This is a genomic window from Pseudomonas sp. Pseusp49, from assembly GCF_059491875.1.
Genome location: NZ_CP168514.1, coordinates 60,172 through 117,842, shown reverse-complemented (window position 1 = coordinate 117,842; position 57,671 = coordinate 60,172). Strand labels below are relative to the sequence as shown.

Here is a 57,671-nt window from a genome sequence, read left to right as displayed (position 1 = left end):
ACGGTGCGTAATAGCGATACCCGTAGTAATAAAGCCCCGTCACATCCAGTTCTTTTCCCGAGTACCGAATAGTCTTGTACTTCGCCACCAGCGCACTTTTCCCCGCCCAGCACGCCGTGCCACCAAAGGGGTAATAGTGTTCCCGGGTCAGCACGCCCGCCTCGTCGTCCAGTTCCAAAGTACCGGAACCCAGATGATCGCTGAGGCTGTAGCGCAGTTGGCCATCATGACCACCTTCGGGCCAATGCAGTGCCCGTACGTTGCTACGGCCCGCTTCGACGCTGATGACATGTCGCTCTTCGCCGCTGGTCTCGTGATGGATTTCAAGGCCGGGCAGGTAACGGACTTCAGCACGAAGGGTCCGGTGACTGGTTTGACTGAAATGCACTTTGCGCAAGCGATGGCCAGGACGGTCGTAGACATAACACTCGTAGTCGTCAGGTTCGCTTTCTCGCTTGACCAAGGTCACCCGGTCCAGCTGATTGCGGATGCCCCAGACCATGGCCAGTCCGCGTTGCAGCTCCAATTGGTTTCCGCAGGCATCGAAACCCAATGCAAAATCACCCTCTCCCGGCAGCGAACCATCGCCACGTTGCGCCAGACTGCGGTTACTCAGCGCCGAGGTGAACATCGAGAAACCCGGTGTGCCGCTGTGCTGACGGGTGATCAGGTTGCCGCCCCGGTCGTATTCGAAGCGTTGGGTGTAATTGCGCCGCTGGTTGGGGTCCAGCGGTGTGGGCAACAGCGCCGGCAGCGTCGGGCCGTGGCTCGGCGTGCTGACTTCCCACCCCCGGGCTTCGACCAGTTGGTACAGGCTGTCGTAGCGGTAGCGGTTGATAGGGTCGATACGCTGGTTGTTGAAATGGGTCACTGGTTGGGACAGGTCTTGCAGTTCAACGATGTTACCCACAGGGTCGTAGACATAGTTCAGATCTTGCAAGGGCTGCTGGTTCCCCAACGCCGCCGTCAGCCGGATCAACCGGCCGTCATCGGCCGCGTACTCGACGTGGTTCAGCACACCATTGCCGGCGGTTTCCCGTTCGACCTGATCCTGGGCGTTGTAACGGATGTCGCTGACCAAGCGTTGCGACGGTTTTCCAGAGTCAGCCATTTGCAACCAGACCTCATCCGGTTTGCCCGCGAGGTTGTAACCGAAAGTGCGGAGATTGCCCATGGCGTCGGTCTGATGCCGTAGCTCGTCCGTGGGATTGAAGGTGTGGCAGGTGATGAACGATTGGGGTTCCAGAAGCTCGTCCCGGGCATCAGGCTCGAGAGGCCAATCAGGAATTTCAAGCTCGGCGAGAAAGCGCCGCTCTTCGCGCAACACCGCAGCGGCCATTCCATACTCGGGATAGATCTGACTGCCGGCCGGATCGTCATGACGGATCAACTGCCCGCACTGGTTGTGCTCGGCGAAAGCAGGACTGGAATCTCCATAGGTCAAGCGCTCCACTACGCATGGCAGCTCTCCCAAAGCCTGTTCGGTGACGGTGAACGGCCGCTGTTGTTTGTCGAACTCGGTGTGGCGCTGGCTCCCGCGCGCACCCCAGAATGAACAGGGCGAACCCGCGTGATCTGGCAAACTCAGTTGCCATCCGCCATCGACGCTGTCTGTCAGCAGCGGCTGACCACTCAAGCCGTAGACCGTGGTCAGGTTCGGCTTCGAAGTGACCCACAATCGCGGGTCCCAGGACTCGGCCAAACGCCCTGCCGTGTCGAAGCGTTGCCGGGTGATGCGTGGATCAATCAACGGGCTGTCCGGGTGGCGGCAATAACCGACGCTGCGCACTGCCAGGGTACGCGGGTCGATGACCGATAGCGTGGGTGTCGCGGCATGAGGGTTCATGACGTTAACGGTCCTTCGCTTTGATTGAGGACAGACTGGGCCTTTTTTCGCCGGACCGAAACTGTAAGAAGTTACAGCTCGGTGTCCGTGAAATGGCCATCGCGAGCAGGCTCGCTCCCACAATGATCGCGCCGAATGGATATCCGTGGTTTGTCAGCACTTTCATGTTGACGATGATTGGGCTGCTGGTGGCGGCGAGGGAGCTTGCTCCCGCTGGGCTGCGACGCAGCCCCAGTGCGGTGTGTCAGTGAAAATCGGATGTGAGATTTTTTCGCGCATCCAACTCAGCTATTTATCAACCTATGAAATTCCAAACTATCGGCTAATCGAGCATTCAGCTCCATCGCTGAAAATATAATGCTATCTGCATTTTCAGATGCGATTTTTGCCCTGACACCTGGGCGTCCATTAAACAATTCAACCGCAGATTTTATATCCAATACTGAAGCGGATCGACCTTTATATTCCGCCATCGCACTAATAAAATTCGTCCTAACTTTATCATAAGCAGCACCCGACGGGAATATATACCTCCCAGGAAGTCTCCCATGCACCAAGTGTTCTGAATGGGTTCGCGAAGAAGTTGGATGCAAGTAAAAATAATCTTTTGTTCCAGCCCCAGCGGCATTAAAACCGCTTACATTGGTCAAATGCGAAAGTTCATGCCCAAGCCAACGGACTATCGTACTTACCTCTATATTAACAGCATTAATAAAAAGACGCCCAAGGCCATCACCACGAACAACCGAGACTTTAACTTTTTTATCGGAAAAATCAATACCTACAAACTTATCTCCCCCTCCGACCCTTTGATACTCTTTTGCTAATTCCCTTCCTCGCACGAATGCATCCAACACTTTGTTTTCTACAGTTTTGTACTCTTGACCAAAATAACTCTGCAATATTTTCGCATGATCAACAAACTCTGAACCAACAGCCTCTACTGCGCCAGCATACACCTGTTCTACTTCATTCAGTCCCGCCCGGATGGTATTCGCTAAATCCGATGGAAACTGTTCTAATCCTCGCGCAATAATTACACCCCGCGACGAAGCAAAATTTTCATATTGATCATTTTTCCCTTCATAAACTCTCCCATCCACGTCTTTGAAATTTACTGGATTATTCGAAACGAAGAGAAAAATATTCAAGCCATTAATGGGACCCGCCGGGTCTGCACTTACCCATCGCTGCAACCATGGTGCGTAGTACCGATAACCGTAGTAATAAAGTCCCGTCGCATCCCGTTCCTTGCCCGAATAGCGAATAGTCTTGTACTTGGCCACCAAGGCACTTTTCCCCGCCCAGCAAGCCGTGCCGCCAAAGGGGTAATAGTGTTCCCGGGTCAGCACGCCTGCTTCGTCGTCCAGTTCCAGGGTGCTGGAGCCGAGGTGATCACTGAGGCTGTAACGCAGTTGGTCACTGTGCTCACCCTGGAGCCAGTGCAATGCCCGCACATTGCTGCGCCCGGCTTCGACACTGATGACGTGATGTTCTTCGCCATCGGCCTGCCGGTGGATTTCCAGACTGGGGAGGTAACGGACTTCGGTGCGCAGGGTGCGGCTACTGCTTTGGTTGAATCCCACTTTGCGCAAACGATGGCCGGGGCGATCGTAGCGGTAACATTCGTAGTCGTCGGGGTCGGTCTGACGCTGGACCAAGGTGACTTGACTTAGCTGGTTGCGCAGGTCCCAGGTCATGGCTTGACCACGCTGCAGTTCCCGTTGATTGCCGCAGGCATCGAATCCCAAAGCGATTTCAGGCTCGCCTGGCAGCGAGCCGTCGTCCCGTTGCGCGAGGCTTCGATTGCTCAGCCCCGAGGTGAACATCGAGAAACACGGCGCCCCACTGTGCTGACGGGTGATCAGGTTGCCACCCCGGTCATACTCGAAGCATTGGGTGTAGTTACGCCGCTGGTTGGGGTCCAGCGGCGTAGGCAGCAGTACTGGCAGTGCCGGACCATGCCTCGGCTGGCTGACCTCCCAGCCCTGGGCTTCGACCAGTTGATACAGGCTGTCGTAGCGGTAGCGGTTGATCGGGTCGATACGCTGGTTGTTGAAATGGGTCACCGGTTGGGCCAGGTCTTGCAACTCGACGATGTTGCCCACCGGATCGTAGACATAGTTCAGATCCTGCAACGGCTTTTGACTGCCGAGCGCGGCCTGCAACCTGAGCAAGCGACCGTCATCCGCGGCATATTCGACACGGGTCACCACGCCATTCCCAGCGGTTTCACTTTCGACCTGATCGAGGGCGTTGTAGCGGATGGCGCTGACCAATCGTTTTGGCGGCTTCCCCTCCCCGGCCATTTTCAACCAGGCCTCATCCGGTTTGCCCGCGAGGTCGTAACCGAAAGTGCGCAGATTGCCCATGGCGTCGGTCTGATGCCGTAGGTCGCCCGTGGGATTGAAGGTGTAGCGGGTGATGAACGGGCGGGTTTCCAGCAACCCATCGCGGGCCTCAGGTTCGAGCGGCCAGTCAGGGATTTCAAGCTCGGCGAGAAAGCGCCGCTCTTCCTGCAACACCCCTGCAGCCATTCCATACTCGGGATAGATCTGACTGCCGGCCGGGTCGTCATGACGGATCAACTGCCCGCATTGGTTGTGCTCGGCGAAAGCAGGGCCGCAATCTCCATAGGTCAAGCGCTCGACTACGCGTGGCAGCTCTCCCGCAGCCTGCTCGGTGACGGTGATCGGCCGCTGTTGTTTGTCGAACTCGGTGTGGCGCTGACTGCCGCGAGCATCCCAGAACGAACAGGGCGAACCCGCCTGATCGAGCAAGCTCAACTGCCATCCGCCGTCGACGCTGTCCGTCAGCAACGGCTGATCACTCAAGCCGTAGACCGTGGTCAGGTTCGGCTTCGAGGTGCCCCACAACCGCGGGTCCCACGACTCGATCAAGTGACCCGCCGCGTCGAAGCGTTGCCGGGTGATGCGTGGATCAATCAACGGGCTGTCCGGGTGACGGCAATAACCGACGCTGCGCACTGCCAGGGCGCGCGGGTCGATGACCGATAGTGTCGGTGTCGCGGTGTGGGGGTGAGAGTTCACGGTATTGACGGTCCTTCGCTTTGACTGAGGACAGACTGGGTCTTTTTTGGCCGGACCGAAACTCTAAGAAGTAACAGGTGACGTACTTCATTGAATGGTTTCAGGACTGCTGCGCAGTCGAACGGGGGCAAGCCCCCTCGCCACAAAAGCTCACTTGCCAAAGGTCATCATTGGCCTTCGGAGGGAAGTTTTCGTACAGGGAAATCAGCGATTTTGCAGGCTCGTTCCCTTTCCTTTGCAGGACATTTCCTAGATCATTTCGCTCGCTTGCGCCTGCCAATTTCCGTGGCTAGTCTCGGTCCGTCACTGCTCATCAGTGATCGGGTTTAGTCGCCCGGATACCATCGGGCGCACAGCGCCACCTTTCTCAGGTGTTTTTTATTGCCTGAATTTTATGGTGGCTGTGCGCAGGGCACCTTAGGGTGCGCCGGTATTGCCTGATGGCCGGTCGACTAACCTGTGTGCAGCCGCCACCCCTATTCGTTTAGTCGCGATGACGGTTGGCTCCTACTAATATCAGGAGTTTTACCGATGAAAAAATCCGTTCCCGATCCGCCCCCCGAAACCTCCACCGACGACCCACTCAGGGACCGCTCAGCGCTCTACCGCGCCATCGATTTCCACCTCACCGGCAAGCAACCCGCACCACCCGATGAAATGCGCTTCTACAACGTCAGCAAGGACGTGAGCTTCGAAGACACCCAACTCTATGTCGCCGACCTTCTGCGCTGCGCTTCGGTCACGGCGTTTCAATGTGGCGACCAGCTCAAGGGGGCCGACCGGGCGATGGTGTATTCGATCTGGCATTTGCTGGAGATTGCCAAGGCGATGGTGGATCACTCCATTGAGTGTTTGGGGATGAAGCAAGACTAAAAGATCGCAGCCTGCGGCAGCTCCTACAGGGTTTACGTCAGGCTCAGGTTCTGTAGGAGCTGCCGCAGGCTGCGATCTTTCAAAGCGCGAAAGCGCTTATAGTCAACACATCTCCTTTTTCCTGCGCAGCCGACCATGAAGCAAACACCCATCGACCTCGAACAGATCACCACCACGACCCTGGGCCACTACAACGCGGTGGCCGAAAGTTTCCGTGAAGGGACGCGCGATCACGACGTCAGCCAGAACATCGATGCCCTGTTGCGGCACATTCAGGGTCAGGCGCCTTTCGACATTCTCGACTTTGGCTGCGGACCCGGTCGTGATCTGCAAACCTTCACCCGCATGGGCCACACAGCCGTCGGCCTCGACGGTTCGGAAAAATTCGCGCAGATGGCCCGAGACGACAGCGGTTGCGAGGTGTGGCAACAGGACTTCCTGAAGCTTGATCTGCCGGCCGAGCGTTTCGACGGGATCTTTGCCAATGCGGTGCTGTTTCATGTTCCGCGTCAGGAGTTGCCACGGGTGTTGAAGCAGTTGTGGGGAACGCTGAAACCGGGTGGGGTGTTGTTCAGTTCCAATCCCCGGGGCGAGAATCAGGAAGGCTGGAACGGGCCACGTTATGGGTCGTATCACGACCTGGCGGCCTGGCAGCAATTGTTGACCGAGGCGGGGTTTGAGGAGCTTGAGCATTACTACCGGCCGGCCGGGCTGCCGCGGGAGCAGCAGCCTTGGTTGGCGAGTGTCTGGCGCCGCGTTGAATAGCAAAAGATCGCAGCCTGCGGCAGCTCCTACAGGGGCAACGGTGTAGGAGCTGCCGCAGGCTGCGATCTTTTGACTTTATTGCACCTCTTTCTTCGGCTCGCGAATCTTGTACCAGGCCACATACAGCGCCGGCAAAAACAGCAGCGTCAGCAAGGTGGCGATGACGATCCCGCCGATCATCGCGTAAGCCATCGGCCCCCAGAACACTTCCCGGGCAATCGGGATCATCCCCATGCTCGCCGCCGCCGCGGTCAGCAGGATCGGCCGACGTCGATGCTCTGTGGCCTGTACCACCGCATCCCACGGCGCATAACCCTTCTGCTCGTACTCCTCGATCTGGGTCACCAGGATCACCGAGTTACGGATAATGATACCGATCAACGCCAGAATCCCGAGGATTGCCACGAAGCCCATGGGCGTGCCTGTCGGCACCAGCGCGATCACCACGCCGATCAGCCCCAGCGGCGCGACGCTGGCCACCAGGAACAGCTTCTGCACGCTGTGCAGCTGGATCATCAGGAAGGTCGCCATCAGGAACAGCATCAGCGGCACAACCTTGGCAATCGGGCCCTGGGCCTTGCCGCTTTCCTCCACCGTACCACCGGTGGCGACCTTGTAGCCCGCCGGCAGTTTGGCTGCGAACGCGTCGATGGACGGCTTGAGGATTTTCACCAGGTCTGTCGGCTGGATCTCGTCGCGGATCGCCGCCTTGATGGTGATGGTCGGCAGGCGGTCGCGACGCCACACCAGCGGTTGCTCCAGTTCGTAGCGCACCGTGGCGAACGCCAGCAGCGGAATCGACGTGCCGTTCGGCGTGACGATTTGCAGGTTCTGCAGGGTTTCCGGCGTTCCACGCTCGGAATCCACCGCACGACCGACCACGTTGATCAGGTAAATGTCGTCATCGACCTGGGTCACCGACTGGCCGCTGACGATGCCGTTCATCAGGTTGGCCACATCCTCGGAAGACAGCCCCAACTGCCGCGCCTTGTCCTGGGCAATGTCGATGCGCAGCACTTTGCCCGGTTCGTTCCAGTCGTAGATGATCTCGCCGATGTGCGGGTTCTTGTCCAGCTCCGTGGCCAGGTCGATGGCATGTCGGCGCACCTGGTCGATGTCCTTGCCGCTGATCCGGTACTGGATCGGACGCCCTACCGGCGGGCCCATTTCCAGTGCCTGGACATAACTGCCGATGCCGACGAAGTCGTTGCGCAAGCGCTCGCGAAGCTTGTGCATCATGGCCTCACGGGTATGGCCTTTGCTGACGATCACCAACTGTGCGTAGAAGGGGTTCTGCAGTTGCTGGTCCAGTGGCAGATAGAAGCGGATGGCGCCCTGCCCGATGTAAGTGCTCCAGCGCTCGATGTCCGGATCGTCCTTGAGCGTGGCTTCGAGGCGATCGACAGCCCGGCGGGTTTCGTCGATCGAGGCGTTTTGCGGCAGGTTCAGGTCCACCAGGATTTCCGGGCGGTCCGAAGACGGGAAGAACTGGTTCTGCACGAAGCGCATGCAAAACAGCGCCAGCACAAAACACAGCACCGTAATGCCGATGGCCCACCAGCGATTGCGCATGCACCACAGCAGCCCGCCGTTGAACGCCTTGCCGATGCGCCCGGGTTCGCCTTCATGGGGTTTCACCTTGGTGCTGAGAATGTGCACGCCGATCACCGGCGCAAACAGAACCGCCACCACCCACGACACCAGCATCGCACAGGCGATCACCGCAAACAGGGTGTAGGTGTATTCACCGGCCGAGCTGGCGTTCAAGCCGATCGGCACGAACCCCGCCACCGTCACCAGCGTACCGGTGAGCATCGGGAACGCCGTGGAGGTGTAGGCGAAGGTTGCTGCCTGCTCCTTGGTCTCGCCCAATTCCAGGCGCGTGACCATCATCTCCACGGTGATCATCGCATCGTCCACCAGCAGGCCGAGGGCGATGATCAGTGCACCGAGGGAAATCCGCTGCATGGTGATGCCGCTGTACTCCATGAATACAAACACCATCGCCAGCACCAGCGGGATCGAGCAGGCCACCACCAGGCCGGCGCGCACACCAAGGCTGACGAAGCTGACCAGCAGCACGATCACCACCGCCTCGAACAGCGCGCTGGTAAAGCCGCCGACGGCCTCTTCGACCACCACGGCCTGGTCGGACACGTTGTAAATGCCGACGCCCACCGGCAAGTCGGCGGTCAACTCGTCAATACGGGCGTGCAAGGCCTTGCCGAACGCCTGGACGTTGCCACCCTTCTGCATGGCAATCGCCAGGCCGATGGCCGGTTTGCCGTTGAAACGGAATTCCGGCGAGGCCGGATCGACGTAGCCGCGGCTGATTTCGGCAATATCGGCCAGACGATAGTAACGGTCGTTGAGCTTGAGGTTGACCTCGGCCAGGTCTTTTTCCGAGGCGAACTTGCCTGACGTGCGCACCGAAATCCGCTCCGGCCCGGCCTCGATGACACCCGCCGGGGTCACGGCGTTCTGGGATTGCAGGCTCTGCACCACCTGACGTTCATCGATGCCCAGCGCGGCGAGTTTGCGCGTGGAGAAGTTCAGGTACAGCACTTCGTCCTGCTGGCCGACCATTTCGATCTTGCCCAGGCCCGGCACACCGCGAATCTCCATGCGCGCCTGTTCCACGTAGTCGCGCAACTGACGCAGGGTCAGGCCGTCGGCGGTGAAGGCGTAGATCGACCCGAAGACGTCACCGAACTCGTCGTTGAACGACGGCCCCTGTATGCCCTGCGGGAACTGGTATCTGATGTCGTTGATCTTCTTGCGCACCTGGTACCAGATTTCCGGGATGTCCTTGGCACTGGTGGTGTCGCGCAGGTACACGTACACCGTCGATTCGCCGGGGCGCGTGTAGCTTTTCACGTAGTCGAGGGAGTCGAGCTCTTCGAGCTTTTTCTCGATCCTGTCGGTGATCTGCTTGAGGGTTTCCTCCTGGGTCGCCCCCGGCCATTTGCTCTGGATCACCATGGTTTTGATGGTGAACGACGGGTCTTCTTCGCGCCCCAGGTTGAAATACGAGAACACACCCATCAGCAACGCGACGAACATCAGATACCAGATGAACGACTGATGCTTGAGGGCCCATTCCGAGAGGTTGAAAGGCCCTTTCATTGACTGTCCTCGTCGATTTTCACTTGCTGCCCCGGTTTGAGGCTGTTAACACCGGCACTGACCACCCGCTCGCCGTTCTTCACGCCGCCGGCCAGCACCACGGTGCTGTCGGTGCGGCTGATCACGGTGATGTCACGGGGGGAGACGGTTTTAGTCTGTGCATCGATCACCCAGATGCGCGGCTTGCCATCGACCTCCTGCAGCGCGGTGACCGGCAACTCGATGCGCGGCTTGACCGCCGAGCTCAGGGTGACGCTGATGGCCGTGCCCAAGCGGAAGCCCTGTGGCGTTTCGGTCAGGGTCAGGCGGGCGCGACGGGTGCGTGTCGCGCTTTGGGCCTGGGGTTCGATTTCACGGATGATGGCGGTGGTGTTGATGCTCGGATCCAGTTGTGCTGTGACCTGAAACACCACATCGCTGGGCAACTGGTCAACGAGGGTATCGGGCAAGTCGATCACCGCTTCCTTGATGTCCGGTTGCGCCAGGGTCACCACTTGCTGACCCGCCGTCACCACTTGCCCGGCCTCGGCGCTCCACGCGGTGACCACGGCTTTATGGTCGGCACGCAGTTCGGTGTAGCCCAATTGGTCTTTGCTCTGGCTGAGGGCCGCCCGGGCCTGATCGAGGGAGGCCTGGGTGGTTTTCAGGTCCGTGTTGGCCGCGTCGAGTTGCGCTTGTGCGCCGACCCCGCGATCGAACAGGGCTTGTTGACGCTGGGCACTGGCCTTGGCATTGATCAGTTGCGCCTGGATCTTCGCCAGGTCGCCCTGGGCCGAACGCAATTGGTTCTGCTGATCGGAAGGATCGAGGGTGGCGAGCAGTGTCCCCTTTTCCACCTCGGTGCCGACATCGACGTTACGGCTGGCGATCCGCCCGCCCACACGGAAGCCGGTATTGCTTTCATAACGCGCCTGGATGCTGCCGGCGAAGCGGCCCAGGTCTTCTTCGTTCAAGGTCTGGACCTTGATCGACAACACCGGTCGTACCGGTACTGGCGGTGGTTCGCTTTTGGAACAGGCGCTCAGCACCAGCCCGATGGACAACGCCCATAAAGGCTTCATGGCTTGGCTCCCCACGTCAGATCCTTGTAAGTGTTTTCGGCAATCTCGACTTCCATGTCAGGGTGCAAGAGTTGCCCGCCCGCGATGATGACTTTGTCGCCGTCTTTCAACCCGCCGCTGATGATGACCTTGCCGGTCAGGTAGCGGCCGACAGTGACCGAATGCAACTGGGCCTTGCCCTTGTCGTCGACAATCCACACAGCGGGTTCACTGATGTTTTTGGTCAGCGCCGACCACGGCAACTCGATGACCGACTTGCCCGATCCCTTGGCCGTGGCACTCACCACCGAACCCAATTGCATGCCGTCGGGCAGACTGTTGAGGCCGACCTTGACCTGCACGGTACCGGATTGCGCCGACACCGCCGGGGTGATTTCGCGCACGGTGCCGGTGGTTTTGATCGCCGGGTTGTCGAGCAGGCTCAGGACAATGGTGTCATCGCTGGGTTTCTCGGCGAGCAGGGATTCATAAACGTTGAACACCGCATCGCGGTCGCCGTCACGGGCCAGGCTGAAGATCGGCATCGTCGCCTGAACCACCTGGCCGACCTCCGCCTGGCGCTCGGTAATGATCCCGGGCGCATCGGCGATCAGCGCCGTATAGCTCAACTGATCCTTGGCATTGGCCAACTGCGCCTGGGCGGCACTCAGGGCGCTCTGGCTGCTGTTCAAGGCGGCCTGGGCCGAGTCATATTCACTCTGGCTGGTATAACCCTTGGGCAGGAGTTTTTGCTGGCGTACGAATGCCGCCGCGTTCTGCTTCACCCGCGCCTGTTCGGCGGCCACTTGGGCCTGGGCCGAGTCGACGTTGCTCTGCAAGTCCTTGGGGTCGAGCCGGGCCAGCACTTGCTTGGCGTTCACTCGATCGCCGACGTCAACCGAACGCTGGATGATCTTGCCTCCCACACGGAAAGACAGCTCCGTCTGTATCCGTGCCTGAATATCACCCGTGAGGGTAACCGGGGCCGCGTAATCCGCCGGCTTGACGACTTGCACGAACACCCGTGGCAGGAATTCCTGCACGGGTTTTTTCTGGTCGCAAGCCGTCAGCAGGGTGACGACACTCAAGGCCATGACTACTTTGAATCCGGGAACCACCATGCAAACTCCTTGGCCTTTTTCATGTACAGCACGACAGAGAGCTTAGAACAGGATCGCAACCTTGCACGAGCGTCTTATGAAGAAAAAATTCACCCTGCCTTACGTCCAGAACACTTGCGCTAGACACCTGCCCGTAACGGACAATGGGCCTCGCTCGACCCCGCCACAGGAACCCACATGCTCAACACGCTCGCGGTAGCCAACTACCGCTCGATCAACAAACTGGTGATCCCGCTGGGCCGACTGAATCTGATCACCGGCCCCAACGGCAGCGGCAAGTCCAACCTGTACCGTGCGCTGCGCCTGCTGGCGGAAACCGCCCACGGCGGCGTGGTCAATGCCCTGGCCCGTGAAGGCGGGCTGGATTCAACCTTCTGGGCCGGCCCGGAAACCCTCTCCCGGCGCATGCGCACCGGCGAAGTCGCCATCGAGCCCACCGTGCGCCAAGGCGTCAAGCGCCTGCGCCTGGGGTTTGCGGGAGAGGATTTCGGCTACTCGATCAGCCTCGGCCTTCCCGATTCCAATGGCCATTTCATGCTGCCCGGGCACAGCTCGCCGATCCCGTCCTATTTCAGCCTCGACCCGCAGATCAAACGTGAATGCCTGTGGGCAGGCGCGTTCTACCGCCCGGCCAGTCTGCTGGTCGATCGTGACGGCCCGATGATCCGTGCCCGCTCCGAGCGCAAGTGGGATGTACTGGCGCAGCACACGCCGACGTTCGACAGCCTGTTCGATCAGGTCGGCAGCCTGCGCGGTTCACCGGAAGTGCTGGAGATGCGCGAGTTCATTCGCCGTTGGCGCTTTTACGATCATTTTCGCAGCGATGCCGATGCCCCGGCGCGTCAACCGCAACTGGGCACTCGCACACCAGTGCTGCATCACGACGGACGCGATCTGGCGGCGGCCTTGCAGACGATCATCGAAATCGGCGATCCCGGCGCCTTGCGGGCGGCGATCAGCGACGCCTTCCCCGGCGCTCGGTTGAATATCGACCCTCTGCCCGGTGGACGCTTCGCCATCGAGTTCTTTCAGGAAGGTTTGTTGCGGCCGCTGTCAGCCGCCGAGCTGTCGGACGGAACCTTGCGTTACCTGCTGCTGGTCGCCGCGCTGCTGACGCCACGGCCGCCGACACTGATGGTGCTGAACGAACCGGAAACCAGCCTGCATCCGGACCTGCTGCCGGCGCTGGCACGCTTGATCATCCGTGCCTCGGCGCAGTGCCAGGTGTGGGTGGTGTCCCATGCCCGGCGCTTGATTTCGGCGTTGCAGGAGGACCCGGACTGCAACTGCATCGTGCTGGAGAAAAATCTTGGCCAGACCGGGATCGTGGGCCAGCGCATGCTGGATGAGCCGGCATGGTATTGGCCGGATTGAGCGCATAAAACCAAAAAAGATCGCAGCCTTCGGCAGCTCCTACAGGGAAACGCATTCCAATGTAGGAGCTGCCGAAGGCTGCGATCTTTTGATCTTCAGTCGTAAAAAAAACGCCGACGCTAAATCAGCCGTCGGCGTTTGAAACCGTGAAGGGGTTTGCTTCGCGAATCAGAACGCTGGCAATACCGCGCCGCTGTACTTCTTCTCGATGAAGGCTTTCACTTCCGGGCTGGTCAGGGCCTTGGCCAGTTTCTGGATGGCAACGCTGTCCTTGTTGTCCGGACGGGCTACCAGGAAGTTCACGTAAGGCGAGTCGGCACCTTCGATCACCAGCGCGTCTTTAGCCGGGTTCAGACCCGCTTCCAGCGCGTAGTTGGTGTTGATCATGTCCAGGTCGACCTGATCCAGCACACGCGGCAGCATGGCCGACTCAAGCTCCTTGAACTTGAAGTTGTGCGGGTTCTTGGCGATGTCTTTCGGGGTGGCCAGGGCGTTTTTCGGGTCTTTCAACTCGATCAGGCCTGCCTTCTGCAGCAGGATCAGGGCACGGCCGCTGTTGCTGCCTTCGTTCGGGATGGCAATGGTCGCGCCGTCTTTCAACTCAGCCAGGGTTTTGACTTTCTTCGAGTAGCCACCGAAAGGTTCGACGTGCACACCGATCACGGTCTCCAGGTGAGTGCCTTTGCCTTCGTTGAAGCTCTTGAGGTACGGCAGGGTCTGGAAGTAGTTGGCGTCCAGACGCTTCTGGTCGACCTGCACGTTCGGCTGAACGTAGTCGGTGAAGACTTTGATTTCCAGGTCCACGCCTTCTTTGGCGAGGGTTGGCTTGATCAGCTCGAGAATCTCGGCGTGTGGAACCGGGGTCGCGGCAACCACCAGTTTCTCGCCAGCCTGGGCCAGGCCCGCGGTCAGGGCAGCCGCCAGTGCGGTGAACAACAGAACCTTTTTCATGCAGTGTCCTTATCGAAAATCACAGTCGCTTGTGGCGACGGCTTGAAGATGAGAGTGCCAGTGAAGTGCTATCGCTGGCGTGAAGCGGACAATACCGGGATTTTTTATTCCCGAACAATAACGTTTATTCAGCTTCATATTCCATTTTGTTCATACAACCCTGTAGGAGCTGCCGCAGGCTGCAATCTTTTGCTCTTGATCTTTGGCGGCCCGAATTTGCGAGGATCAAAAGATCGCAGCCTTCGGCAGCACCTACAAAAGCCGGGCATCTTGCAGGAGGTTTTTCAGGGCTGCTTGTTCGGCGGCTGATCCATTGGCGAGAATCTGCTTGATCTGACTGTCGATCTGCGCCAGCGGATCAGGCAAATTCAAATGCTCCGGCAAAATCTCGTCGCCCGTACTCACCAGCAGCGCAAAGTGAATGATGTTTTCCAGCTCCCGGGTATTGCCCGGCCAACTGTGGCGTTCCAGCACAAGCTGCGCCGCTTCGCTGATCAGCGGCACCGGCAGGTCGAGGCGCTGGCTGTAGATGCCGAGGAAGTATTCGGCCAGCGGCAGGATGTCTCCCGTACGCTCGCGCAGTGCCGGCAGTTCGAGCGGGCCCTCGCTGAGGTAGTGATAGAGCCGCTCATGGAATTTCCCGGCAGCCACCGCCTGGGCCAGATCGATGCTGGTGGCCGCCACAAGCCGCACATCCACCGGGCTCGGCTGCTGCGCGCCGACGCGGGTGACTTCATGGTTCTCCAGGGCGGCGAGCAGCTTGATCTGGATCGGCAGCGGCAGGTCACCGATTTCGTCCAGGTACAGCGTGCCGCCGTTGGCCGAGCCGAACCAGCCGGCACGACTGCTCGCCGAACCGCTGTAGCTGCCCGCCGCATAGCCGAACAGCTCGGCGTCGGCGTAGGTCGGGCTGATGGCGCCGCAGTTGACCGACACGAACAACCCGCCGCGATCACTGGCGCGGTGGATATGACGGGCCAGCAACTCCTTGCCGGTGCCGGTTTCGCCACGGATCAGCACCGAGACTGAACGCGTGGCCAATTGCTCAAGGTCTTCACGTAATTGCCGCGAACGCGGATCGACAAACACCAGCGCCTTGGCGCGGATGCTCAGGGGACTTTTTTCGGCGTCGGGAAAGGTCAGCAGCGGCTGACCGAAGGTTTCAAAGCTCATGGCAGACTCCCGCCCAAAACCGCCGGGAGACGGGGGCGTTAAATAAAGAAAGTGTTCAAGCGCGGCGCAGGGCGTGATGTTCCATGCGGTTTTGCAGGCGATAGAGATAGGCAAAACCCTGCTCCCAACGCTGGTGACCGGACTTCACGTTGATATGCCCCGCCCCCGCCAGAATCCCCGCCTCGGCACCCCAGTTGCGCGCCAGCTCCAGGGCTCGCGGCGCACTGACGGCGCTGTCGTTGTCAGAGCTGACGACCTGGCTGGGGAACGGCAGCAGGTCCGTCGGGATCGGCGCGAAGTTGCGCAAGGCCGGTGCACAAGCCGGGCGTTCGACATCCGCCGGGGCGACCAGCAGAGCACCGCGCACCTGACGCAGGAACTGCACAGGCGCGGTGGCCGCCCAATGGGCGACGGTGATGCAACCCAGGCTGTGGGCGATCAGGATGACCGGCGTGCTGTCGGCGGCAATCGCCTCGGCCAGCGCCGCGACCCAGTCTTCACGTCGCGGCGTCAGCCAGTCGGCCTGCTCCACCCGTGCGCTGTTCGGCAGGCTGTTCTGCCAGTGGCTTTGCCAATGATCTTCTGGCGATCCTTGCCAGCCCGGCACAATCAGGTAGCGAATTGATTCGTTGCGCATGGGGGAGCTCTCCTGCTGCGTGTCTGTTCCCGGTCGAGTATAGGGAGGAGAGTTATATTCGTTAAGGAATAAGAAGCTATTTATTAAGACCTACATCGAATATCAATCCCCCCTGTAGGAGCTGCCGAAGGCTGCGATCTTTTGATCTTGATACGCAAAATCAAAAGATCGCAGCCTTCGGCAGCTCCTACAGGCTTGGTGTTTTGCACCGGAATAAAAAAGGGGCCGCACCCTGCCAAGGAGACGGCCCCGGAAAACGAAAATCCGTTAACGCGCAGTAATCACCGACAACTTGGTAATCCCTGCCCGTTCAATCGATGCCATGGCCCGCGCCACCTCGCCGTAATTCACACCATCGTCCGCCTGCAACTGCACGCGCACCTCGGGGTCCTTGGCCTTCGCCGACTTGAGGTTGAACTCCAGCAAGTCCGGCTGTATCTCGTCCTTGTTGATGAACAGTTTGCCGGCACCGTCGATGCTCACCACCAACGGGTCCTTCTGCTCCACCGGCGCTACTGCCTCCGTCTTGGGCAGGTTGATCGGAATGGCGTTGGTCAGCAGCGGTGCGGTGACGATGAACACCACCAGCAACACCAGCATCACATCCACCAGCGGCGTCACGTTGATCTCGCTGAGCACCTCATCGGTGTCTTGCGTGGAGAAGGCCATCTCAGGACGCCTCCTTCACTTTCTGCGCGTTGCCCTGGGCTGCCACCTTGTGCGCCGTCGGGTGGATCAGCACGCGGAACGAACTCTTCTGCGCCAGGCTGTAGAAGTCGTGGGCGAAGTCATCCAGATCCGCCGCCGTCAGTTTCAAGCGACGCAAAAAGTAGTTGTAAACCAGCACCGCCGGCACCGCGACGGCGATCCCCACACCCGTGGCGACCAGTGCCGCGCCAATCGGTCCGGCGACCGTTTCAAGGCTTGCCGAGCCCGCCGCGCTGATGCCTTTCAACGCTTCCATGATTCCCCACACCGTGCCGAACAAGCCAATGAACGGCGAGGTACTGCCAATACTGGCGAGCACGGCCAACCCGGTTTCCAGCGACCGGCGCTCGCGCACGATCTGCTGGCGCAAGGCTCGCTCCAGACGATCCTGATGGTTGATCGCCTGGCTCAAGTCCGCCGCCTGTGGCGTCTCGCCCACCTGGATGGCCGCATAACCGGCCTGCGCCACCCGGGCGGCCGCGCCGGGCCGGGTTTCGCTCAGTTCGGCCGCCGAGTCGAGACTCGAAGCGGCCCAGAACTGCTGATGAAACTTTCGATCCTGTGCCTTCAGGCGACCGAACTGCACGCCCTTGAGCAATGCCAGGCCCCAGGTCGCGACGGAAAAAACCACCAGCAGCCAGATCACCGCGCTTTCGATGGATTCAAGTGGAGAGGCCAGTAACGTCATGATGTATTCCTCGTGTAAACGTTTCGCGCGAAATTGGTTTCTGTTTAATGAATCTTGAAATCGATGGGCACGCTGACCCAGCCGTCCTGGGCGACATCACCTTGCTTGGCCGGCACGAAACTCCAGCGCTTCACCGCGTTCAGCGCGGCGTCGTCCAGCGCATCGCGACCGCTGCTTTTCTGGATCTGAATTTCGCCGGGCTTGCCGCTGGCCAACACATGCACGCGCAACAACACCGTGCCTTCCCAGCCGCGACGCTGGGCCAGCGACGGGTATTCCGGCGCCGGGTTTTTCAAGTAGCCGGCGGTGGCGGAGGCCGGTGTTACGGGCGCTGGGGCCGACGGTGCAGGTGGTGCCGGGGCCGCGACGGGTGCTGCCGGTTGTGGCGGCGCCGGTGGCTGCTCAACGGCTTTTGGCGCCGGTTTCGGTAGCGGTTTGGCGACCGGCTTGGGCTTGGGAACCGGCTTCGGTGGAGGCGGCTTCACCGCCAGCTCATCCTCCACAGGCGGTGGCGGCTCAATCACGGGTGGCACAGGTTGCGGTGGCGGCGGCTCGACCACCGCAGGCGCCGGACGCGAAAACTCGATGGTCATGGGCGGGACTTCTGGCGGCACGATCGGCAGCACCGGGGTCGGTTGCTGATTGACCCAATAGATCACCGCGCCATGCACCAGCAACGCCAGCACGCCCAGCACAATTGCTTCACGCCGGCGAAGGACGCCTTTGGGGGCTCGCTGCAAACGCAACTGCCCCAAGGGCACCCGGTGCGGTCGGCCGAGGTCGACCAATTCGCCACCGGGTGCCTGGCGCCAAAGCACCTCATGTGCACCGGCGGCGATCTGGACATTGCCCATTGTTTAACTCCCTGCGGTCTCTTTGCGGATAACCGGAACGTCGTGCTGAACATCCCCCGACGACGCCCCGGTAGAGCAATCATTGGCTTGAACGCTTAGCTCTTAAAGTAATGTTTAAACTTATATTTAGACTTAAAACGAATAACCAGAACCCCCAACCCACCGCCAGAGCCCGCCGTTCAAGGGCTCTGGCGCAGCGGAAAAAATCCGATGCTTTGCGGGCATTGAAAGTATTCATTCGAAGCATGCGTTTTCGCCGTCAGAAGTCGTATCGACCGGTCACGCCGAGCGTGCGTGGCGTACCGAGCAGGCCTTCATAACCACCATTGGCGGCCGTCCACAGCGTCGTGTAGTAGGTTTTGTCGAAGGCGTTTTTCAGCCACAACGAAACGTCCCACTGCCCCTGGTTGAAGTCGCCGCGCAAACCGGTGGACAGGTTGACCACCGCATAACTCGGGATCTGCCCGAAGTCGGAGTCTTCCACCGTGCCCACCGCTTTGGAGCGGAACGCATAACTGGCGGTGACGTACTCCTCGAAACCGTTGCTCAGGTTCCATTTGTATTCGCCGTTGGCGTTGCCGATCCATTTCGAGGCGCCGACCACTTGATGGCCAGTGAGGTCGCAAGACGCCGGAGCGCCCGGCGCCAGGCTGACTTCCGGCGGGCACGGCGCATCCTTGTAGGAGAGGTAGCTGACGTCGTTGTACGAACCGTTGATGTTCAGCGTCAGGCCACGCAGCGGGATCAGGGTGCTTTCGAACTCCACGCCACGGGAGCGCACGGAACCGGCGTTGGTCAGGTACTGCACGCGATTGATTTCGTCATAGGCATTGGTCTGGTACCCGTTGACCTGGGTCCAGAACAGGTTGGCGTTGAGTTGCAGGCGACGATCCCACAGGGTGCTCTTGAAACCGAGCTCCGCGTTGTTGGCGCGCTCGGTGCCGATCAGCAACGAGTCGGCACCGGCCACAGGCGCCATACCGACGGCCAGGTTGACCCCACCGGATTTTTCGCCGTGGGACAAGGTGGCGTAGGTGAGCAGGTCGTCGGTGAGGTGGTAGCTGAGGTTCAACAGCCCCGACGGACTGGAGCTGTACTGGTTCAGATCGCCGGAATCGTAGGCCCCCGCACGAGCGCGTCGTGCCGCGGCCGCCGCGCCGGTGACTGCGGCACCACCGGCGGGTGCATTGCGGGTCACCCAGGCGTTTTTCTCTTCATAGGTGCCGCGCAGGCCGGCAGTGAAATCCAGGCGTTCGGTCAGGTGCCAGGTGCCCTGCGCAAACAGCGCGAAGCTGTTGGTTTCGATATGACCGTTGCCGACACTGTCGATGTTGTTCAGCGCACCGTTGGGCGTGCCACTCCAGATGTCTGCTTGCGGCCCGTAAAAGGTGAAGGATTTGTTGTCCAGGTCGGAGCCGAAGTAATAAGCGCCGAGCACGTAATCGAAGAACCCGCCGGTAGGCGACGCCAGGCGAAACTCCTGGGAATACTGCTTGTCCTCCACCGACACCCCGGCGTTGTAGAAGACGGTGGCGTTCAGGCCGTCATCATTGCGCGGGGTGAAATTCCACCAGCGATAGGCGCTGATGGACGTCAGGGTGAAGTCGCTCGGCAGCGTCCAGTTGGCCTCCACCGACGTGCCGCCCTGATGCACGGTGACATGTTGGTCGTTGTTCAGGTTGACCTTGCGGTGGGTGCCGTCGACCAGTGTCGCGCCCGTGGCATTGGCCCGGGTCTGGTAAAGGTTGGTGCCATTGATGGTCGGCCCGGTGTTGAACAACATGCGGGTGCCGGCGCTGGAATCTTCTTCGTTGTAGTCGCCGATCCAGCGCAGGTTGAACGATTCGTTCGGCTTGAACAGCAACTGGCCACGGAAGCCATCGCGCGAGCCGCCGTTCAAATCGTGGCCGTCGAATTCGTTCTTGATATCGCCGTCGCTGCGGGTGCGATACGCAGAAAAGCGCCCGGCGAGCTGGTCATTCAGCGGGCCGGAAATCGTGCCCTTGGTCTGGAAGTAGCCATCCTCGCCCACCGAAGATTCGATGCTGCGTTCCGGGGTGAAGGTCGGCGCGCGGGTGCTGATGTTGATCACACCGGCCGTGGTGTTCTTGCCGAACAAGGTGCCTTGCGGACCGCGCAGCACTTCGAGCTGCTCGATGTCCATCAGGTCGAACACCGCCATGCCTGGCCGGCCGAGGTAAACGTTGTCGAGGTACAGGCCGACACTGCCTTCCAGGCCATCGCTGGCCGGGTTGTTGCCCAGGCCACGAATCGACACGCTGGACTGGCGCGCATGCATGTAGGCGACGTTGACGCTGGGCACCAGTTGCTGCAAATCCTGGAGGCGATAGACCCGCTGGGCTTCCAGGGTCTGGCCGCTGACCACGCTCATCGGGGTCGGTACGTCCTGCGAGCTTTCTTCGCGGCGGCGAGTCGTGACCGTCACGGTTGCCAGTTGGGTATTGTCGGCCGTGGCGGTTTTTGCCGGGGTGGTTTCAGGGGTGGCGCTTTCGGCCGCATAGCCTTGGGTCCAGCCGGCGCTGCCTGCCAGTAGCAGAGCCAGGGGTAGGCGTTTGAGCCGTTGTGGAGAGTGGGTTGGGGCGAAATGCAACGGACTCATAAGGCGGGTTCCCGATCAAAAAAAGTTCTTTGTTGCTTGCCAGGCCGCCTTCGCGAGCAAGCCCGCTCCCACACTGACCGTGTGAACACTGGAGATCCCCTGTGGGAGCGGGCTTGCCCGCGAAGGCGTCGGCTCAGACGCCGCCGATATCCGGCCCTTTCACGGTCTGGCTGACCTGCCCGTTCACACCCACCGGCACTTCACCCTTGAGCGTCACACGGCGCACGATCCGGTCCTGGGTCCCGTAGTCATCCACCGCATAATGCTGGGTGGAGCGGTTGTCCCAGATCGCCACGTCACCGGCCTTCCAGCGCCAGCGCACGATGTTTTCCTGGCGGATCACATGGCTTTGCAGCAACCCGAACAGGTGCGCCGAATCGGCCTGGGAGTAGCCCTTGATGCGTTTGACGAAATGCCCCAGCAACAGGCTCTTCTCGCCGCTGATCGGGTGCACGCGCACCACCGGGTGTTCGGTCTCGTAAACCGTCGAGGTGAAGACCTTGCGATAACGCTCCAGCTTCTCCGCCGAAACGTCCGGCCGGGTCCCGGCGTAGTCGTATTCGTTGCTGTGCACGGCGACCAGTTTGTCGGCCAGCTCACGCAGCTCCTCCGACAACCCGTTGTAGGCGGTGGCGGTGTTGGCCCACAGGGTGTCGCCACCGAAGGCCGGGGCCACCACCGAGCGCAGGATCGAGGCTTTGGGGTAGGCCTCGACGAAGGTCACGTCGGTGTGCCAGGAGCTGGCTCGCTGGCCCTCGGCACCGTCCAGTTCCAGCAGAAAACGCGTGCCTTCACGCACCGGCACGGTCGGGTGGGCCACCGGTTCGCCGAGCAGGTGGGCGAACGCCTCCTGGCGCTGATCGTCGAGTTGGGTCTGCTCGCGGAAGAAGATCACTTTGTATTGCAGCAGCGCCTGTTGAATGGCTTCAACAGTGGCGGCATCCAGCTCGCCGGAAAGCTGTACGCCACGGATTTCGGCGCCGATGCGACCGGCCACCGGATGGATTTCAAGCGCGTGAACAGCGGGTTGTACTGCGAAAGCGGCATTGCTCATGGGTAGACCCTCATCAGACTGCTTGCGGTTGAACCGGCCGCGAAACACTGCTCTATCTATATTCCTTTTAGATCTAATAGATATCTACATGCTTCGTTGACGGAATAAGAGGTTGCATTTAAAACCTCAGTCAACCCTCGTCGCAAATGCCTTCGAGCTATTTTTAGGATGCCGGAAAAGCATATGGATCTTCGCCAGTTGCGTTACTTCATCGCCCTCGACGAACACCGCAGTTTCGTGCGCGCGGCCGAGGCCATGGGCATTACCCAACCGGCCTTCAGCCGCAGCATCCAGGGGCTGGAGCAAGAGTTCGGCTGCGTGTTGGTGGACCGTGGCAACAAGGATTTGCGCCCCACCCCCGAGGGCCTGGTGGTGCTGCAACATGCCCGCAGCCTGGTTCAGGGTGCGGCGCTGCTCAGCTCGGAAGTGACGCAGATGACCAAGCTCGATGCCGGTGAACTGCGTTTCGGTTGCGGCCCGGCACCAGCGGTAAAACTGGTGCCGGATGCGGTGGCACAATTCATCAATGCACACCCGAAAGTGCGCACCTGTTTCGAGGTGGATAACTGGGAAAAACTCAGCCGCGCCCTGAGCCGTGAGGAGATCGAATTCTTCATCGCCGACATCCGCCACTTCGAGTCCGACCCGAACTTCCAGACCCAGGCGCTGACGCCCAAGCGCGGTGTGTTTTTCTGCCGTCCCGGGCATCCACTGCTGGCCAAGGAGAGCCTGTCGACCAACGACATGTTCGATTACCCGCTGGCGACCACGAAGATCCCGCCAGGCATTCGCAAACTGCTGGCGAATCTCAGTGGGCGGGTGGATTTTTCGCCGACCCTCGAGACCGAACATTTTCCGGCGCTGGTGAAGGTGGTGCTGCAATCGAATGCGATTGGCGTGGGGACTGAAGAGGCCTTTGTTGAAGACATTGCCCAAGGTGCGCTGGTGCTGCTGCACTGGCGTAATTTGCCGCAGAACATCGAGAGCATGAATGCGCGGTGCGGGATTGTCAGCCGCACCGGGTTCCGGTTGTCGCCGGCGGCGCGGGCGATGATCGAGACGTTGGTGGCGGTGGACAGGCAGCAGATCAGCGTCGCGGTTTAGGGCCTCTTCGCGAGCAAGCCCGCTCCCACATTGGATTTCCAGCGAACACAAAATTTGTGTACGACGCAGAACCAGTGTGGGAGCGGGCTTGCTCGCGAAAGCGTCCGAATTGACGCTAGAGATTCAAAGTTTTGCCGCAGCCAACTCCGGCGCCACCCAATCCGCCACCTTGAACGACTTGCGAATCAGCTTCTGCTGCGACGCCAGGTCCACCGCATCCTGCAATTTGCCAAGGAACACCGGATCAAGTGTCGACGGGAATACCTCGCTCAATTTCTGATCCTTCAGATCCTGGCTGAGAATCACCGGCGGGTAGCTCGCCAACCCCGACACCAACTGAACGTAAGCGTCCTTGTTGCTGTCCTGGGTCAGCCACGCCACCGCTTGCTGTTGAGCCTTGAGCAGTGTGGCGACCGCCTCGGGGTGCTCGTCGACGAACTTCCCGGTCCCCACCAACACGGCCTGCACACTGCCGGCGCCGCCCAGGTCCTTGGTGGTCAGAGGCAACTCAGCCAGTCCCTTGGCTTGTAACGCGGTGAGCCCGGAACCACCCCACGAGGCATCGATCTGCTTCGCCGCCAGCGCCGCCACCGCCGCGTTGAAGTCGAGGTTGATGACTTTCACATCCTTCTCGCTCAACCCCTGACTGGCCAGCGCCGCATCGAAGGACAACTGGCTGGCCGTGCCACGGAAGATCGCCACGCGTTTGCCCTTGAGGTCTTGCAGGGTCTTGATCCCCGAACCCGGTACCACGCCGAGGTAGTGCTTGACCCCGCGCGCCGAGGCGCTGAGCAATCGCGTATCCAGACCATTGGACTTGCCGATGATGGCTGCCAGGTCGCCGAGGTAGGCCAGGTCCACCTGACCGTTGGCGAACGCCTCGTTGATCACCGGGCCTGCGCCCTTGAAGAAGCTCCACTGAATCTTGATGCCTTGATCGGCAAAGGCCTTTTCGAAGATCTGTTGATCGCGCAACACATCCACTACACCGCCACCGCTGTGCTGGGTACCGGCACTCAGGTCCGGCACGGCGATGCGGATTTCCTTGAGCTCACCGGCGTTGGCCGTGAAAGCCAGCAGACCCGCCAGGGCCGGTGCGGCGAACAGGTTGATGACACGTTTGAAGGGAAGGTTCATGGGTGCGGCTCCTTGGGGCAACGGGCGTTGAGGAGCCGAAAGTAGGCCGATTCAGAACCAACACTTAAATACTATAAATTCACATTTTTAGATCATATAGATCTATATCAACACCGGCGGACCTCTCCGCCGGGTATGCCTTGGCAGCATTGAAAATATTCTTGGAATGCATTGGATGCAGCGGCTGATGGAGGCCTTAAATGGTCTCGCTTATCTCTCAATAGCATTGACTTGAATTTTTATAGATCAATTTCGCATACACCTTAACCCCCTGTGGGAGCGAGCTTGCTCGCGATAGCGGTGTGTCATCCAGCACATAAGTCGCCTGACACACCCTCATCGCGAGCAAGCTCGCTCCCACAAAAAACAGGCTTGCATTGCAACCCGACAACGGAGGTCACCCATGGCCCGTGTTTCCCTTCTGAGCCTGCCGCTGGCCGCACCTCGGCTTGATGGTCGACGACATTGGCCGACGCTGAGCCAGCGGCTCTTGCCCTGGCTATTACCCTTCAGCCTGTGTGCCCTCTGGTGGCTCGCCAGCCGCAACCACTGGATGAGCGAGCAGATCCTGCCGGCGCCGACCCTGGTCTGGAGCAGTGCCGTTGAATTGTCCCAAGGCGAGCTGTGGAGCCATTTGTGGATCAGCCTGCAACGTTTGTCCTGGGGCCTGCTCGCGGGGATCAGTGTCGGTGCGGTATTGGGCGCGGCGCTGGGTTTCAGTCGTACGCTCGAACGCCTGGTGTTCCCCACCTTCGCCGGGTTGGCGCAAGTCCCGACCCTGGCCTGGATTCCCTTGTTCATGGTGTTTTTCGGCATCGGTGAAGTGCTGAAACTGGTGGTGCTGATCAAGGCCATCATGGTGCCGGTGACCCTGCACACACTGGTCGGCGTGCGCGATGCGCAACCCAGGCTGCGCGAAGCCGCCGCCGTGTTGCGCCTGCCCAGGCAACTGTTGATCCGCCGCCTGGTGCTGCCCGCCGCACTGCCGGCCTTCATGGCCGGTGTGCGCCTTGCGCTGGCCGCCGGATGGACCTCGCTGCTCGCTGTCGAACTGCTCGCGTCCAGCGAAGGCATCGGCTACCTGATGGTCTGGGCACGCCAGTTGTTCATGCTCGACATCGTCTTCGTGTGCATCGTGGTGATCGGCTTGATCGGCGTGGCGATGGACCGCGGCATCGGCCTGCTGGACAGGAAGCTGGTGCACTGGCCGCACCCGGCCACTGCCGAAATCCGTCGCGGGCCGCGTTATCAAGGCTGGCAACGGCTGCAACCGTGGCTGCTGCCACTGGCGCTGCTGGCGGTGTGGCAATTGAGCTCGGATCAGCAGTGGATTGACCCGAACATTCTGGTCAGCCCGCTGGCCGTCCTGCACACCACCTGGCATGGCCTGCTCGACGGCACGCTGGTTGGCGGCATGGCCCTGAGCCTGGGCCGAACCCTTGGCGGATTACTGCTCGGTGGCGGGCTCGGCTTTGCTCTGGGCCTACTGCTTGGACTGTCGCACACCAGTGAACGCGTGCTCGGCCCGACCCTCGCCGCCCTCCGCCAGATCGCCATATTCGCCTGGGTGCCGCTGCTCACCGCTTGGTTCGGCCTGGGGGAATTGGCCAAGTGGGTGTTCGTCGCCCTCGCCGCGTTTTTCCCGCTGTTCATCGCCACCCAACGCAGCGTCGCCAATCTCTCGCCACAACTCAACGAGGCTGCCCAAGTGTTGCGCCTGAATCTGCGCCAGCGCCTGCGTCGGTTGGTGTTGCCGGGGGCGGCGCCGGGAATTTTCGCAGGCCTTCGTCTGAGCCTGATCTACGCCTGGCTCGGCACCATCGGCGCCGAATATTTCATGCCGTCCAACGGCGGCATCGGCAGCCAGATGATCGGCGCCCAGCAACTGCTGCGCATGGACCTGATCATGGCCGGCATGCTGCTGGTGGGCCTGACCGGCGTCCTGCTCAACCTCATTGGCCAACGCCTGGAAATCCGCGCCACTCGCTGGAGACACGCATGAACGCACCGATTGTCAGCTTCAATCACGTGGGCAAGACCTTCGACGTCGACGGCTTCGAACTGGAGGCCATTCGCGAATTCAACCTGGAAATCGCCGAGGGCGAGTTCGTCGCCATCGTCGGCTCCAGCGGTTGCGGAAAATCCACTTTACTGCGGCTGTTGGTGGGCCTGGATACGCAATTTCGCGGGCAAATCACCGTGGACGGAAAAGCCGTCAGCGGCATCGGTGGCGAGCGCGGCATCGTCTTTCAGGAACACCGTTTGTTCCCATGGCTGAGCGTGGCCGACAACATCGGCCTGGGCCTGGTCAACGAGCCATTGAGCGCCGCGCAAAAGCACCGGCGTATCCATGACTTCATCGAGCTGGTGGGCCTGGGCGACTTCGCCCGCGCCTATCCGCACCAGCTCTCCGGCGGCATGGCGCAGCGCGTGGCCATCGCCCGCGGCCTGGTGGCCAGCCCACGGATTCTGTTGCTGGACGAGCCCTTCGGTGCTCTCGACGCACTGACCCGCCAGCAGATGCAGGACGAACTGCTGGCGATCCGCGCGCGGGCAAAAATCACCACAGTGCTGGTCACCCACGATGTCGAGGAAGCGATCTTCCTCGCCGACCGCGTGGTGGTGATGGAGCCGCGTCCGGGGCGGATCAAGCAAGTGGTCGACATTGCCCTGCCCCATCCACGCCAGCGCAGCAGTTTCGACTTCCACCAATTGCGCGAAGAACTGCTTCACGAACTCACCAGCGACGGTCACTACCAGCCTCCCGTGCCGGTGCAGGTCCGCGATCTGCCGCTGTCCTTCATTGCCTACTGAAAAAGGAAATTTTTGATGCCGCAACGTCCCAACTTTTTAGTGATCCTGGCCGATGACCTGGGCTTTTCCGACCTCGGCGCCTTCGGTGGCGAAATCAATACACCAAACCTCGATGCCCTGGCCAACAATGGCCTGCGCCTGACCGATTTCCACACCGCACCAACCTGCTCGCCGACCCGTTCGATGCTGCTCACCGGCACCGATCACCACATCGCCGGCATCGGCACCATGGCCGAAGCCTTGACCCCGGACCTGATCGGCAAACCGGGTTATGAAGGGCACTTGAACGACCGCGTGGTCGCCCTGCCCGAGCTACTGCGCGAGGCGGGTTACCAGACGTTGATGAGCGGCAAATGGCACCTGGGCCTGACCGCCGAATTGGCACCCCACGCCCGAGGTTTCGAGCGTTCGTTTTCGCTGTTGCCCGGTGCGGCCAACCATTACGGCTTCGAGCCGACCTACGATGAAACGACGCCACGGCTGCTGAAATCCACGCCGGCGCTGTATATCGAAGACGACCGGTTCATCGACGAACTGCCGAAGGATTTTTATTCTTCCGATGCCTTTGGCGACAAGCTGCTGCAATACCTCAAGGAGCGCGACCAGACCCGGCCGTTCTTCGCCTACCTGCCCTTTTCCGCACCGCACTGGCCGTTGCAGGCACCGGCCGAGGTGGTGGAAAAATACCGTGGGCGCTATGACGCCGGCCCTGAAGTGCTGCGCCTGGAACGTCTGGAAAAACTCAAGAAGCTGGGATTGATCGAGGCCGATGTCGAGCCGCATCCGCTGATCCAGTTGACTGCACAGTGGGATGCCCTGAGCGACGAGCAACGGCAGATTTCTGCGCGGGCCATGGAGGTTTACGCGGCGATGGTCGAGCGCATGGACTGGAACATCGGGCGTGTCGTCGATTACTTGCGCCAGCAGGGACAACTGGACAACACCTTCATCCTGTTCATGTCCGACAACGGTGCCGAAGGGGCATTGCTGGAGGCTTTCCCGAAATTCGGTCCGCAGTTGCTGACCTATCTCAACCAGCACTACGACAACAGCCTGGACAACATCGGCCGGGCCAATTCCTACGTCTGGTACGGGCCGAACTGGGCGCAAGTGGCGACCGCGCCGTCGCGACTGTTCAAGGCCTTCACCACCGAAGGCGGGATTCGCGTGCCGGCGCTGGTGCATTACCCGCAGTTGCCGCTCAAGGGCCAGATCAGCCATGGGTTTGGCACGGTGATGGACATCACGCCGACCATTCTCGACCTGGCCGGCGTGCGCCATCCGGGCAAGCAATGGCACGGCAAACCCGTGGCGCAAGTTCGCGGAAAGTCGTGGCTGGGGTTCCTGTCGGGCGAGACGGCGCAGGTACATGACGAGCACACCGTGACCGGGTGGGAATTGTTCGGTCGGCGGGCGATTCGACAGGGGCAATGGAAGGCGGTGTACATCCCGGGACCGGTGGGGCCGGCGACCTGGCAGCTGTATGACCTGGGCAGTGATCCGGGGGAGATTCATGACCTGGCGTCGACCCAGCCGCAGCGGCTCAGTGCCTTGATCGAGCATTGGCAGCGGTATGTGGATGAGACTGGGGTGATCTTGAGTGAGTCGCCGTTTCAGCCGGATTGATGGTGTCTGATACAACGCTTTCGCGAGCAAGCCCGCTCCCACATTTGATCTTCAGTGAACACATTACTTGTGAACACCCGAGATCCCTTGTGGGAGCGGGCTTGCTCGCGAAGAGGCCCTTACAGACAACCCTTAAGCCTGAGCCGTACGCCCCTTTTCCGCGACCAACTCTTCCCTGCGCTCAAACCGATTCGCCCGCGCAAACGTACCGAAATCATTGAACCGCACACCCATCTCGCGCATCACCTTGTGCGCCACCGGTACGGTCAACTGGCGGATGTAGAAGGGTTCCTTCACCACGAAGTGATGGATCCCGTGGCTGCTGCCGAAGTTGAAGCAGAACGCCTGCAGCGGCCACAGCCAAGGGGCATTGAGCACCTGGCACTGCTGCATCACGTTGCCCGGCTCCACGTCACCGTAGTAATGCATGTTCGAACTGATGAAGTGCAGGCAGAAGGTGCGCAACACGTTCGGGCCGATGATCACGACGGCTGCAATGTCGATCACCTGCATCACCGACAACGTCGTCGCCGACCACTCGATCGGTGCGCCCATCAGATGCGCAACGCCATTCGCTGCATGGAAACCGAGAAACACGTACCACGCGCCCCAGTGCATCAGCGCCAGCGGTGCATAGACCTTCAGCGTGCGTTTGATGATGCTGAACTTCATCGCCCAGGTTTTGGCGCGCAGCATGCGGATGACCGAGGACATGATGTTGTCGCCGATCATCAACAGCCGCGCAAAACCCCAGGGTTCGCCATTGGTGATGGCGCGCTCTTCCGTGTCGGTCTCAGAGCCCGACACCTTGTGGTGATTGAGGTGCAGATGGCGGCGAATCCACGGGTTGATGGTGCTTGGGCGCGCCAGCCACACCAATCCCATCATCAGGTTGTGCGGCACCTTCTGCTTGCGGAAGTACATGCTGTGGATCAGGTCGTGTTCCAGCTCATGGGTCAGCGAGGCGAAAAAAGCGTTGAGCAGCAGGCACGCCCACCAGGCCATGTGCCCGGTCATATAGAGCGCCGCCGAACCGACCATACCGGCGATGGCGAAGGTCAGAATGCCTGCGCCGAGGGCGTCCTGATGCTTGAGAATCGGGTATTTCTCACGCAATTCGACACCTCTGGCCAGCACCACTTCACGGATATGGGCTGAACGTTGGGCTGCATTCAGTCGTTGGGGGCTTGCAGAAGTACGGTCCATGCTTCCATCCTCTGGTTATTGATGGTTGCATCCTGCCTTGCGGAACCTCGCAATGCGGTAGCCGTGAACGCCAACCTGTTGACTGGAAGCGCCAATCAGCATGACTGAACCGACCTCCCTCGCCAGCTGGACCCGCGCCCTGCGCAAGCAGCTCGATGCCCTGGGCATTGACAGCACCGCCCTGTGCCAGCAATCGGGCCTCGACCCGCAACTGATGGACGACCCGAACGCGCGCTATCCCCTGTCGGGCACCACACACCTGTGGAATCTGGCAGTGCAGGCCAGCGGTGACCCGGCGATCGGTTTGCGGGTTTCGCGTTTCGTCAGCCCGACCACCTTCCATGCTCTGGGTTATGCACTGGTGGCCAGCGGCAGCCTGCGGGAAGTGTTCGAGCGTATCGTGCGCTATCACCAGGTGGTCAGCGATGCCCTCGAACTGGAACTGACCCGCGCCGAGGATCGCTACCGTTTCCGTCTGAAAATCCCCTCTGGCAATCCGGCCCCGGCCTTCGAAGCCATCGATGCGTTCATGGCGATTTACGTGCGCACCTGCCGCAATCGCCTGGGCCGCGACTACGCACCGCTGGAGACTTACCTGCGCCGCCCGGAGCCGGCAGACGCGCACCAATGGCATAAAGTCTTTCGCTCGCCCGTGCACTTCGGCGCCGACGAAGACCGACTGGAATTCGCCCTCGTCGATTTCGACAGCCATCTGGATGACGCGAATCCGGAACTGGCCGAACACAACGAAACCGTGCTCAAGCGCACCCTGGCGCAACTCAAGCCGCTGACGTGGGAGCGCAAGGTCCGCGACGCCATTGAAGAACAACTGCCCGAAGGCGAGCCCAGCGCCGAGCACATCGCCAAGGCCCTGCACCTTAGCCTGCGCAGCCTGCAACGGCACCTGGCGGACGAGGGCTGCCGGTTCGATACGCTGCTCAACGAAAGCCGCGAAAACCTCGCGCTGCTGCACCTGCGGGACCCGCAGGTGTCGCTGAGCGAAATCAGTTATCTGCTCGGGTTTGCCGATACCAGCAGCTTCAGTCGTGCATTCAAGCGTTGGACAGGGATGACACCGGGGCAGTTTCGGGATGGGTTGCGCTGATTGATTCGGAAGGTGAGTTGGCTGGTCTGGCCCCATCGTCGGAGCGCCGCCCGGAGCAAGCCCGCTCCCACAGGTTTTTCGGTGACCACAAATCTCTGATTCACCCAGCCCCCTGTGGGAGCGAGCTTGCTCGCGATAGCGGACTTTCAGTCGACATACCTGGAGACTGACACACCGTCATCGCGAGCAAGCTCGCTCCCACAAGGGATATGCGTCGAGTTTCAGATTGTGGCCAGTGTCCGCAACCGCTCGGCATCGAGGATTTCGATCTCGCCGTAACTCAGTCCGATAACCCCCTGCCCCTGCAACTCCTTGAGAATCTGGTTGGTGGTCTGGCGCGACAGCGACAGCATGGCGGCAAGCTGTTCCTGGGGCAGTTGCAGGACGCGCCGCGGCGGGGTGGTCTCGCCATAGCCTTCGGCGATCATCAGCAAGCGGTGCGCCAGCCGCGCGGGGGCCGGCAACAGGCTCAGCTGTTCGAGGTTAATGAAGGTCATGCGCAGTTTCTGGCTCATCAGCAATGCCAGTTGCCGCCAGTGCTGCGGATGCTCGTCGAGCAACGTGAGCAAGGTGTTCTGGGGAATGTGCAGCAGTGTGCACTGGCCCACGCCGTAGGCATCGTGGGTACGTGGCTGGCCATCGAACAGGCAGATCTCGCCGAACCAGTGCGGCGGCTCCACCAGGCTCAGCAAGGCTTCCTTGCCCTGCTCGCTCACGGCACCGACGCGTACCGCGCCTTCAAGCACCGCGTACAGGCCGCAGGGCGGATCGCCACGCTTGAACAGCCGCTGGCCCGGCGACAGCCGCCGCAGTCTGGCCGCCGACAGCAGGCTATCCTGTAGGGAAACAGGCAAATGGCTGAACCACTGACCGCTCATCAGGCGTGGACGCCAGACCTGCATATCCATGAAAACTCCTAGAGATTGTCGCCTGGCTGACAGAGCGGGAAGTGACCCCGGGGCATGATCAATCACCCCACAGGAGAACAACAATGAAAAGCCTCGTCGACCACCTCAGTCAATACGCCGCCTACCACCGTGACCCGCGCAACATTGCATCGCACTTTATCGGCATTCCGCTGATCGTGGTTGCCGTCGCGGTGTTGCTGTCCCGGCCGCAGTGGTCGCTGGGTGGCGTGTGGCTGTCACCGGCGGTGCTCGTTTCGCTGGCATCGGCGTGGTTTTACCTGCGCCTGGAATTGCGCCTGGGCGTGTTGATGACCCTGTTGCTCGGGCTGAGCGTCTGGGCCGGTCATGCGCTGGCACAGCAAAGCACGCTGGTCTGGCTGGGCAGCGGCGTGGCGATGTTCGTGATCGGTTGGGCGATCCAGTTTGTCGGCCATCACTACGAAGGGCGCAAACCGGCCTTCGTCGATGACGTGACCGGGTTGATTGTCGGACCGTTGTTTGTGGTGACGGAACTGGCGTTCATGCTGGGGATGCGGCGTGAGCTCAAAGAGCAGATTGAGGCGCGAGCGGGTGAAGTGCGGGTCAATCCGAAGCGTGCTGCTGTCTAGATAGCAATCGCGAGCAAGCTCGCTCCCACAGTGGATCAGGGTCGAACACAATAGTTGTGGCCAACCCAAATCCCTGTGGGAGCGAGCTTGCTCGCGATGCTTTTGCTTTAGATGTTGGCAACCTTCTGCCAGACCTTCGGCTTGAAGAACAACGTCTCCCCCTTCGCCAACCCGATCAGGCTGTCGTGATCCTTGACCACTTCGGCCTCAATCAGATCGCTCTGCCCTTCGACCTTCAGCGTTACCCGCGTTGTCGCGCCCAGCGGACGAATATCGCGCACTTCGGCCGCGTGGTGATCTTCCAGTTCATGGCGCGACAGCGACACTTCGTGCGGACGGAACAGCACGTGGTGGTCTTCGCCCAGGTGCAGGCGGTTCGAATCACCAAGGAAGTGATAGACGAAGTCGCTGGCCGGGTTTTCGTAGACGTCGCCCGGTGAGCCGATCTGCTCGATCACACCCTTGTTCATCACCACGATACGGTCGGCGACTTCCATCGCTTCTTCCTGGTCGTGGGTCACGAACACCGAGGTCAGGTTGATGTCTTCGTGCAGACGCGCCAGCCAACGGCGCAGTTCCTTGCGAACCTTGGCGTCGAGGGCGCCGAAAGGTTCGTCGAGCAGCAGCACTTTCGGCTCCACCGCCAGCGCCCGGGCCAAGGCAATGCGCTGACGCTGACCTCCGGAGAGTTGCTCCGGGTAGCGATCCGACAACCAGTCCAGTTGCACCATGTTCAACAGTTCGTGAACCTTGGTTGCGATCTGGCTTTCGCTCGGGCGCTGGTTTTTCGGCTTCATGCGCAGGCCGAACGCGACGTTGTCGAACACCGTCATGTGGCGGAACAGGGCGTAGTGCTGGAACACGAAACCGACGTTGCGATCACGCACGTCGTGACCGGAAACGTCTTCGCCGTGGAACACGATGTTGCCTTTGTCCGGGGTTTCCAGGCCGGCGATGATCCGCAGCAGCGTGGTCTTGCCGCAGCCCGACGGGCCGAGCAACGCAACGAGTTCGCCGCTCTGGATGTCCAGGCTGATGTTGTCCAGCGCCTTGAACGCGTTGAAATTCTTGCTGACGTTACGCACTTCGATCGACATGAATTATTCCTCCGCGGCGCTGGCGCGCAGGCGGTTAATACGGTTTTCGCTCCACTGCTTGAGCAGCAGGATGAAGAGCGCCAGGATCAGCAACAGGCTCGCCACGGCGAACGCGGCCACGTGGTTGTATTCGTTGTAGAGGATCTCGACGTGCAGCGGCAGGGTGTTGGTCACCCCGCGAATGTGCCCGGAAACCACCGATACTGCACCGAATTCCCCCATGGCCCGCGCAGTGCACAACACCACGCCGTAGATCAGGCCCCATTTGATGTTGGGTACGGTGACGTGCCAGAACATCTGCCAGCCGTTGGCGCCCAGCAGACGCGCGGCCTCCTCTTCCTGAGTGCCTTGTTCCTGCATCAGCGGGATCAGTTCACGGGCCACGAACGGCACGGTGACGAAAATCGTCGCCAGCACGATGCCCGGCAGGGCGAAGACGATCTGGATGTCGTGATCCTGCAGCCATGGGCCAAACAGGCCCTGGGCGCCGAACATCAGCACATAGACCAGGCCGGCGATTACCGGCGACACAGAGAACGGCAGGTCGATCAGCGTCACCAGCATGCTCTTGCCGCGGAACGAGTACTTGCTCACGCACCAGGCGGCGCTGACGCCGAATACCAGGTTCAGCGGCACCGAAATCAGTACGGCGATGACCGTGAGTTTCAGTGCCGACAGCGCGTCCGGCTCAAAGATCGCGGTGAAGAACGCACCGAGGCCAAGCTTCAGGCCCTGGGACACCACGATGAACAGCGGCAGCAACAGGAACAGGGCAAAAATCAGCCAGCCAAGGCCGATCAGGATTCGCCGCGAAGTCGCGCTGCCACGACGGGCAGCGTTCGAGGAAGCGGCAGCAATAGACGATTGGGACATGGGTGCGCCTCCTTATGGGGTTTCGATGCGCCGCTGCAACAAGTTGATCAGCAGCAACAGGACGAAGGAAACCACCAGCATCAGTACACCAATGGAGGTAGCGCCGGTGTAATCGTATTGGTCGAGTTTGACCATGATCAGCAGCGGCAGAATCTCGGTTTTCATCGGCATGTTGCCGGCGATGAAAATCACCGAACCGTACTCGCCGACCCCGCGGGCAAAGGCCAGTGCGAAACCGGTCAGCCATGCAGGCAGCAGTGCCGGCAGCAGGATATGGCGGAAAACCTGCAATGGCTTAGCCCCCAGGCACGCCGCTGCTTCTTCGACTTCACGAGGAATGTCCGCCAATACTGGCTGTACGGTACGTACTACGAATGGAAGTGTCACAAAAGTGAGGGCAAGGGTGATGCCCAGGGGGGTGTAGGCGATCTTGAAACCCAGATCCGCTGCAAACTGACCAACCAGGCCGGTAGGGGTGTACAGCGCCGTCAGTGCAATACCGGCCACCGCCGTGGGCAATGCGAACGGCAAGTCGATCATTGCATCGATCACTTTTCGTCCAGGGAAGGTATAGCGCACTAATACCCAGGCCAGCAGCGTGCCGATGATGCCGTTGATGATGGCGGCACACAGGGCAGTGCCGAAGCTGAGCTTGAGCGCCGCCAGCACCCGTGGCGCCGAGATGATTGCCCAGAACTGATCCCAGGTGAGTTGAGCGGCATGCACGAACATCGCCGCCAGTGGTATGAGCACAATCAGGCTGAGGTACACCAAGGTGTAGCCCAGCGTCAGCCCGAAGCCGGGTATGACGGGGGAGATACGACGCGACATAAAAGTCCTTGGTTAAAAAGCGATCAACTAAACCCATCCTTGTGGGAGCGGGCTTGCTCGCGAAAGCAGTGTGTCAGTCAACATTAATGCCGCCTGATACACCGCCTTCGCGAGCAAGCCCGCTCCCACATGTTATGCAGCTTAAGCCAGGTTATTGCGCCTGGTAGATCTGGTCGAACACGCCCCCGTCATTGAAGAATTTCGGCTGTGCGCTTTTCCAGCCGCCGAAGTCCTTGTCGATGCTCACCAGTTCCAGTTTCGGGAACTGCTGGGCGTACTTGGCGGCCACGTCCTTGTCACGCGGGCGATAGAAGTTCTTCGCCGCGATTTCCTGGCCGGCCGGGCTGTACAGGTGCTTGAGGTAGGCTTCGGCGATCTGCTCGTTGCCCTTTTTCTCGGCATTCTTGTCGACCACCGCCACCGGTGGCTCGGCGAGAATCGACAGCGAAGGCACGACGATGTCGAATTTGTCAGCGCCGCCCTCTTCTTTCAGGGCCAGGAAGGCTTCGTTTTCCCAGGCCAGCAACACATCGCCCTGACCGTTGTTGACGAAAGTAATGGTCGAGCCGCGGGCGCCGGTGTCCAGCACGGGCACGTGCTTGAACAGGGTTTGCACGTATTCCTTGGCCTTGGCTTCGTCACCGCCATTGGCTTTGAGGCCATAGGCCCAGGCCGCGAGGAAGTTCCAGCGCGCACCGCCGGAGGTTTTCGGGTTCGGCGTGATCACCGAAACGTCATTCTTGACCAGGTCACCCCAATCCTTGATGCCTTTAGGGTTGCCCTTGCGCACCAGGAACACGATGGTCGAAGTGTAAGGCGTGCTTGCGTCCGGCAGGCGCTTTTGCCAGTCCGCCGGCAGGGTCTTGCCGAGCTTGGCGATTTCGTCGATGTCACCGGCCAGGGCCAGGGTAACGACGTCGGCGCGCAGGCCATCGATCACCGCCCGGCCTTGCTTGCCCGAGCCACCATGGGATTGCTGGATTTTCACGGTGTCGCCGGCATGTTCCTTTTGCCAGAACTTCACGAATTCGGCGTTGTAGTCCTGGTACAGCTCGCGGGTCGGGTCGTACGACACGTTGAGCAGTTCGTAGTCCTTGGCAACTGCAGAACCGGCAAAAAGGGCGCTGGCCAGGGCGGCCAAAGCGAAATGACGAATCGACGACATGGTGAAAGCTCCTGGGATTCTTGGTATTGGCTTTTTATGATCTGGAATCTGGTTGCCCGCTCAAAGATCGCAGCCTTCGGCAGCTCCTACACAGTTCCCGTAGGAGCTGCCGCAGGCTGCGATCTTTTGATCTTTCGACTCAGCCCGGCTTGTTGCCTGGCTGCTGCAAACGGAATTTTTCTTTGCGTTCGATCTGCACCACCTGCGCGTTGTGCACAGTGATTTCCACGGCACCAAACCGCAGGTCGCGCAGGGCGCTCTGGATTTCACGCAGGATGGTGGCTTCGTCTTGACCGTCGACGCTACGCAGGGATGCGCTCATATTGCTGCTCCTTCAACTGAGAGATTGCCTCGCAGTGTCGGCACTGCTTGCGGCTTGGGAGCAATACTAGTGAGGTCTTGATATTCTTAAAAAGACTATTTAAGAATGTTTATATAACCAGAAAACATTAATTGAAGGGACAAGGGCTTGAGGCGAATCACCCTCTTTACAAGCGCACCAAAAACCTGTGGGAGCGGGCTTGCTCGCGAAGAGGCCGGCACATTCAACATCCCTGTTGCCAGACAGTCCGCCTTCGCGAGCAAGCCCGCTCCCACAGGTTTTGTGTATCAGCAAGGCGGTGAGGTAACTGCTCCGATCACCGGCACATGCATCCAATCCAGCTGCGCCGCCGGCACCGGCCACCCGAACCAGTAGCCCTGCCCCAGATCACAGCCCTGTTCGAGGAGGAAAGCCGCCTGTTCGACCTGCTCGATCCCTTCGGCATGAACCTGCATGCCCATGCTTTGGGCCAGGGCGATGATCACTCGCGAGATCGCCGCATCATCCTCGTCCCACGGCAATCCGGCGACGAAGCCCTGGTCGATTTTCAGTTTTTGCACCGGCAGGCGCTTGAGCCGCAACAGCGATGAGTAACCCGTGCCGAAGTCGTCGATGGCCAGGCGCACACCCAACTCGCGCAGGCGGTGCATCTGCTCCAGCGCGACTTCCGGATCGTCCATCACCGCGCTTTCGGTCACTTCCAGTTCCAGACAGGCCGGTTCCAGCCCGGTTTCGTGCAGCACCTGCGCCACCTGCTGATACAACTCGCGACGGGCGAACAGACGCGAAGAAACGTTGACCGCCACAAACGACAGCACCACCCCGTCCTGCTGCCACTGACACATCTGCCGGCACGCCTGTGCCATGACCCAGGCATCGATTTCGGCGATCAGACCGGTTCGTTCGGCGACTGGAATGAATTCCGCCGGTGACACCAGCCCCCGCTGCGGGTGCTGCCAACGCACAAGCGCCTCGACACCTATCAGGCGGCTGGTCTTGAGGTCGTGTACCGGCTGGTAATAAACCTGCAGTTCCTGCTGGTCCAGGGCACGGCGCAATTCGAAGGCGATCTCGACGCGTTGTTGGGCATGGGCGGTCAATTCTTCGGTGTAGAGCGCGTAGTCATTTCGACCGGTGCTTTTGGCCTTGAACAGCGCCGAATCGGCGTTACGCAACAATTGTTCAACGCTCAAGGCATCGCTGGGGAACAGGCTGATGCCAATGCTGGTGTTGATGAACAGCTGATGCCCGTCGATAGCAAACGGCTCTTTCAGTCCGTTGATGATCCGTTGCGCCAGCGCAGCCGCCTGGACCAACTGCGGACAGCATTCGGCCAGCACGGCAAACTCGTCGCCGCCCAGCCGAGCCAAGGTAATACCGGGGTCGAACATGCCTTTCAGGCGCCCGGCTACGGCCTTGAGCAAATGATCCCCAATGGTGTGCCCGAGGCTGTCGTTGATCATCTTGAAGTGGTCCAGATCGATCATCAGCAAAGCGCAGCCACGCTTGTGGATCTGCGCCGATGTCAGGGCCTGCTCGACTCGGTCGGTGAACAGCAGCCGATTGGGCAGATCGGTCAGCGGATCATGGTGAGCCAGGTGCATCAGCTCATGCTCGGAGTCCTTGATCGCACTGATGTCGGAAAAAACCGCCACGTATTGGTTACGTCGCCCATGATCGTCGCGAATGACGCGGATAGTCTGCCATTGCGGGTAGATTTCACCGCTTTTACGGCGGTTCCAGATCTCCCCGCTCCACTCTCCCACACTGTCGAGTGTGGCGAACATGGCCCGGTAGAAATCCGCTGGATGACGGCCAGACTTGAACAGACTGGGGCGCTGACCCAGGACTTCTTCACTTTGATAGCCGGTGATTTCCATGAACGCCCGGTTGACATGGATAATCAAGCCTTCGCAATTGGTGACCAACACCCCTTCGCGAGTGCAGTCGAACACAGCGGCGGCTTGACGCAAACGCTCGCGATCTTCGCTGCGCTCACGCAGTTTGGCGCCGACCCCGAGGCAACGAAGCAGTCGCGCACGGGCGATGAAGATCAACCCGGCGCTTAGCACCACCCAGGCATAACCGTTGATCAGTTGCCACCGCAATAGCTCTTCCGAGCTATCGAAGAAACTGTTTAATAAATAGCCACTGATCTGCAGCCAAACCACAGAAAGCAACAGATAGAGCAGCGCTGCACGCAAGGCATCGCGATAGGTGGCAGGCATCCGGCAATCCATGTCCATACGAAAAGGTTGGAATTATAGTTTAAAGACACATCCAGCCACTCTTATCTGAAAGGGCGACTGGTTTTCTGTGTGGGCTTAGTGATAATGCAACGGCTGTTTTTTTCTTTATCGAGGGCCCTACAGCCTATGTGGTACGAAGGTTTACTTGGCTTGTCGGCCTGGTCACTGGTAGCAGTCACCCTGCTGATGACCCACGTCACGATCATCGCCGTTACGGTCTATCTGCATCGTTACTCGGCCCACCGCTCCCTGGAGCTGAATGGGGGCCTCAAGCATTTCTTCCGTTTCTGGCTGTGGCTGACCACGGCGCAGAACACCCGCGAGTGGACGGCCATCCACCGTAAGCATCACGCCAAATGCGAAACCGTCGATGACCCGCACAGCCCGGTTATCAAGGGGCTGTCCACGGTACTGCGCAAAGGCGCCGAGCTGTACCGCGCCGAAGCGGAAAACCCCGAGACGCTGCGCATCTACGGCAAGAACTGCCCCGAAGACTGGATCGAGCGCAACCTCTACAGCCGCTTCCCGCTGCTGGGTGTGGCGATCATGGCCGTTATCGACCTGCTGTTGTTCGGCACCATCGGCATCACCATCTGGGCCATCCAGATGATGTGGATCCCGGTGTGGGCCGCCGGCGTGGTCAATGGCCTGGGCCATGCCATCGGCTACCGCAACTTCGAATGCCGCGATGCGGCCACCAACCTGGTGCCGTGGGGCATCCTGATTGGCGGCGAAGAACTGCATAACAACCATCACACCTACCCTAATTCGGCAAAACTGTCGGTGAAGAAGTGGGAATTCGACCTGGGCTGGGCATGGATCAAAGTCTTCAGCTTCCTGCGCCTGGCCAAGGTTCAACGGGTTGCGCCGATTGCCCATCGTGTCGAAGGCAAGGGCAACCTGGACATGGACACCGCCATGGCGATCCTCAACAACCGCTTCCAGATCATGGCCCAGTACCGCAAATTGGTGATCGGCCCACTGGTCAAGCAAGAGCTGGAAAAGGTCGATCACTCGGTACGTCACCAGTTCCGCCGGGCCAAACGCCTGCTTTCACGAGAGACCAGCCTGCTGGATGACAAACACCATGTACGCATCCAGAACATGCTCGAGCACAGTCAGGCACTGAAGGTAATCTACGAGAAACGCCTGGCCCTGCAGCAGATCTGGGTCAAGACCAGCTCAAATGGCCACGACATGCTGGCGGCGATCAAGGACTGGGTGCACGAAGCCGAAGCCAGCGGGATTCAATCCCTGCGCGACTTCGCCGATCAGTTGAAAACCTACTCCCTGCGCCCTGCCGCCGTCTGAAAAACCTGTGGGAGCGGGCTTGCTCGCGAATGCGGTGTGTCAGTCGACATAAAAGGTGACTGACACACCGCATTCGCGAGCAAGCCCGCTCCCACATGGATTTGTGGCCGCAAAAACGCGTCGCCAGTACCGCCCGGCGGGAGCAAGCTCCCTCGCCACAAAAGGCGGGAACTTCATCTTGAAACCCTTATCTCAAAGACACTTCGCCATCCCCGGCGGGCTTGGTGTTGGCCGCATGCCCTTTGAGATTTGTGTCGATGGCCCAAAAGAACCTGCAAGACTCATCTTCGTCACATTGCCCCGAGACCGCGCAGACCCTGATGGCGCTGATGCACGCCCAAGGCGAAGTCGCACGCCTGAGCGAACGGGAACATTTGCTCAACACCTTGCTGGCAAGCGTCAACGCGGTGCTGTGGGCATTCGATTGGGAAACTCGCCGGGTGCTTTACGTCAGCCCGGCCTATGAACGGATTTTTGGCCGTTCAGCCGACCACTTGCTGGCCGACTGCAATCAATGGCGCGATAGCATTCACCCTGACGACCTCGACTATGCCGAACGCAGCCTGGCCGAAGTGCTGGACAAAGGCGCCGTCGAAGACCGCGAGTATCGAATCATTGCCGCCGACGGCCAGGTGCGCTGGCTCAGCGACAAATGCTTCATCAATCGCCAGGCCGAGCCTGGGCAACCGGTGATCATCGTCGGCATTGCCGAAGACATCACCCACAAGAAGCAAGTGGAAACCGAACTGCATCGCCTGGCCACCACCGATGCCCTGACCCAGAGCAGCAATCGTCATCATTTCTTCGAATGCGCTCACCGCGCGTTCGCACACGCCCGGCAACAGGGCGAGCCGTTGTCGTTTCTGATGCTGGATATTGATGACTTCAAGACAATCAACGACACCTACGGTCACCAGGAAGGCGACAACGTGCTGCAACGCATTGCCGAAAGCGGCCGCGCAGCGTTGCGCCGTCGCGACCTGTTCGGGCGTATTGGCGGTGAGGAATTTGCTGCGGTGTTTCCCGGGTGCACGCCACAAATGGCCCTGCAAGTGGCTGAACGCCTGCATCGGCAGATTCAGCAGTTGAGTTTCAACCATGAAGGCCGGACGTTCGGCATCACTGTCAGCCAGGGCCTGACCAGCCTGAGCGCCTCGGACGAAAACGTGGAGGACCTGTTTTCCCGGGCGGATGCCGCGATGTATCAGGCCAAGCGCGAGGGCAAAAACAGGATTGTCACTGCCTGAGATTTCGCTGGTAGCACTGAATACCTGTGGCGAGGGGGCTTGCCCCCGTTCGGTTGCGCAGCAACCGCAAAACCAGCGAATGCGGTATTCCTGATAAATCCCGACTGCACTTCTGGGGCTGCTTCGCAGCCCGACGGGGGCAAGCCCCCTCGCCACAAAAGTCGGCTCCCACAGGGTTGGGTGGTGGTTTTACTTCTTGCGCAACCGCATCAACTCCGGCAAGCCGATCTTGAGCAACCGCGCCGTCCGGCTCTTGGCCAGCTCCTCGATGCCCTCATGCTCGGTCAGGCGCGCCATCTGCGCCGCCATGTTCATCACCAGCGCTTCGCGGGAGTAAACCCCGCCACCGAGCTGGTAGGCCGCCGCAATCAGCTCCCGCAACTCCAGCGGCAGGCGCCAGCGTGTACGCAGGGCCGAGCCATAGGCTGCGCCATATTCAACCAGCGCTTCCCCCACCTCTTCCCACTCGTCCAGTGTGCCGCCGGCCTGTTGCCATTCCTGCAGACAGCGCAGCAACGCCAGATCACCGAGACAATGCAACATGCCGGCGCAATAGCAACGCTCCTGATCCAGATCGAGCAAGCGTGCCAGGGTTCGCGCGTACTCGGCGGTGTGCAGTGACAGATCCCAGTAGCGCTCGGCATAGTCGGCCAATTGCGGATCGCTGAGCCGGGCACTGCGCTTGAGCGCCAGGCCGAGAATCAGGTTCATGCTCTGTCCGGTGCCCAGGCGATGCAGCGCCTGGGACAGGGTTTGCACACCCGCGCCGCGGTGCTGGGCCGCGCTGTTGGCAGCGGCAATCAGCACCGCCGTGACCTGCGGATCGGTGCGGATTTCGTCTTCCAGCACCGTCAGGTCGAGGCCATTGGGATTGAGGCTGCGTTTGACCGCCACTTGCACGTCGGTCATCAGCGGCGCGCCGTCGGCCAACTCCCGTCGACGCTCCAGAAACACCGACAACGTCATGCCCGGCGCCAGCGCCGGCACTTCGCACGAGACTTCTTCCCCAGCGTGCAGCAGCAACCCCTGCAACCGATGGGTCAGGCTTTCCATATTCAGGGGTTTGGTCAGGTACGCGGCCGGCGCGAGCGGCAAGGCCTCGCGCACGCTGGCACTGTCGTTGCGACTGCTCATGAGGATGAAGGGCAGCGGCGGGTTGCGTTTGCGCTGGCGGACGTTGCGCAGGACATTCAGGCCATCGACACCTGGCAACTCCCAATCGGCGATGACCAGGTCATAGGGGTTGGCAGCCAATAGCTCCAACGCCTGCTGGCCATCGGCGCACAAATCCAGCCGCGCATCGCAGCGTACGTTCAACAACACTTCCTTGAGCAGATCCCGGGACCAGGGGTCGGCCTCGGCAATCAGTACTCTCGGAACCGCGGGTAAAATGACAGTTGTCATACAGCTCTCCCTGGCAATGCAGGAACCTTAGCCAATGCAGGCCATTCGATACAACGTTAATGCGCAGGATGTGTTTCCAGAGGCATGAAAAAACCCGCCGAAGCGGGTTTTTTTGTCGATCAGGTCACACTAAGTGATCACAGCTCGGCGAAGCACTCTTCGATGATCGCCAGGCCTTTGTCCAGTTGCTCGTCCGGCGAGGTCAGCGGTACCAGGACGCGCAGAACGTTGCCGTAGGTGCCGCAGGACAGCAGGATCAGGCCCTTGTCGCGAGCCTTGGCCACAACCGATGCCACAGCGGCGGCGTTCGGCTTGTGGCTGTCGCCGTTTTCGAACAGCTCGACAGCGATCATCGCACCCAGGGCACGGACTTCGCCGATCACCGGGTACTTGGCCTGGATGGCCTTCAGGCCGGTTACCAGACGCTCGCCAACAGCCTTGCAACGATCCAGCAGGTGCTCTTCTTCGAACACTTCCATCACGGCCAGGGCCGCGGCGCAAGCGATCGGGCTACCGGCGTAGGTGCCGCCCAGGCCGCCTGGAGCGATGGCGTCCATGTACTCGGCCTTGCCGCACACACCGGCCAGCGGGAAGCCGCCAGCGATGGATTTGGCGAAAGTGGTCAGGTCGGCAGCAACGCCCATCTGTTCCATGGCGAAGAAAGTACCGGTACGGCCAGCGCCAGTCTGTACTTCGTCAGCGATCAGCAGGATGCCGTGCTGGTCGCACAGGGCACGCAGACGCTTCATGAATTCTTTCGGAGCGACGTAGAAACCACCTTCACCCTGAACCGGCTCGATGATGATCGCAGCGATGTCTTTCGGCTCGGCGTCGTTCTTGAAGATGCGTTCGATGGAAGCGATCGAGTCGTCGATGCTCACACCGTGCAGTTCGTTCGGGTACAGCGCGCGGAAGATGCCGCCTGGCATCAGGCCCATGCCGGCCGAGTAAGGCACGACTTTACCGGTCAGGCCCAGGGTCATCATGGTGCGACCGTGGTAAGCGCCAGTGAAGGCGATCACGCCGGCACGGCCAGTGGCGGCACGAGCGATCTTGATCGAGTTTTCCACGGCTTCGGAACCGGTGGTCACCAGCAGGGTTTTCTTGGCGAAATCACCTGGCACCTTGGCGTTGATTTTTTCGCACACTTCTACGTACGGCTCGTAGGCCAGCACCTGGAAGCAGGTGTGGGTCAGCTTGTTCAGCTGCTCGGTCACGGCCGCGATGATTTTCGGGTGCACGTGGCCGGTGTTCAGCACGGCGATACCGCCGGCGAAGTCGATGAACTCACGACCTTCAACGTCGGTCACGGTCGCGTTCTTCGCGGACTCGGCGAAGATCGGGTGAATCTGGCCAACACCACGTGGAACTGCATTGGTACGGCGGGCCATCAAAGAAGCGTTAGTCTTGCTCATTACATTCCTCATTCGCCGCTCATCGGTCGGCGTGGTTCAAGGATTAAGCGGTGGGGAGGTAACTAAGGCAGCATGCGATGATCGACTGCCACAGCGTTCCCGACCACAGAGAAAATTCCGGTTTGAAGCGGCGCAAAGGGACAGCGCTCTCGTGCCCTTTGCGCTTGAAGCAATACTCTTGCGGGATTAGATGCCCAGGCAGAGGTATTTGATTTCCAGGTAATCCTCGATGCCGTACTTGGAGCCTTCACGGCCCAGGCCCGAAGCCTTGATGCCGCCGAACGGCGCGACTTCGTTGGAGATCAACCCGGTGTTGACGCCGACCATGCCGTATTCCAGGGCTTCAGCCACACGGAACACACGACCCAGGTCGCGAGCATAGAAGTACGAGGCCAGACCGAACTCGGTGTCGTTGGACATCGCGATCACATCGGCTTCGTCTTTGAAACGGAACAGTGGAGCCAATGGACCGAAGGTTTCTTCCTTGGCCACGGCCGCGTTGTTCGGCACGTTGGTCAGGATGGTCGGTTCGAAGAAATTACCTTCCATCGACTTGCCGCCGGACAGCACGGTGGCGCCTTTGGAAATGGCGTCAGCGATGTGTTCTTGCACCTTGGCCACGGCTTTTTCGTCGATCAGCGGGCCAGTGGTGGTGCCGTCTTCCAGACCGTTACCGATCTTGAGCTTGGCCACAGCCACTTTCAGCTTCTCGGCGAAGGCGTCGTAGACCGAATCCTGAATGTACAGGCGGTTGGCGCAGACGCAGGTCTGACCGTTGTTGCGGTATTTGGAAATGATCGCGCCTTCGACGGCCTTATCCAGGTCCGCGTCGTCGAACACGATGAACGGCGCGTTGCCGCCCAGTTCCAGGGACACTTTCTTGATGTCCTTGGCGCATTCCGACATCAGTTGACGACCGATTTCGGTCGAACCGGTGAAGGACAGCTTGCGTACGATCGGGTTGCTGGTCAGTTCGCTGCCGATGTCGCCGGCGCTGCCGGAAACAACGCTGAACACGCCAGCCGGGATGCCGGCACGCTGGGCCAGTTCGGCCAGGGCGAAAGCGGAGAACGGGGTTTGCGAAGCAGGCTTGAGCACCATGGTGCAACCGGCGGCCAGGGCCGGGCCGGCTTTACGGGTGATCATGGCAGCCGGGAAGTTCCACGGGGTGATGGCAGCGGTCACGCCGATTGGCTGCTTGATCACGATCAGGCGCTTGTCTGGCTGGTGGCCCGGAATCACGTCACCGTAGATGCGCTTGGCTTCTTCGGCGAACCATTCGATGAAGGACGCGGCGTAGACGATTTCGCCCTTGGCTTCGGCCAATGGCTTGCCCTGTTCCAGGGTCATCAGGCGAGCCAGGTCGTCCTGGTTCTCGATGATCAGTTCGAACCAGCGACGCAGCTTGGTCGCACGTTCTTTGGCGGTCAGTGCACGCCAGGCCGGCAGCGCTTTGTCAGCAGCTTCGATTGCACGGCGGGTTTCGGCAGCACCCATTTTCGGCACAGTGCCCAGAATTTCGCCCGTTGCCGGGTTGTTGACCTTGATCGTCTGACCATTGTCCGCATCGACCCACGCGCCATCGATGAAGGCTTGCTGGCGGAACAACTGGGTGTCTTTAAGCTGCATGTCGGCTTTCCTTAACAGCACCGCGCACGCGCGGAGCAAATTATGATTGTAGAAAGGCGCCTCGATAGGCTGCCGTCAGGGAAATCATTCACCGGGCTGAAGCACATAAATAGCGCACTGATTGAACTCGTGCGGTTCAGCACCCAGACAAGAGCGTTTGAAATCTCAAACGAATCCTAGGATCAAAGGGGGTAAAGGACAATAGGCTGTTCGAAAAAAAGAACGAAAACGACGCTTTTGCCTGTATTTTCTGATCAACGTAGCAAACGCGCGTTACAGCTTTAAAAAAACGCAGGCGATTCAGCAGCATGGACGCCCGCAGTGCATATGAGTATCATGGCGCCCGCTGCACCAGTAGCTCAGCTGGATAGAGTACTGCCCTCCGAAGGCAGGGGTCGTGGGTTCGAATCCCGCCTGGTGCACCATACGTTGTGACGAGAAAGCCTCAGAACTTAGGTTCTGGGGCTTTTTTGTGGGTGTATGGAGGTTTGGCGCCTAATGATCAATGCTGTTTTTACAAACAGCCGGCCGATATCTCTCGCACTGTGCAGTACGCGTTCGACCTTGATCCCGTCGTCCATCAGACAGTAGAAAATCAGGTATCGGCCATGGGGAAGCATTCGCAATCCCTTGGCGCAATCGTCCCTTGAAGCACCCAGGTCCGGTTGTTCGACCAATCGTGTGCACTGCCTGCGTAGCTCGCCCACAATCGTCCGGGCCCGTTCAGGGTTGTCCCGGGCAATAAAACGAGCGACTTGCAGCAGATCGTCCCGTGCCATTGCAGTGAAAAGCAATTGCCTCATGAACGGCCTTGCTCGGCTGCCACCTCGTCAATCAGCGCATCAAGCTCGGCAAACACGGTATCGGCAGCAATGGCCGGACGCGGATCGTTGCGGCTGGCCGCAATGGCTTCACGAAGTTCGGCAGCCTGCAGCCGATCCAGCAGTTGTTGATAGGCCGCGTGCGGTAAAAGATAGGCAGCTGGGCGATTGTGGTTGAGCACGGCAACAGGCTCGGAACCCGCTTGCTCGATGACAGTGCTCGGGCTGCGCTTGAGCTCGGTGATGCTGACCGAGCGGCTGGCAAGTAGCTGCTCCATGACGGCTCCAAAGGTACGAAAAAAAGTACCTTATAGTGTTCCATTCCCTGGATAAGGGTCAACGAATCTCCGACCGGTGCTGTTCTGGCTCACAAAAAAACCGCCGAAGCGGTTTTTTCATTCTGTCGTCCAGTCGAACTCGTCGTACTCATCATCGTCCTCGTCGTCCTCGAAAAACTCCTCTTCAAGGTCGTCGTCTTCAACAACATCCTCTTCCGGCTGGTTCAGCAGAAAATCCTTGCGACTCTCGGTAATCGCTCGCCGCAGTTCTTCACCCTTTTGCGGGCAGTTGAGCATTTGGGCGATGCGGTCGATTTTTTTTGCCACGGCATCCTCCAACGCATCGGCTATGGCCTGATAGTGCGCGCTTTCGGGGGCGGATGCCAAATCCCCGCCATGCTGCGCACTTCAGTTTTCTGCAAATCAGCCTTTAGCGGTGATAGCGCCTTACCACGCTGCTGTTTCTCAGGACGTGGCCTTTGATTTTTTCCAGCAGCTGCGCACGGGTCAGGCCGGCGGGCAAGGCGTCCGGCGCCAGGTCCAGGGCGTAGATCTGGATGATGTAGTGGTGCGCGCTGTCGCCAACGGGCGGGCAAGGGCCGATGTAGCCGGTGGTGTTTTTGCTGTTGGTACCGCCAACGCCCTCGAGGCCGGGTTTGCTCCCGGCACCGGCCGGGATCTGGTGGGTGCCGGCCTTGATGCCGTAATGCACCCACTGATCGATACCCTGGCCTTTCTGGCCGTCCGGGTCGTGCATGACGATGGCGTAGCTTTGGGTGGCGGCCGGGCCGGTGTTCCAGTTCAATGCCGGGGAAATGTTGTGTCCGCCACAGCCCGCGGCATCGCTCGCAGCGGCCGACGTGAACAGACGGTCATCGGAGACTCCGGGAATATTCAGGGTGAAGCGTTCCTGGGCTTGCGCCGGGAACTGCACGCAAAGGGCGACAGCGGCGGCTGCGAGCCAAGCGTTGATTGAGGTCAATCGGGTCATACCGGAGCACCTTGTGCGTGTTGGGCCGTCGTCGGCGTGCAAACTATAGCCGGACCGTTCACGCCGTGGCAGGGGGGAATTGGCTGAACCTCGCGATAAGCACCAGACTCATAAGTAAACGTCTGTCTGGAGAGCAATCATGACTCTGCATTGCGTTGCGCGTGTCACCAATGTGCCCGAAGACCGGGGTCTGGAAGTGCAAGTCCAGGGCAGCAAGATTCTCCTGTTGCGGGCCGGTGAGCAACTTCGCGCTTATCAGGCCGAGTGCCCGCATGCCGGCGCCCCGCTGGCTGATGGTGCGGTATGCAACGGTCGCCTGACCTGTCCGTGGCACAAGGCGCAATTTAGGATCGAGGATGGCGGCCTGTGCGAACCGCCAGCCCTGGACAGTCTCAAGCGCTATCCCCTCGAAATCCGTGACGGCGAAATCTGGGTCGGCGACCAGCCATTATCGGACGCCCACACGCCACCGTCCGACGATCCACGAACCTTCATCATTATCGGCGCTGGCGCGGCAGGTACGGCGGCAGCGGCGGCGTTACGCGAGAAAGGTTTCGGTGGCCGGGTGCTGTTGATCGACCGCGAAGCCGATGCCGGATACGACCGCACCGCGCTGAGCAAATACGTGATCGCCGGGGAAATGCCGCCGCAGGGAGTCCCGCCGCTGCGCGACGAGGCGTTTTACCGCGAGCAGCGGATCGAGCGCCTGCAGGGCGAAGTGGCCAGCCTGGACGCATCAAACCGCACACTGCGGCTGACTGACGGCCAATCACTGACCTACGACGCCGCGCTGCTGGCCACCGGCGGCATACCCAAGCTGTTGACGCTGCCCGGCGCCGACTTGCCGCAGGTGTTCGTTTTACGCTCCAGAGCCCATGCGCAGCAGATTCTGCACAGCGCCAGCGCCGGCCAACGGGTGGTGATCATCGGCGACAGTTTCATTGCCATGGAGTCCGCCTCGTCCCTGCGCCAGCTTGGCCTGGACGTGACTGTGCTGGCCCGCCACGCAGTGCCTTTTGCCAAACAGTTCGGCGAAACGGTCGGCAAGGCTATCCGCGCGCGGCATGAAGCCCATGGCGTGATGTTTCATACCCAGGGCAATGCGGCGCAGATCGAAGGAACCAACAAGGTCGAAGCCGTGCGTCTGGACAACGGCCAACGCCTGGCGGCCGATCTGGTGCGTCGGCATTGGCGTCACGCCAGCCACCGCCGCCTTCACCGGGTTGGCGAAAGAGCAGGATCAGTCGCTGCGTGTCGACGGCGCAATGCGCGTGGCCGACAGCCTCTGGGCGGCTGGCGATATCGCCACCTTCCCGCTGAACAACCAATACGTGCGCATCGAACACTGGCGACTGGCCCAACAGCAGGCGCGGATCGCAGCGGCCAATATGCTGGGCGGGGACGAGCATTACCTCGACGTGCCGTTTTTCTGGACCTGGCATTTCGGCAAGACCTACGACTACCTCGGACACGCCGAGGGCTGGGATGAAGTCGAGTTCAAGGGCGACCCCTACGATCCGCCCTTCATAGGCCTGTTCGGAAAAAATGGCGTGGTGTCCGCAGCGCTAGCCTGCGAGATGGACCGGGTCATGGCAATGCTTGCCGAGCGGATGAAACAACCCTTGCCCTGGGAAGAGGCATGGCGCCTGATCCGTGACACCCCCTAGGGACAGCAAAACGCCCGGCACCTGCGCGATGCAGGGGCCGGGCGTTTCCGGGTAAACGGCCGCCGTTATTCGGTGGCGCCAGTATCCGCAAACTTGCTCATGACAAAACCGGCAAACTCTTCGACGGTCATTTTCTGGCCGTTGAAGTCCACCTGATTGTTGGCGTAACGCAAGTTGGTGACGATGTTGTTGCCGTCCAGTTTTGCCAGTTGGCTGCCGACCGCCATGCTGCTGAACATGTCTGCGGTGGCGGTGGCCTGATCGGCAATCAGCTTGGCGTCGGTCTGACCGTCGATTTGCGATTGCACGGTGAGCACGTCGACCAGCATGGGTTTGGACACTAGCAGTTTGAAGTCCAGCAATGCGATCAACTGCCTGACCAACTGATCGGTCGGCAGATCGATGGCTTGTGGCTTGGTCAGGTCGAGCACCATGTTGGCGCGGCTCTCGCCGTTGGCGGTGTTGAACGACAGGTTTTCCAGAGCCACTTGCGGCCCGGCCGCCAGCAGTTTTTCCAGGCTGGACTTGAGCAGCGCTTCTTCGGCTTCGGTGAGTTTCAGCTCCGGTGCCGGCAGGCCCGCTGCCGTCGCTTCGGCCGCCGCGCGCTCATACGGTTGCAGTTTGCTCTGGTAGACCTGCATCAACGACATCGTGGCCGGAATGTCGAGGTTCTTCACGCTCATGGCCAGCGCACCGGAACCGATGGCCTTGCCATTCAGGGATACTTCGCCAACTTTGTAATCGGCACGCCCGGAAGCGTTGCTGCCCTTTTCTTCCGTCAGGTTTTTCATCTCGAATTTCTTGAAGTCCAGCACCGACTGCTTGACGCCAAAAGTCGATTTGCCGCTGGCCAGTTCAAGGACGTTCTCGCCGACATAGAAACCGTAGGTACTTTTGGTCAGGTTGCTGGCCAGGGTCAGGCCGTTCAACTCAACCTGAACCGGTGCCTGGTCTTCGGAAACGGTGGTCACTTTCAGGCTGTCCATGTAGCCGTTGGCCTTGACCTTCTGCGCCTTGGCGCTGGCATCGACGTCCATGCTCAGGCCAGAGAATTTCATGCTCGACTTGTCATCCAGCGCCATTTCCAGCGGCTGCAACTCGAAGGTGCCATTGGTGGCGTTGTCATAGCCGATGTTGACCACGCCGGTCAGTGGGGATTTGTCCTTGGCGGCGGCAAACCACTTCTCGGTGAGCGGGGTCTTTTCCAGTTCGTAGTGACTGGTCGCCAGGACTGGCAACCACTTCAGCGACATCAGCCGCGAGAACGGCAACGGGCCGTGTTCGATGTGATCGACAAACAGCAACTCGACCGGTGCTTCGCCGAACATTTCACCTTCGCCCTTGAGACGATAGTGCGCGGTGCTGCTGAATACATGACGCTCCAGCGATACCAGCTCCAGCGACGCGGTGCCGTTGGAACCGACCATGGCCGCTTGCAGCTCCTTGTTGGCATCGGCAATCGAGGTATTGAGCACACCTTCGAGCCTGGTGCCGGTGAACCAGGCTCCGCCTGCGCTGATGGCACCGATTGCGACAACAATTCCCAGTAGCACGCCTGCTGATTTGTTCATGTATGACCCGTTCAATGTCCGTTGTTGAAAGTGTGGTCGTCTTCCCTGAACCCATGACGGGTTGCGGCTAGACTGCGCTGAAAGTGGAATGCAGATTAGCATCAGGCGCGACGAACGGCCCAATGATTAAAGGTGAAAGAGTGTCTTGGTGGGGGCGCAGGGTTCGAAATTTTCGCTGTGCATTCAATCGCCTTCGCGGGCAAGCCCGCTCCCACATTGGAATGCGTACTCCTGTGGGAGCGGGCTTGCTCGCGAAGGCGTCAGTCTTGCCAACACAGAATCAGGAATACTGGACTTCGATCTCGTCCAGCTGATGATCAAAGCTTTTAAGCCGCGCCGTCCAGGTGTACACCAGCACTTCGAAGTCGCGGTTGATCACCGCTCCGCCCGTCACTTCCGCGCGTGGGTCGCAGACGTCCAGTTGATAGCGTTCGCGAGCCATGGCCGTGGCGACATCGGCCAGCTCCCGGGCATTGCTGAGCCAGTGCCGACCGTCGTCAGCCACTTGCCGATCCAGCGCCAGGCATTGTTTTTTCAGGGTTTCGAGGCTTTTTTCCAGCGGCGTGCCGGTCAATTCGCCCATGACTTCCTGAAACGTGCGCCCCGGTTGCCAGTAACTGCCCCAGAAATAACGGTCGAACACCGTTTCGACACGACGCAACGCCACCTTGGTATCCCAGATCAGGACCAGGGTCTTGCCTTGTTCGAGTTGTCTTTTTTTGATGCGCTGATTCTGGACCGATGCCCAGGCCACCACCGCAACGGACATCACGGCTATCAACGCGACGGCACTGTCGAGGAACGCCAGAGCCTTGTCGATCTGGTGGGCCAGCATGACGCCGTAGAAATAGGTGGCCGACAGCAGCACCAACGCCACGATGGCGCACCAGAAGCCGAGAGCATAAGGGTTTTTCATTGTTGGTTTCCCCCTGACCTGCGCGAGCCTTGTGCGAAGAAAGGGCGCTTTGCACGAGGCGCCCTTCCAACACTTCAAAGCATAGCAACGGCCTCAGGGTTTGCCGGAGTTCGACGCTTGCGTTCGTCCGCTTTCCCATCCGCCGCCCAACGCCAGGAACAAATCGATCTGGCTGGCGGCAACCTGGGTGTTGGCAGCGGCCAATTGCGCGGTGACATCCGTGTAGGTGCGGGTCGCTTGCAGGTCCGCCAGGAATGATTCGCGGCCGGCCTGGAAGAAGCGATGGGTCTGTTCAGCCGCCAGTTTGGCCGATTGCTCGGCATCGGCCAGGGCGTCGCGGCGTTGCAGCAAGGCCGTGTATTGGGCAAGGCTGGTCTGGGTTTCACGAATCGCGTTGAGCACCACCCCATCGAAATGCGCCAGCGTCGCCTGGGTCACTGCTTCGGCTTCGCGGATACGCGCCCGGGCGCCGTTGGTCGGCACCTTCCAGGTCAGCGACGGGCCGAAGCCCCAGCGGTTGGTCGACGGGTCGCCGAGATCGTCGAGGATACCGACGGTACCGATGGTCGCGCCGATGCTGATATTCGGGTACAGCTCACCCGTGGCGACACCGATACCGGCCGTCGCGGCCGCCAGTCGCCGCTCGGCCTGCCGCACATCCGGACGACGCTTGAGCAGTGCGGCGCCATCGCCCACCGGGACCAATTGCGCGATTTTCGGCAGCTCGTCGCAGGTGGCGGTGCCGGCCGGCAGTTGATCCACCGGCTTGGCCAGCAACATCGACAGGCGATACAGCCCGGCCTGACGTGAGGCCTCATAGCGCGGCATGTCGGCGCGCAGGGATTTGAATTGGGTTTGCGAGCGGGTGACCTGGGTTTCATCACCACGCCCGGCATCGCGCAGGCGCTGGATCAGTGTGGTGCTTTGCGCTTGCAGGTCGAGGGAGTGCTGGGCGATTTCCCGCTCTTCATTGGCCGCGCACACCTGGGTGTAGGCCCGTACCACGTCGGCCACCACGGTGATGCGTGCCGTATCGGCGGCGGCCTGCGTCGCATCGGCATTGGCCTTGGCCGCTTCGATACCGCGTTGCAAGGTACCGAACAGGTCGAACTGGTAGGAGGCGCTGATGCCGATGTCGCCAATGTTGGCCACCGGCACTTTTTCCGGTATCAGGAACGCCTGGCCGGACTCCTGCAAGCGCTGGGCGCCCATCTGCACGCCGCCGCTCCAGCCACCTGCCGCTTCGGCCTCATCCACCTGAGCGCGAGACCGCGACAGGCTGGCCGCCGCCACGCGCAAATCGGTGTTGGAGGCCATGGCCTGCTGTACCAGCTGGTCGAGTCGCGGGTCCTTGTACAGGCGCCACCAATCGGCCGGCACCGGTGCGGACACCACCGTTTTGCCGTCGACCGCCAGATCGCCCTGGATATCTGGACGATGGACAGCCGCCTCTTCGGGCAAGTGATAATCCGGCCCGACCATCTGACACGCCGACAGCAGCAAACCCAAACCGGCGACCGCCAAACCCGAGGCCTTGCTCATTGCGCCGGCTCCCGTGGCTGATCGTCGATGATCGATACCGTGGCGGTGCGCCCGGCGATCATGCGGAAATCGTTCGGCACGTCATCGAAAGCGATGCGCACCGGAATCCGTTGGGCCAGGCGCACCCAACTGAAGGCCGGGTTGACGTTGGGCAGCAGGTTGTTGCCGCTGGTGCGATCGCGGTCTTCGATACCCGCAACGATGCTTTCCACGTGCCCGCGCAAGCGCGCATTGTCGCCGATCACCCGGATGTCGACGCTCTGGCCGATATGGATGCCGTTCAGTTTGGTTTCTTCGAAATAGCCGTCGATGTGGAACGAATTGCTGTCGACCACTGACAACACCGGGCGCCCGGCGCTGACGAACTCCTGGGTCCGTGGCGCACGGTCGTTGACGTAGCCGTCCACCGGGCTGCGGATCACCGAGCGGTCGAGGTTCAGCTGCGCGCTGTCCACCGCCACTTGGGCCTCCATCAAGGCCACTTGGGCGCGGGCCACTTTCGACTGGCTTTCTTCCAGTTGCTCAGCCGGCACCAGGTTACCGAGACCTTTGTTTCGCTTGGCCTCGCGCTGGGCCTGGGCCAGGGTTTCTTCGCGGTCGGCGACAGCCGCTTTCGCTTGGCGCAGTGCCAGCTTGAAGCGGTCCGGATCGATGCTGAACAGCACCTGGCCGCGCTTGACCAACTGGTTGTCGCGTACCTCCACTTGCTGGATCAGCCCGGATACATCCGGCGCGATTTGCACGATGTCGGCACGGATGTGCCCATCGCGGGTCCAGGGCGCGAACATGTAATACATCACCATGCGCCAGACCACGACTACGGCGAAGCTCACGATTAGCAGGGTCAACACCACGCGACCAAGGGTTAGAAAGGGTTTTTTCATGTCATCAGGTATCGACTGAGTGAGTCCACGGCACCAAGCAGCAGGGCGTAGAGGGCCACGTTGAACAATGCCCGGTGCCAGACCAGACGGTAAAAGTGCAGGCGCGTCAGCACCCCGTGCACCAACAGGTACAACACATAGGTAATGCCCATCAGCACCAGCAGCGTGGGCAGAAACACCCCGCTGAGATCCAGGTCACCGATCATAAAGGCGCTCCATCAATGCCATGGGGAAGCGGTTCTTCGGGCTCGGCGGCACCGACGAATTCGACGCCGGGCAACAGTGCCAGGCGCAGGCCGCTCAGGGCGTGCAGCAGATGCCGGCGGGTTTCGTCATCGCCGGCACCGCTGAGGGCACGACGCGTGCGGTCGAGGGTCATCAGCAGCGGGCTCGGTGCCGGCAAGCGCTCACCGGCCTTGAGACAGGCCTTGAAGTACTCGCCAACCTCGGCCACCACCTGGCGCAGCAGCACCTGCGGCACACCGAGGACCCGCGGCGTATGGGCGAGCAGGTCCAACAGATTCAGCGCCACCCGCACTTCCCGCAGGGCCACGCCGGAGTCCTGGCCGGTCATGGCCAGGCGCGGCAGGTGCTGCATCAGCCGATCGAGCATCTTTATGCCCAGCAGCCGATGTTCGGACAATGTGGCCGGCTCGGAGAGGCCGACAATGTCACGCCAGCTGAAACGGGTCAGGCGCTTGGCTGCCAGCTCGGCCCCGAACGGCCGGGCGATCAGGGTCCAGATGAACGCGAACAGCAGCCCCATGGGACCGGCGAGGTTGGAGTTGGCGAAACTGAGGAAGTCGGCGTCGTAAGCACCCTGGATGCTGATGAAAGACGAGGTGTTGACCAGGGTCAGCAGCATGCCCAGGTAAAACTGCGGCTTGACCGTCAGGGTGCCGACGCAAATGAACGGCACGGCAAACGCCAGCACCAGCATCGGAAAGTCATGCAGGTTGGGCAGCACCAGGAACAGATAAAGGCTGGCGAACACCACCGACATCGCCGTCCAGAAAAAGAACCGGTAAATCTGCGGCGCCGGGTCGTCCATCGAGGCGAAGAAGCTACACGCCACCGCCGCCAGGATCACGGCGCTGCCGCCATCGGTCCAGCCGAGCAGAATCCACAACACCGAGGCCACGATGATCGCGGTGACGGTGGAAGCCGCGGAATACAACATCAGGCCGCGATCCAGAAACGGCGATAGCCGCCCCAGCCGCCAGTGCCGATACACTGCGCGCCAGCTGTCCTGGCTTTCGCACTGGATGGCGTACTGCAGGCTGCGGCAGTCCTGCCACAAATCGATCCACTCGCCGAGACGATAAATCGCATTGGAGAACAGCAGCTGCTTGCGGTCATCCAGCGCTTCGGGGGCGGGTTGCAGGGCTTCCAGTTGATCCTTGAGTGCTTGCCAGCGGTCGAGGTCGGCATCCTTGTGCTCGAGCCATTCGGTGGTGGCCGTCAGCAACGGCGCGAACTTGTCCACAAGCTCGGGCGTACGTCGTTCCAGGGCATAAAGCGCATCGTCGAGGGCATCGACTACCGGCAGCAGATGAATCATCCGTCCACGCAACTCCTTGGTATTGCGCACCGTCTGCGGACGCGAACCTTCGTGGGGTAACTGACCGATCATCAACTCCAGGGAGTTGAACGTAGCGACCATCGATGCGCGCAACGCACTGACTTCTTCCGGCTGCACGTTGCGGCTGAGGAAACGCAGGCTGTACGTCGATGCATCGGTAAACCATTTGCTCACCGAGTCATTGAACACCGGCGCCAGGCGCCGCGGCCAGAACATGGCACCGACCACCGCCGCCACGGCGATGCCGAGAAAGATTTCTTCGGTCCGCGCTTCGGCCACGTCCCACACCCCCAGCGGGTTGTTCACCACCGGCAGGGCGATCAACGGCAAGGTGTAACCGGCGAGCATCAAGGCGTAGTTGTTCGCGGTGCGCAAATGCAGGGACAGAAACAGCAGCGTGCCGGTCCACAGTGCAATCACCACCACCAACACGTAGGGGCTCTGCACGAACATCGGCACGAACAGAACCGCCGCCGCCGCGCCGATAAAGGTGCCGACTGCCCGGTACAACGCCTTGGAACTGGTAGGGCCGAGAAACGGGCTGGAAACGATGTACACCGTGGCCATTGCCCAGTACGGACGCGGCATTTGCATGAGCAGGGCGATGTACAGCGCGATCATCGATGCGGCGAAGGTGCGAACCCCGTAGAACCAGTCTCGCGCCGGGGGCATGCCTGCGAAAAATCCGTTCAAGAGTTGGCCACCGATGGCGGCGTGGCCGCTTCAAAAGCTCTCAGTACCCGCAGCGTAGCTTCCAGATCACTCTGGTCAATGCCTTCCAGGACTTCCTGGCGCAAGCGCACCAGCTCCACTTCGACCGCCTGCACCAGCTCCCGGCCGGTTTCGGTCAGGCTCAGGCATTTGGCGCGGCGGTCCTGCGCATCTTCGGTCCGGCAGACGTAACCGGAATGGCACAGTTGATCCAGCAGGCGCACCAGCGATGGGCTCTCCATCCCTGCGGCTTGCGCCACCGTCACCTGGCGCACGCCCTCGCCCAGGCGCCCGATCATCAACAGCGGAACGGCGCAGGCTTCGGAGATTCCATAGTTGACCAGCGTGGTCTGGCAGATTTTGCGCCAATGCCTGGCGGCCACCACCATGGCGCTGCTGATGTTCATCTGGAGAACGTCGAGGTTGTTCGGCACGAGGGAAAATACACACTGTTAGTTTGCTAACTATCAATATTGCATTGGAGAGGATTTTCCGTCAAGTTTTGAAACATATTGGCTGCCATCCGTCGCGAAGCCATAGGGGTGAACCAGCCAACGTACTGAAGATGTATATACTTTGTCATTACGAAAACCGAGAAGGCAGCCATGTCGAAACAAGCCGTTTTTACGATGAAACTTGAATCTGAATTGCGTGAACAGTTCATGGCAGAAGCGGACGCCGCTCATCGCCCCGCCTCGCAAATCGTCCGGGAAATGATGCGTCAGTTTGTTCAAACCCAACGGGAGGCTCGCGAGTACGAAGCATTCCTGCAGCGCA

Annotated in this window: 48 protein-coding genes, 1 tRNA gene and 1 pseudogene (2 of these 50 only partly in view); 14 read left to right on the top strand and 36 right to left on the bottom strand. The window is 60.5% G+C overall.

From position 1 onward, the window contains the following. Positions 1–1,846, bottom strand: partial view of an RHS repeat domain-containing protein gene (locus ACEN83_RS00425; RefSeq protein WP_495579215.1) — the 5' portion only. The gene continues 797 nt to the left of window position 1, outside the view; the window shows 1,846 of its 2,643 coding nt (coding positions 1–1,846); the start codon lies at positions 1,844–1,846; the stop codon falls past the left edge of the window. A gap of 284 nt (positions 1,847–2,130) precedes the next feature. Further along, positions 2,131–4,896, bottom strand: a complete 2,766-nt coding sequence (locus ACEN83_RS00420) for an RHS repeat domain-containing protein (protein WP_495579214.1) — start codon at positions 4,894–4,896, stop codon at positions 2,131–2,133. Positions 4,897–5,427: 531 nt separating this feature from the next. Here ACEN83_RS00420 and ACEN83_RS00415 point away from each other — a divergent pair. Next, positions 5,428–5,769, top strand: a complete 342-nt coding sequence (locus tag ACEN83_RS00415; RefSeq protein ID WP_495579213.1) for a DUF6124 family protein — start codon at positions 5,428–5,430, stop codon at positions 5,767–5,769. 135 nt (positions 5,770–5,904) lie between these two features. Next, positions 5,905–6,534 carry a class I SAM-dependent methyltransferase gene (locus ACEN83_RS00410; RefSeq protein WP_495579212.1) on the top strand — a complete coding sequence of 210 codons (630 nt, stop codon included), beginning with the start codon at positions 5,905–5,907 and terminating at the stop codon, positions 6,532–6,534. Between the two features lie 75 nt (positions 6,535–6,609). On the opposite strand, the gene ACEN83_RS00405 is transcribed toward ACEN83_RS00410, so the two are convergent. Genes ACEN83_RS00405 through ACEN83_RS00395 form a run of 3 tightly spaced genes read right to left on the bottom strand, consistent with a single transcriptional unit; the run spans position 6,610 to position 11,821 of the window. Then, on the bottom strand, positions 6,610–9,660 hold the full coding sequence (locus tag ACEN83_RS00405) for an efflux RND transporter permease subunit (protein ID WP_495579211.1): 3,051 nt from the start codon (positions 9,658–9,660) through the stop codon (positions 6,610–6,612). Next, the gene (locus tag ACEN83_RS00400) at positions 9,657–10,721 is read right to left on the bottom strand and encodes an efflux RND transporter periplasmic adaptor subunit (protein WP_495579210.1); all 1,065 of its coding nucleotides are present in this window, start codon (positions 10,719–10,721) and stop codon (positions 9,657–9,659) included. The genes ACEN83_RS00405 and ACEN83_RS00400 overlap by 4 nt, the downstream gene beginning before the upstream one ends. After that, positions 10,718–11,821: an efflux RND transporter periplasmic adaptor subunit gene (locus ACEN83_RS00395; RefSeq protein ID WP_495579209.1), complete on the bottom strand. Its 1,104-nt coding sequence runs from the start codon at positions 11,819–11,821 to the stop codon at positions 10,718–10,720. The genes ACEN83_RS00400 and ACEN83_RS00395 overlap by 4 nt, the downstream gene beginning before the upstream one ends. 177 nt (positions 11,822–11,998) lie before the next feature. Here ACEN83_RS00395 and ACEN83_RS00390 point away from each other — a divergent pair, with 177 nt between their 5' ends. Beyond that, entirely contained in the window at positions 11,999–13,195 is a 1,197-nt protein-coding gene (locus ACEN83_RS00390) for an AAA family ATPase (protein WP_495579208.1), read from the top strand. Between the two features lie 168 nt (positions 13,196–13,363). On the opposite strand, the gene ACEN83_RS00385 is transcribed toward ACEN83_RS00390, so the two are convergent. The 8 genes from ACEN83_RS00385 to ACEN83_RS00350 form a co-directional block, all read right to left on the bottom strand. Next, positions 13,364–14,146: a MetQ/NlpA family ABC transporter substrate-binding protein gene (locus tag ACEN83_RS00385; RefSeq protein WP_007972924.1), complete on the bottom strand. Its 783-nt coding sequence runs from the start codon at positions 14,144–14,146 to the stop codon at positions 13,364–13,366. 252 nt (positions 14,147–14,398) lie between these two features. After that, positions 14,399–15,319, bottom strand: a complete 921-nt coding sequence (locus ACEN83_RS00380; protein ID WP_007972926.1) for a sigma 54-interacting transcriptional regulator — start codon at positions 15,317–15,319, stop codon at positions 14,399–14,401. A gap of 55 nt (positions 15,320–15,374) precedes the next feature. After that, positions 15,375–15,956, bottom strand: a complete 582-nt coding sequence (locus ACEN83_RS00375) for an alpha/beta hydrolase (RefSeq protein ID WP_007972928.1) — start codon at positions 15,954–15,956, stop codon at positions 15,375–15,377. A gap of 267 nt (positions 15,957–16,223) precedes the next feature. Further along, positions 16,224–16,625 carry an ExbD/TolR family protein gene (locus ACEN83_RS00370; protein WP_007972930.1) on the bottom strand — a complete coding sequence of 134 codons (402 nt, stop codon included), beginning with the start codon at positions 16,623–16,625 and terminating at the stop codon, positions 16,224–16,226. Between the two features lies 1 nt (position 16,626). After that, a complete protein-coding gene (locus ACEN83_RS00365; protein ID WP_007972931.1) occupies positions 16,627–17,352 on the bottom strand; it encodes a MotA/TolQ/ExbB proton channel family protein in 726 nt (241 codons plus the stop codon). 44 nt (positions 17,353–17,396) lie between these two features. Further along, the gene (locus tag ACEN83_RS00360; protein ID WP_495579207.1) at positions 17,397–18,206 is read right to left on the bottom strand and encodes an energy transducer TonB; all 810 of its coding nucleotides are present in this window, start codon (positions 18,204–18,206) and stop codon (positions 17,397–17,399) included. 259 nt (positions 18,207–18,465) lie between these two features. After that, positions 18,466–20,826, bottom strand: coding sequence for a TonB-dependent receptor (locus ACEN83_RS00355; protein ID WP_495579206.1), 2,361 nt, complete (start codon positions 20,824–20,826; stop codon positions 18,466–18,468). A 133-nt stretch (positions 20,827–20,959) separates the two neighbouring features. Beyond that, on the bottom strand, positions 20,960–21,880 hold the full coding sequence (locus ACEN83_RS00350; RefSeq protein WP_218485797.1) for a TauD/TfdA dioxygenase family protein: 921 nt from the start codon (positions 21,878–21,880) through the stop codon (positions 20,960–20,962). A gap of 183 nt (positions 21,881–22,063) precedes the next feature. On the opposite strand from ACEN83_RS00350, the gene ACEN83_RS00345 reads away from it, so the two are divergent. Further along, a complete protein-coding gene (locus tag ACEN83_RS00345) occupies positions 22,064–22,984 on the top strand; it encodes a LysR family transcriptional regulator (RefSeq protein WP_495579205.1) in 921 nt (306 codons plus the stop codon). Positions 22,985–23,107: 123 nt separating this feature from the next. Here ACEN83_RS00345 and ACEN83_RS00340 read toward each other — a convergent pair whose 3' ends face one another. Next, positions 23,108–24,121 carry an ABC transporter substrate-binding protein gene (locus tag ACEN83_RS00340; RefSeq protein ID WP_495579204.1) on the bottom strand — a complete coding sequence of 338 codons (1,014 nt, stop codon included), beginning with the start codon at positions 24,119–24,121 and terminating at the stop codon, positions 23,108–23,110. A gap of 403 nt (positions 24,122–24,524) precedes the next feature. Here ACEN83_RS00340 and ACEN83_RS00335 point away from each other — a divergent pair, with 403 nt between their 5' ends. The 3 genes from ACEN83_RS00335 to ACEN83_RS00325 are packed head-to-tail and all read left to right on the top strand — an operon-like array spanning position 24,525 to position 28,561. Then, complete coding sequence (locus ACEN83_RS00335; protein ID WP_495579203.1) at positions 24,525–26,123, top strand: ABC transporter permease; 1,599 nt, start codon at positions 24,525–24,527, stop codon at positions 26,121–26,123. After that, positions 26,120–26,935 carry an ABC transporter ATP-binding protein gene (locus ACEN83_RS00330; protein ID WP_495579202.1) on the top strand — a complete coding sequence of 272 codons (816 nt, stop codon included), beginning with the start codon at positions 26,120–26,122 and terminating at the stop codon, positions 26,933–26,935. The genes ACEN83_RS00335 and ACEN83_RS00330 overlap by 4 nt, the downstream gene beginning before the upstream one ends. 15 nt (positions 26,936–26,950) lie before the next feature. Beyond that, positions 26,951–28,561 carry an arylsulfatase gene (locus ACEN83_RS00325; protein WP_495579201.1) on the top strand — a complete coding sequence of 537 codons (1,611 nt, stop codon included), beginning with the start codon at positions 26,951–26,953 and terminating at the stop codon, positions 28,559–28,561. Positions 28,562–28,693: 132 nt separating this feature from the next. Here ACEN83_RS00325 and ACEN83_RS00320 read toward each other — a convergent pair whose 3' ends face one another. After that, complete coding sequence (locus ACEN83_RS00320; RefSeq protein ID WP_495579200.1) at positions 28,694–29,767, bottom strand: fatty acid desaturase; 1,074 nt, start codon at positions 29,765–29,767, stop codon at positions 28,694–28,696. A 100-nt stretch (positions 29,768–29,867) separates the two neighbouring features. Between ACEN83_RS00320 and ACEN83_RS00315 the strand changes: the two genes are divergently transcribed. Continuing rightward, the gene (locus ACEN83_RS00315) at positions 29,868–30,872 is read left to right on the top strand and encodes an AraC family transcriptional regulator (RefSeq protein WP_495579199.1); all 1,005 of its coding nucleotides are present in this window, start codon (positions 29,868–29,870) and stop codon (positions 30,870–30,872) included. A 221-nt stretch (positions 30,873–31,093) separates the two neighbouring features. On the opposite strand, the gene ACEN83_RS00310 is transcribed toward ACEN83_RS00315, so the two are convergent. Beyond that, positions 31,094–31,780, bottom strand: coding sequence for a Crp/Fnr family transcriptional regulator (locus tag ACEN83_RS00310; RefSeq protein WP_495579198.1), 687 nt, complete (start codon positions 31,778–31,780; stop codon positions 31,094–31,096). An 83-nt stretch (positions 31,781–31,863) separates the two neighbouring features. Here ACEN83_RS00310 and ACEN83_RS00305 point away from each other — a divergent pair, with 83 nt between their 5' ends. Beyond that, a complete protein-coding gene (locus ACEN83_RS00305; RefSeq protein ID WP_495579197.1) occupies positions 31,864–32,388 on the top strand; it encodes an Mpo1 family 2-hydroxy fatty acid dioxygenase in 525 nt (174 codons plus the stop codon). Between the two features lie 107 nt (positions 32,389–32,495). Here ACEN83_RS00305 and ACEN83_RS00300 read toward each other — a convergent pair whose 3' ends face one another. From ACEN83_RS00300 to dibA, 6 genes are all read right to left on the bottom strand, one after another. Beyond that, positions 32,496–33,485: a sulfate/molybdate ABC transporter ATP-binding protein gene (locus tag ACEN83_RS00300; protein ID WP_007972953.1), complete on the bottom strand. Its 990-nt coding sequence runs from the start codon at positions 33,483–33,485 to the stop codon at positions 32,496–32,498. Between the two features lie 3 nt (positions 33,486–33,488). Beyond that, positions 33,489–34,358: a sulfate ABC transporter permease subunit CysW gene (gene cysW / locus ACEN83_RS00295; RefSeq protein ID WP_007972954.1), complete on the bottom strand. Its 870-nt coding sequence runs from the start codon at positions 34,356–34,358 to the stop codon at positions 33,489–33,491. A gap of 12 nt (positions 34,359–34,370) precedes the next feature. Further along, a complete protein-coding gene (gene cysT / locus ACEN83_RS00290) occupies positions 34,371–35,189 on the bottom strand; it encodes a sulfate ABC transporter permease subunit CysT (protein WP_007972956.1) in 819 nt (272 codons plus the stop codon). Between the two features lie 151 nt (positions 35,190–35,340). Beyond that, on the bottom strand, positions 35,341–36,354 hold the full coding sequence (locus ACEN83_RS00285; protein ID WP_007972957.1) for a sulfate ABC transporter substrate-binding protein: 1,014 nt from the start codon (positions 36,352–36,354) through the stop codon (positions 35,341–35,343). A 139-nt stretch (positions 36,355–36,493) separates the two neighbouring features. After that, positions 36,494–36,676 carry a sulfur starvation response protein OscA gene (gene oscA, locus ACEN83_RS00280; RefSeq protein ID WP_007975618.1) on the bottom strand — a complete coding sequence of 61 codons (183 nt, stop codon included), beginning with the start codon at positions 36,674–36,676 and terminating at the stop codon, positions 36,494–36,496. A gap of 287 nt (positions 36,677–36,963) precedes the next feature. Continuing rightward, positions 36,964–38,904, bottom strand: coding sequence for a phosphodiesterase DibA (gene dibA / locus ACEN83_RS00275; protein WP_495579196.1), 1,941 nt, complete (start codon positions 38,902–38,904; stop codon positions 36,964–36,966). 147 nt (positions 38,905–39,051) lie between these two features. On the opposite strand from dibA, the gene desA reads away from it, so the two are divergent. Both desA and ACEN83_RS00265 read left to right on the top strand, forming a co-directional pair. Continuing rightward, positions 39,052–40,236, top strand: coding sequence for a delta-9 fatty acid desaturase DesA (gene desA / locus ACEN83_RS00270; protein WP_007975621.1), 1,185 nt, complete (start codon positions 39,052–39,054; stop codon positions 40,234–40,236). A gap of 257 nt (positions 40,237–40,493) precedes the next feature. Further along, positions 40,494–41,483: a sensor domain-containing diguanylate cyclase gene (locus tag ACEN83_RS00265; RefSeq protein ID WP_495579195.1), complete on the top strand. Its 990-nt coding sequence runs from the start codon at positions 40,494–40,496 to the stop codon at positions 41,481–41,483. Between the two features lie 189 nt (positions 41,484–41,672). Here the strand turns inward: ACEN83_RS00265 and ACEN83_RS00260 are convergent, their stop codons facing one another. From ACEN83_RS00260 to gabD, 3 genes are all read right to left on the bottom strand, one after another. After that, positions 41,673–42,887 carry an HDOD domain-containing protein gene (locus ACEN83_RS00260; RefSeq protein ID WP_495579194.1) on the bottom strand — a complete coding sequence of 405 codons (1,215 nt, stop codon included), beginning with the start codon at positions 42,885–42,887 and terminating at the stop codon, positions 41,673–41,675. Between the two features lie 137 nt (positions 42,888–43,024). After that, positions 43,025–44,302 carry a 4-aminobutyrate--2-oxoglutarate transaminase gene (gabT, locus tag ACEN83_RS00255; protein WP_007975624.1) on the bottom strand — a complete coding sequence of 426 codons (1,278 nt, stop codon included), beginning with the start codon at positions 44,300–44,302 and terminating at the stop codon, positions 43,025–43,027. Positions 44,303–44,488: 186 nt separating this feature from the next. Further along, positions 44,489–45,931 carry an NADP-dependent succinate-semialdehyde dehydrogenase gene (gene gabD, locus ACEN83_RS00250; RefSeq protein WP_258683070.1) on the bottom strand — a complete coding sequence of 481 codons (1,443 nt, stop codon included), beginning with the start codon at positions 45,929–45,931 and terminating at the stop codon, positions 44,489–44,491. A 348-nt stretch (positions 45,932–46,279) separates the two neighbouring features. Between gabD and ACEN83_RS00245 the strand changes: the two genes are divergently transcribed. Next, a tRNA-Arg gene (locus ACEN83_RS00245) sits at positions 46,280–46,356 on the top strand. A gap of 27 nt (positions 46,357–46,383) precedes the next feature. Here ACEN83_RS00245 and ACEN83_RS00240 read toward each other — a convergent pair. From ACEN83_RS00240 to ACEN83_RS00225, 4 genes are all read right to left on the bottom strand, one after another. After that, complete coding sequence (locus ACEN83_RS00240; protein WP_495580832.1) at positions 46,384–46,710, bottom strand: type II toxin-antitoxin system RelE/ParE family toxin; 327 nt, start codon at positions 46,708–46,710, stop codon at positions 46,384–46,386. 20 nt (positions 46,711–46,730) lie between these two features. After that, positions 46,731–47,030 (bottom strand): type II toxin-antitoxin system prevent-host-death family antitoxin, encoded by a 300-nt coding sequence (locus ACEN83_RS00235; protein ID WP_495579193.1) that lies wholly within the window; start codon positions 47,028–47,030, stop codon positions 46,731–46,733. A 117-nt stretch (positions 47,031–47,147) separates the two neighbouring features. Then, positions 47,148–47,417, bottom strand: coding sequence for a hypothetical protein (locus ACEN83_RS00230; protein ID WP_033047979.1), 270 nt, complete (start codon positions 47,415–47,417; stop codon positions 47,148–47,150). 43 nt (positions 47,418–47,460) lie between these two features. Further along, positions 47,461–48,021, bottom strand: a complete 561-nt coding sequence (locus tag ACEN83_RS00225) for a YbhB/YbcL family Raf kinase inhibitor-like protein (RefSeq protein ID WP_495579192.1) — start codon at positions 48,019–48,021, stop codon at positions 47,461–47,463. A 139-nt stretch (positions 48,022–48,160) separates the two neighbouring features. On the opposite strand from ACEN83_RS00225, the pseudogene ACEN83_RS00220 reads away from it, so the two are divergent. Further along, positions 48,161–49,688, top strand: a pseudogene (locus ACEN83_RS00220) (FAD-dependent oxidoreductase). A 65-nt stretch (positions 49,689–49,753) separates the two neighbouring features. Here the strand turns inward: ACEN83_RS00220 and ACEN83_RS00215 are convergent. From ACEN83_RS00215 to ACEN83_RS00185, 7 genes are all read right to left on the bottom strand, one after another. Then, on the bottom strand, positions 49,754–51,259 hold the full coding sequence (locus tag ACEN83_RS00215) for a YdgA family protein (RefSeq protein ID WP_495579191.1): 1,506 nt from the start codon (positions 51,257–51,259) through the stop codon (positions 49,754–49,756). Positions 51,260–51,539: 280 nt separating this feature from the next. Beyond that, complete coding sequence (locus tag ACEN83_RS00210; RefSeq protein WP_007975635.1) at positions 51,540–52,175, bottom strand: hypothetical protein; 636 nt, start codon at positions 52,173–52,175, stop codon at positions 51,540–51,542. 93 nt (positions 52,176–52,268) lie between these two features. Continuing rightward, positions 52,269–53,717 (bottom strand): efflux transporter outer membrane subunit, encoded by a 1,449-nt coding sequence (locus ACEN83_RS00205; protein WP_495579190.1) that lies wholly within the window; start codon positions 53,715–53,717, stop codon positions 52,269–52,271. Beyond that, a complete protein-coding gene (locus tag ACEN83_RS00200) occupies positions 53,714–54,601 on the bottom strand; it encodes an efflux RND transporter periplasmic adaptor subunit (RefSeq protein ID WP_495579189.1) in 888 nt (295 codons plus the stop codon). Before ACEN83_RS00200 ends, ACEN83_RS00205 begins: the two co-directional genes overlap by 4 nt. Then, complete coding sequence (locus ACEN83_RS00195) at positions 54,598–54,807, bottom strand: DUF1656 domain-containing protein (RefSeq protein ID WP_007987399.1); 210 nt, start codon at positions 54,805–54,807, stop codon at positions 54,598–54,600. The genes ACEN83_RS00200 and ACEN83_RS00195 overlap by 4 nt, the downstream gene beginning before the upstream one ends. Then, complete coding sequence (locus tag ACEN83_RS00190; RefSeq protein WP_495579188.1) at positions 54,804–56,876, bottom strand: FUSC family protein; 2,073 nt, start codon at positions 56,874–56,876, stop codon at positions 54,804–54,806. The genes ACEN83_RS00195 and ACEN83_RS00190 overlap by 4 nt, the downstream gene beginning before the upstream one ends. Then, positions 56,873–57,301, bottom strand: a complete 429-nt coding sequence (locus tag ACEN83_RS00185; protein WP_033047983.1) for a MarR family winged helix-turn-helix transcriptional regulator — start codon at positions 57,299–57,301, stop codon at positions 56,873–56,875. Before ACEN83_RS00185 ends, ACEN83_RS00190 begins: the two co-directional genes overlap by 4 nt. A 198-nt stretch (positions 57,302–57,499) precedes the next feature. Here ACEN83_RS00185 and ACEN83_RS00180 point away from each other — a divergent pair, with 198 nt between their 5' ends. Further along, positions 57,500–57,671 carry the 5' portion of an antitoxin of toxin-antitoxin stability system gene (locus ACEN83_RS00180; protein ID WP_102702591.1) on the top strand. 107 nt of this gene lie beyond the right edge of the window, so 172 of the gene's 279 nt are visible here — the first part of the coding sequence; its start codon is at positions 57,500–57,502; its stop codon lies off the right edge, out of view.

Coding starts and splice junctions, on each gene's coding strand:
- ACEN83_RS00205 (WP_495579190.1), bottom strand. CDS start 53,717: ATGAGCAAGGCCTCGGGTTTGGCGGTCGCCGGTTTGGGTTTGCTGCTG.
- ACEN83_RS00415 (WP_495579213.1), top strand. CDS start 5,428: ATGAAAAAATCCGTTCCCGATCCGCCCCCCGAAACCTCCACCGACGAC.
- ACEN83_RS00285 (WP_007972957.1), bottom strand. CDS start 36,354: ATGTCGTCGATTCGTCATTTCGCTTTGGCCGCCCTGGCCAGCGCCCTT.
- ACEN83_RS00260 (WP_495579194.1), bottom strand. CDS start 42,887: ATGACAACTGTCATTTTACCCGCGGTTCCGAGAGTACTGATTGCCGAG.
- ACEN83_RS00225 (WP_495579192.1), bottom strand. CDS start 48,021: ATGACCCGATTGACCTCAATCAACGCTTGGCTCGCAGCCGCCGCTGTC.
- ACEN83_RS00235 (WP_495579193.1), bottom strand. CDS start 47,030: ATGGAGCAGCTACTTGCCAGCCGCTCGGTCAGCATCACCGAGCTCAAG.
- ACEN83_RS00365 (WP_007972931.1), bottom strand. CDS start 17,352: ATGACGTTACTGGCCTCTCCACTTGAATCCATCGAAAGCGCGGTGATC.
- ACEN83_RS00395 (WP_495579209.1), bottom strand. CDS start 11,821: ATGGTGGTTCCCGGATTCAAAGTAGTCATGGCCTTGAGTGTCGTCACC.
- gabD (WP_258683070.1), bottom strand. CDS start 45,931: ATGCAGCTTAAAGACACCCAGTTGTTCCGCCAGCAAGCCTTCATCGAT.
- ACEN83_RS00375 (WP_007972928.1), bottom strand. CDS start 15,956: ATGCGCAACGAATCAATTCGCTACCTGATTGTGCCGGGCTGGCAAGGA.
- ACEN83_RS00320 (WP_495579200.1), bottom strand. CDS start 29,767: ATGGACCGTACTTCTGCAAGCCCCCAACGACTGAATGCAGCCCAACGT.
- ACEN83_RS00335 (WP_495579203.1), top strand. CDS start 24,525: ATGGCCCGTGTTTCCCTTCTGAGCCTGCCGCTGGCCGCACCTCGGCTT.
- ACEN83_RS00330 (WP_495579202.1), top strand. CDS start 26,120: ATGAACGCACCGATTGTCAGCTTCAATCACGTGGGCAAGACCTTCGAC.
- ACEN83_RS00370 (WP_007972930.1), bottom strand. CDS start 16,625: ATGGCCTTCTCCACGCAAGACACCGATGAGGTGCTCAGCGAGATCAAC.
- ACEN83_RS00215 (WP_495579191.1), bottom strand. CDS start 51,259: ATGAACAAATCAGCAGGCGTGCTACTGGGAATTGTTGTCGCAATCGGT.
- ACEN83_RS00305 (WP_495579197.1), top strand. CDS start 31,864: ATGAAAAGCCTCGTCGACCACCTCAGTCAATACGCCGCCTACCACCGT.
- dibA (WP_495579196.1), bottom strand. CDS start 38,904: ATGCCTGCCACCTATCGCGATGCCTTGCGTGCAGCGCTGCTCTATCTG.
- ACEN83_RS00240 (WP_495580832.1), bottom strand. CDS start 46,710: ATGGCACGGGACGATCTGCTGCAAGTCGCTCGTTTTATTGCCCGGGAC.
- ACEN83_RS00195 (WP_007987399.1), bottom strand. CDS start 54,807: ATGATCGGTGACCTGGATCTCAGCGGGGTGTTTCTGCCCACGCTGCTG.
- ACEN83_RS00310 (WP_495579198.1), bottom strand. CDS start 31,780: ATGGATATGCAGGTCTGGCGTCCACGCCTGATGAGCGGTCAGTGGTTC.
- ACEN83_RS00385 (WP_007972924.1), bottom strand. CDS start 14,146: ATGAAAAAGGTTCTGTTGTTCACCGCACTGGCGGCTGCCCTGACCGCG.
- ACEN83_RS00315 (WP_495579199.1), top strand. CDS start 29,868: ATGACTGAACCGACCTCCCTCGCCAGCTGGACCCGCGCCCTGCGCAAG.
- ACEN83_RS00405 (WP_495579211.1), bottom strand. CDS start 9,660: ATGAAAGGGCCTTTCAACCTCTCGGAATGGGCCCTCAAGCATCAGTCG.
- ACEN83_RS00185 (WP_033047983.1), bottom strand. CDS start 57,301: ATGAACATCAGCAGCGCCATGGTGGTGGCCGCCAGGCATTGGCGCAAA.
- ACEN83_RS00200 (WP_495579189.1), bottom strand. CDS start 54,601: ATGAAAAAACCCTTTCTAACCCTTGGTCGCGTGGTGTTGACCCTGCTA.
- cysT (WP_007972956.1), bottom strand. CDS start 35,189: ATGTCGCGTCGTATCTCCCCCGTCATACCCGGCTTCGGGCTGACGCTG.
- oscA (WP_007975618.1), bottom strand. CDS start 36,676: ATGAGCGCATCCCTGCGTAGCGTCGACGGTCAAGACGAAGCCACCATC.
- ACEN83_RS00325 (WP_495579201.1), top strand. CDS start 26,951: ATGCCGCAACGTCCCAACTTTTTAGTGATCCTGGCCGATGACCTGGGC.
- ACEN83_RS00355 (WP_495579206.1), bottom strand. CDS start 20,826: ATGAGTCCGTTGCATTTCGCCCCAACCCACTCTCCACAACGGCTCAAA.
- ACEN83_RS00400 (WP_495579210.1), bottom strand. CDS start 10,721: ATGAAGCCTTTATGGGCGTTGTCCATCGGGCTGGTGCTGAGCGCCTGT.
- ACEN83_RS00410 (WP_495579212.1), top strand. CDS start 5,905: ATGAAGCAAACACCCATCGACCTCGAACAGATCACCACCACGACCCTG.
- ACEN83_RS00345 (WP_495579205.1), top strand. CDS start 22,064: ATGGATCTTCGCCAGTTGCGTTACTTCATCGCCCTCGACGAACACCGC.
- ACEN83_RS00265 (WP_495579195.1), top strand. CDS start 40,494: ATGGCCCAAAAGAACCTGCAAGACTCATCTTCGTCACATTGCCCCGAG.
- gabT (WP_007975624.1), bottom strand. CDS start 44,302: ATGAGCAAGACTAACGCTTCTTTGATGGCCCGCCGTACCAATGCAGTT.
- ACEN83_RS00300 (WP_007972953.1), bottom strand. CDS start 33,485: ATGTCGATCGAAGTGCGTAACGTCAGCAAGAATTTCAACGCGTTCAAG.
- ACEN83_RS00390 (WP_495579208.1), top strand. CDS start 11,999: ATGCTCAACACGCTCGCGGTAGCCAACTACCGCTCGATCAACAAACTG.
- ACEN83_RS00350 (WP_218485797.1), bottom strand. CDS start 21,880: ATGAGCAATGCCGCTTTCGCAGTACAACCCGCTGTTCACGCGCTTGAA.
- ACEN83_RS00380 (WP_007972926.1), bottom strand. CDS start 15,319: ATGAGCTTTGAAACCTTCGGTCAGCCGCTGCTGACCTTTCCCGACGCC.
- ACEN83_RS00360 (WP_495579207.1), bottom strand. CDS start 18,206: ATGGGCAATGTCCAGATCGCCGCCGGTGCACATGAGGTGCTTTGGCGC.
- desA (WP_007975621.1), top strand. CDS start 39,052: ATGTGGTACGAAGGTTTACTTGGCTTGTCGGCCTGGTCACTGGTAGCA.
- ACEN83_RS00340 (WP_495579204.1), bottom strand. CDS start 24,121: ATGAACCTTCCCTTCAAACGTGTCATCAACCTGTTCGCCGCACCGGCC.
- ACEN83_RS00210 (WP_007975635.1), bottom strand. CDS start 52,175: ATGAAAAACCCTTATGCTCTCGGCTTCTGGTGCGCCATCGTGGCGTTG.
- cysW (WP_007972954.1), bottom strand. CDS start 34,358: ATGTCCCAATCGTCTATTGCTGCCGCTTCCTCGAACGCTGCCCGTCGT.